The organism is Spirulina sp. LEGE 11439 (assembly GCF_059821285.1).
In genome coordinates this window covers 1-57,189 of record NZ_JCAMRX010000028.1, presented here as the reverse complement: position 1 = coordinate 57,189, position 57,189 = coordinate 1, and the positions used below count along the sequence as shown (strand labels likewise).

54 protein-coding genes and 2 pseudogenes (1 of these 56 only partly in view) are annotated in these 57,189 nt (G+C 41.7%); 36 read left to right on the top strand and 20 right to left on the bottom strand.

Features of this window, described 5'->3' with window-relative positions; genetic code table 11:
• Positions 1 to 1,277, bottom strand: partial view of an iron uptake porin gene (locus AC6RV6_RS18125; RefSeq protein WP_500242280.1) — the 5' portion only. Its footprint begins 400 nt before the window's first position; 1,277 of the gene's 1,677 nt are visible here — the first part of the coding sequence; it begins with the start codon at positions 1,275 to 1,277; its stop codon lies beyond the left edge, outside the window.
• 143 nt (positions 1,278 to 1,420) lie between these two features.
• On the opposite strand from AC6RV6_RS18125, the gene AC6RV6_RS18120 reads away from it, so the two are divergent.
• The 3 genes from AC6RV6_RS18120 to AC6RV6_RS18110 all read left to right on the top strand — a co-directional run bounded on the left by AC6RV6_RS18120 (position 1,421) and on the right by AC6RV6_RS18110 (position 3,412).
• On the top strand, positions 1,421 to 1,972 hold the full coding sequence (locus AC6RV6_RS18120; RefSeq protein WP_500242279.1) for an adenylate kinase family protein: 552 nt from the start codon (positions 1,421 to 1,423) through the stop codon (positions 1,970 to 1,972).
• A gap of 61 nt (positions 1,973 to 2,033) precedes the next feature.
• On the top strand, positions 2,034 to 2,762 hold the full coding sequence (gene rph / locus AC6RV6_RS18115) for a ribonuclease PH (RefSeq protein ID WP_500242278.1): 729 nt from the start codon (positions 2,034 to 2,036) through the stop codon (positions 2,760 to 2,762).
• Positions 2,763 to 2,785: 23 nt separating this feature from the next.
• Positions 2,786 to 3,412: a hypothetical protein gene (locus tag AC6RV6_RS18110; RefSeq protein ID WP_500242277.1), complete on the top strand. Its 627-nt coding sequence runs from the start codon at positions 2,786 to 2,788 to the stop codon at positions 3,410 to 3,412.
• A 22-nt stretch (positions 3,413 to 3,434) separates the two neighbouring features.
• Here AC6RV6_RS18110 and AC6RV6_RS18105 read toward each other — a convergent pair whose 3' ends face one another.
• Both AC6RV6_RS18105 and AC6RV6_RS18100 read right to left on the bottom strand, forming a co-directional pair.
• Positions 3,435 to 4,454: a CBS domain-containing protein gene (locus tag AC6RV6_RS18105; RefSeq protein ID WP_500242276.1), complete on the bottom strand. Its 1,020-nt coding sequence runs from the start codon at positions 4,452 to 4,454 to the stop codon at positions 3,435 to 3,437.
• Positions 4,455 to 4,609: 155 nt separating this feature from the next.
• Positions 4,610 to 4,969 carry a recombinase family protein gene (locus tag AC6RV6_RS18100; RefSeq protein ID WP_500242275.1) on the bottom strand — a complete coding sequence of 120 codons (360 nt, stop codon included), beginning with the start codon at positions 4,967 to 4,969 and terminating at the stop codon, positions 4,610 to 4,612.
• Between the two features lie 62 nt (positions 4,970 to 5,031).
• Here AC6RV6_RS18100 and AC6RV6_RS18095 point away from each other — a divergent pair, with 62 nt between their 5' ends.
• The 4 genes from AC6RV6_RS18095 (at position 5,032) to AC6RV6_RS18080 (ending at position 6,636) form a co-directional block, all read left to right on the top strand.
• A complete protein-coding gene (locus tag AC6RV6_RS18095) occupies positions 5,032 to 5,595 on the top strand; it encodes an adenylate kinase (protein ID WP_500242274.1) in 564 nt (187 codons plus the stop codon).
• 40 nt (positions 5,596 to 5,635) lie between these two features.
• Positions 5,636 to 5,935, top strand: coding sequence for a 2Fe-2S iron-sulfur cluster-binding protein (locus tag AC6RV6_RS18090; RefSeq protein ID WP_500242273.1), 300 nt, complete (start codon positions 5,636 to 5,638; stop codon positions 5,933 to 5,935).
• A gap of 106 nt (positions 5,936 to 6,041) precedes the next feature.
• Positions 6,042 to 6,362 carry a thioredoxin gene (gene trxA, locus AC6RV6_RS18085; protein ID WP_500242272.1) on the top strand — a complete coding sequence of 107 codons (321 nt, stop codon included), beginning with the start codon at positions 6,042 to 6,044 and terminating at the stop codon, positions 6,360 to 6,362.
• A gap of 4 nt (positions 6,363 to 6,366) precedes the next feature.
• Positions 6,367 to 6,636, top strand: coding sequence for a replication restart DNA helicase PriA (locus tag AC6RV6_RS18080; protein ID WP_500242271.1), 270 nt, complete (start codon positions 6,367 to 6,369; stop codon positions 6,634 to 6,636).
• A 71-nt stretch (positions 6,637 to 6,707) separates the two neighbouring features.
• Here the strand turns inward: AC6RV6_RS18080 and AC6RV6_RS18075 are convergent, their stop codons facing one another.
• On the bottom strand, positions 6,708 to 7,760 hold the full coding sequence (locus AC6RV6_RS18075; RefSeq protein ID WP_500242270.1) for a mechanosensitive ion channel family protein: 1,053 nt from the start codon (positions 7,758 to 7,760) through the stop codon (positions 6,708 to 6,710).
• A 138-nt stretch (positions 7,761 to 7,898) separates the two neighbouring features.
• On the opposite strand from AC6RV6_RS18075, the gene lepA reads away from it, so the two are divergent.
• The 3 genes from lepA to AC6RV6_RS18060 all read left to right on the top strand — a co-directional run bounded on the left by lepA (position 7,899) and on the right by AC6RV6_RS18060 (position 10,913).
• Positions 7,899 to 9,707 (top strand): translation elongation factor 4, encoded by a 1,809-nt coding sequence (lepA, locus tag AC6RV6_RS18070; RefSeq protein ID WP_500242303.1) that lies wholly within the window; start codon positions 7,899 to 7,901, stop codon positions 9,705 to 9,707.
• An 82-nt stretch (positions 9,708 to 9,789) separates the two neighbouring features.
• Complete coding sequence (locus AC6RV6_RS18065) at positions 9,790 to 10,077, top strand: DUF4160 domain-containing protein (protein ID WP_500242269.1); 288 nt, start codon at positions 9,790 to 9,792, stop codon at positions 10,075 to 10,077.
• Positions 10,074 to 10,913, top strand: a complete 840-nt coding sequence (locus AC6RV6_RS18060; RefSeq protein WP_500242268.1) for a hypothetical protein — start codon at positions 10,074 to 10,076, stop codon at positions 10,911 to 10,913. The genes AC6RV6_RS18065 and AC6RV6_RS18060 overlap by 4 nt, the downstream gene beginning before the upstream one ends.
• A 120-nt stretch (positions 10,914 to 11,033) precedes the next feature.
• On the opposite strand, the gene AC6RV6_RS18055 is transcribed toward AC6RV6_RS18060, so the two are convergent.
• The 3 genes from AC6RV6_RS18055 to AC6RV6_RS18045 form a co-directional block, all read right to left on the bottom strand.
• Complete coding sequence (locus AC6RV6_RS18055) at positions 11,034 to 11,501, bottom strand: ferredoxin (protein ID WP_500242267.1); 468 nt, start codon at positions 11,499 to 11,501, stop codon at positions 11,034 to 11,036.
• Entirely contained in the window at positions 11,502 to 11,888 is a 387-nt protein-coding gene (locus tag AC6RV6_RS18050; RefSeq protein ID WP_500242266.1) for a DUF1257 domain-containing protein, read from the bottom strand.
• Positions 11,889 to 11,988: 100 nt separating this feature from the next.
• Positions 11,989 to 12,219: a DUF2997 domain-containing protein gene (locus AC6RV6_RS18045; protein ID WP_500242302.1), complete on the bottom strand. Its 231-nt coding sequence runs from the start codon at positions 12,217 to 12,219 to the stop codon at positions 11,989 to 11,991.
• A gap of 266 nt (positions 12,220 to 12,485) precedes the next feature.
• Here AC6RV6_RS18045 and AC6RV6_RS18040 point away from each other — a divergent pair, with 266 nt between their 5' ends.
• Positions 12,486 to 13,721, top strand: coding sequence for a glycoside hydrolase family 10-like protein (locus AC6RV6_RS18040; RefSeq protein WP_500242265.1), 1,236 nt, complete (start codon positions 12,486 to 12,488; stop codon positions 13,719 to 13,721).
• Positions 13,722 to 13,892: 171 nt separating this feature from the next.
• Here AC6RV6_RS18040 and AC6RV6_RS18035 read toward each other — a convergent pair whose 3' ends face one another.
• The 4 genes and pseudogenes from AC6RV6_RS18035 to AC6RV6_RS18020 all read right to left on the bottom strand — a co-directional run bounded on the left by AC6RV6_RS18035 (position 13,893) and on the right by AC6RV6_RS18020 (position 18,771).
• Entirely contained in the window at positions 13,893 to 14,936 is a 1,044-nt protein-coding gene (locus tag AC6RV6_RS18035; RefSeq protein ID WP_500242264.1) for an ABC transporter substrate-binding protein, read from the bottom strand.
• A gap of 224 nt (positions 14,937 to 15,160) precedes the next feature.
• Positions 15,161 to 15,262, bottom strand: a pseudogene (locus tag AC6RV6_RS18030) (IS1/IS1595 family N-terminal zinc-binding domain-containing protein); the annotation flags it as partial.
• A 471-nt stretch (positions 15,263 to 15,733) separates the two neighbouring features.
• Positions 15,734 to 16,465, bottom strand: a complete 732-nt coding sequence (radC, locus tag AC6RV6_RS18025) for a RadC family protein (RefSeq protein ID WP_500242263.1) — start codon at positions 16,463 to 16,465, stop codon at positions 15,734 to 15,736.
• Between the two features lie 98 nt (positions 16,466 to 16,563).
• The gene (locus tag AC6RV6_RS18020) at positions 16,564 to 18,771 is read right to left on the bottom strand and encodes an amino acid permease (protein WP_500242262.1); all 2,208 of its coding nucleotides are present in this window, start codon (positions 18,769 to 18,771) and stop codon (positions 16,564 to 16,566) included.
• A 118-nt stretch (positions 18,772 to 18,889) separates the two neighbouring features.
• On the opposite strand from AC6RV6_RS18020, the gene map reads away from it, so the two are divergent.
• On the top strand, positions 18,890 to 19,753 hold the full coding sequence (gene map, locus AC6RV6_RS18015) for a type I methionyl aminopeptidase (protein WP_500242261.1): 864 nt from the start codon (positions 18,890 to 18,892) through the stop codon (positions 19,751 to 19,753).
• A gap of 242 nt (positions 19,754 to 19,995) precedes the next feature.
• On the opposite strand, the gene AC6RV6_RS18010 is transcribed toward map, so the two are convergent.
• Positions 19,996 to 20,316 (bottom strand): hypothetical protein, encoded by a 321-nt coding sequence (locus AC6RV6_RS18010; RefSeq protein ID WP_500242260.1) that lies wholly within the window; start codon positions 20,314 to 20,316, stop codon positions 19,996 to 19,998.
• Between the two features lie 219 nt (positions 20,317 to 20,535).
• On the opposite strand from AC6RV6_RS18010, the gene AC6RV6_RS18005 reads away from it, so the two are divergent.
• Positions 20,536 to 22,188: a CocE/NonD family hydrolase gene (locus AC6RV6_RS18005; protein WP_500242259.1), complete on the top strand. Its 1,653-nt coding sequence runs from the start codon at positions 20,536 to 20,538 to the stop codon at positions 22,186 to 22,188.
• 14 nt (positions 22,189 to 22,202) lie between these two features.
• On the opposite strand, the gene AC6RV6_RS18000 is transcribed toward AC6RV6_RS18005, so the two are convergent.
• Both AC6RV6_RS18000 and AC6RV6_RS17995 read right to left on the bottom strand, forming a co-directional pair.
• Entirely contained in the window at positions 22,203 to 22,835 is a 633-nt protein-coding gene (locus AC6RV6_RS18000; RefSeq protein ID WP_500242258.1) for a MotA/TolQ/ExbB proton channel family protein, read from the bottom strand.
• Between the two features lie 11 nt (positions 22,836 to 22,846).
• Complete coding sequence (locus AC6RV6_RS17995) at positions 22,847 to 23,332, bottom strand: molybdopterin dinucleotide binding domain-containing protein (RefSeq protein ID WP_500242257.1); 486 nt, start codon at positions 23,330 to 23,332, stop codon at positions 22,847 to 22,849.
• Between the two features lie 209 nt (positions 23,333 to 23,541).
• Here AC6RV6_RS17995 and AC6RV6_RS17990 point away from each other — a divergent pair, with 209 nt between their 5' ends.
• The 3 genes from AC6RV6_RS17990 to AC6RV6_RS17980 are packed head-to-tail and all read left to right on the top strand — an operon-like array spanning position 23,542 to position 28,931.
• On the top strand, positions 23,542 to 24,966 hold the full coding sequence (locus AC6RV6_RS17990; protein WP_500242256.1) for an NACHT domain-containing protein: 1,425 nt from the start codon (positions 23,542 to 23,544) through the stop codon (positions 24,964 to 24,966).
• Positions 24,963 to 27,965: a tetratricopeptide repeat protein gene (locus tag AC6RV6_RS17985; RefSeq protein WP_500242255.1), complete on the top strand. Its 3,003-nt coding sequence runs from the start codon at positions 24,963 to 24,965 to the stop codon at positions 27,963 to 27,965. Before AC6RV6_RS17990 ends, AC6RV6_RS17985 begins: the two co-directional genes overlap by 4 nt.
• Before the next feature lie 18 nt (positions 27,966 to 27,983).
• Positions 27,984 to 28,931: an ABC transporter ATP-binding protein gene (locus AC6RV6_RS17980; protein WP_500242254.1), complete on the top strand. Its 948-nt coding sequence runs from the start codon at positions 27,984 to 27,986 to the stop codon at positions 28,929 to 28,931.
• A 3-nt stretch (positions 28,932 to 28,934) separates the two neighbouring features.
• Here the strand turns inward: AC6RV6_RS17980 and AC6RV6_RS17975 are convergent, their stop codons facing one another.
• On the bottom strand, positions 28,935 to 30,920 hold the full coding sequence (locus tag AC6RV6_RS17975) for a hypothetical protein (RefSeq protein WP_500242253.1): 1,986 nt from the start codon (positions 30,918 to 30,920) through the stop codon (positions 28,935 to 28,937).
• A 423-nt stretch (positions 30,921 to 31,343) separates the two neighbouring features.
• Between AC6RV6_RS17975 and AC6RV6_RS17970 the strand changes: the two genes are divergently transcribed.
• The 3 genes from AC6RV6_RS17970 (at position 31,344) to AC6RV6_RS17960 (ending at position 34,732) form a co-directional block, all read left to right on the top strand.
• A complete protein-coding gene (locus AC6RV6_RS17970) occupies positions 31,344 to 33,176 on the top strand; it encodes a cytochrome c biogenesis protein (RefSeq protein ID WP_500242252.1) in 1,833 nt (610 codons plus the stop codon).
• Positions 33,173 to 33,628, top strand: a complete 456-nt coding sequence (locus tag AC6RV6_RS17965) for a Rieske 2Fe-2S domain-containing protein (RefSeq protein WP_500242251.1) — start codon at positions 33,173 to 33,175, stop codon at positions 33,626 to 33,628. Before AC6RV6_RS17970 ends, AC6RV6_RS17965 begins: the two co-directional genes overlap by 4 nt.
• Positions 33,629 to 33,805: 177 nt before the next feature.
• On the top strand, positions 33,806 to 34,732 hold the full coding sequence (locus AC6RV6_RS17960) for a pentapeptide repeat-containing protein (protein ID WP_500242250.1): 927 nt from the start codon (positions 33,806 to 33,808) through the stop codon (positions 34,730 to 34,732).
• Positions 34,733 to 34,763: 31 nt separating this feature from the next.
• Here the strand turns inward: AC6RV6_RS17960 and AC6RV6_RS17955 are convergent, their stop codons facing one another.
• On the bottom strand, positions 34,764 to 35,033 hold the full coding sequence (locus AC6RV6_RS17955; RefSeq protein WP_500242249.1) for a hypothetical protein: 270 nt from the start codon (positions 35,031 to 35,033) through the stop codon (positions 34,764 to 34,766).
• Between the two features lie 431 nt (positions 35,034 to 35,464).
• The gene (locus AC6RV6_RS17950) at positions 35,465 to 36,439 is read right to left on the bottom strand and encodes an ImmA/IrrE family metallo-endopeptidase (RefSeq protein WP_500242248.1); all 975 of its coding nucleotides are present in this window, start codon (positions 36,437 to 36,439) and stop codon (positions 35,465 to 35,467) included.
• Positions 36,440 to 36,807: 368 nt separating this feature from the next.
• Here AC6RV6_RS17950 and AC6RV6_RS17945 point away from each other — a divergent pair, with 368 nt between their 5' ends.
• The 5 genes from AC6RV6_RS17945 to AC6RV6_RS17925 all read left to right on the top strand — a co-directional run bounded on the left by AC6RV6_RS17945 (position 36,808) and on the right by AC6RV6_RS17925 (position 41,898).
• Positions 36,808 to 37,926, top strand: coding sequence for an agmatine deiminase family protein (locus tag AC6RV6_RS17945; RefSeq protein WP_500242247.1), 1,119 nt, complete (start codon positions 36,808 to 36,810; stop codon positions 37,924 to 37,926).
• A gap of 73 nt (positions 37,927 to 37,999) precedes the next feature.
• Positions 38,000 to 39,358 (top strand): tetratricopeptide repeat protein, encoded by a 1,359-nt coding sequence (locus AC6RV6_RS17940; protein ID WP_500242246.1) that lies wholly within the window; start codon positions 38,000 to 38,002, stop codon positions 39,356 to 39,358.
• 187 nt (positions 39,359 to 39,545) lie between these two features.
• Positions 39,546 to 40,838, top strand: coding sequence for a glutamate-5-semialdehyde dehydrogenase (locus AC6RV6_RS17935; protein ID WP_500242245.1), 1,293 nt, complete (start codon positions 39,546 to 39,548; stop codon positions 40,836 to 40,838).
• 17 nt (positions 40,839 to 40,855) lie between these two features.
• Complete coding sequence (gene folB, locus AC6RV6_RS17930; protein WP_500242244.1) at positions 40,856 to 41,215, top strand: dihydroneopterin aldolase; 360 nt, start codon at positions 40,856 to 40,858, stop codon at positions 41,213 to 41,215.
• 41 nt (positions 41,216 to 41,256) lie between these two features.
• Positions 41,257 to 41,898 carry a hypothetical protein gene (locus AC6RV6_RS17925; protein WP_500242243.1) on the top strand — a complete coding sequence of 214 codons (642 nt, stop codon included), beginning with the start codon at positions 41,257 to 41,259 and terminating at the stop codon, positions 41,896 to 41,898.
• On the opposite strand, the gene AC6RV6_RS17920 is transcribed toward AC6RV6_RS17925, so the two are convergent.
• The 3 genes from AC6RV6_RS17920 to AC6RV6_RS17910 all read right to left on the bottom strand — a co-directional run bounded on the left by AC6RV6_RS17920 (position 41,882) and on the right by AC6RV6_RS17910 (position 46,860).
• Complete coding sequence (locus tag AC6RV6_RS17920) at positions 41,882 to 44,446, bottom strand: GAF domain-containing protein (RefSeq protein ID WP_500242242.1); 2,565 nt, start codon at positions 44,444 to 44,446, stop codon at positions 41,882 to 41,884. The genes AC6RV6_RS17925 and AC6RV6_RS17920 overlap by 17 nt on opposite strands.
• A 225-nt stretch (positions 44,447 to 44,671) precedes the next feature.
• Positions 44,672 to 45,493: a phytanoyl-CoA dioxygenase family protein gene (locus tag AC6RV6_RS17915; protein ID WP_500242241.1), complete on the bottom strand. Its 822-nt coding sequence runs from the start codon at positions 45,491 to 45,493 to the stop codon at positions 44,672 to 44,674.
• A gap of 479 nt (positions 45,494 to 45,972) precedes the next feature.
• On the bottom strand, positions 45,973 to 46,860 hold the full coding sequence (locus AC6RV6_RS17910) for a glucosamine kinase nucleotide-binding domain-containing protein (RefSeq protein ID WP_500242240.1): 888 nt from the start codon (positions 46,858 to 46,860) through the stop codon (positions 45,973 to 45,975).
• A 68-nt stretch (positions 46,861 to 46,928) separates the two neighbouring features.
• Here AC6RV6_RS17910 and AC6RV6_RS17905 point away from each other — a divergent pair, with 68 nt between their 5' ends.
• The 12 genes and pseudogenes from AC6RV6_RS17905 to AC6RV6_RS17850 all read left to right on the top strand — a co-directional run.
• The gene (locus AC6RV6_RS17905) at positions 46,929 to 47,852 is read left to right on the top strand and encodes a transketolase family protein (RefSeq protein WP_500242239.1); all 924 of its coding nucleotides are present in this window, start codon (positions 46,929 to 46,931) and stop codon (positions 47,850 to 47,852) included.
• 70 nt (positions 47,853 to 47,922) lie between these two features.
• Positions 47,923 to 48,492, top strand: coding sequence for a Uma2 family endonuclease (locus AC6RV6_RS17900; RefSeq protein WP_500242238.1), 570 nt, complete (start codon positions 47,923 to 47,925; stop codon positions 48,490 to 48,492).
• A 56-nt stretch (positions 48,493 to 48,548) separates the two neighbouring features.
• Complete coding sequence (locus AC6RV6_RS17895; protein WP_500242237.1) at positions 48,549 to 49,262, top strand: glycosyltransferase family 2 protein; 714 nt, start codon at positions 48,549 to 48,551, stop codon at positions 49,260 to 49,262.
• Positions 49,252 to 50,454 (top strand): DUF4915 domain-containing protein, encoded by a 1,203-nt coding sequence (locus AC6RV6_RS17890; RefSeq protein WP_500242236.1) that lies wholly within the window; start codon positions 49,252 to 49,254, stop codon positions 50,452 to 50,454. The genes AC6RV6_RS17895 and AC6RV6_RS17890 overlap by 11 nt, the downstream gene beginning before the upstream one ends.
• Before the next feature lie 38 nt (positions 50,455 to 50,492).
• A complete protein-coding gene (locus tag AC6RV6_RS17885; RefSeq protein ID WP_500242235.1) occupies positions 50,493 to 51,416 on the top strand; it encodes a sulfotransferase in 924 nt (307 codons plus the stop codon).
• Positions 51,417 to 51,473: 57 nt separating this feature from the next.
• Positions 51,474 to 52,910 carry an SPFH domain-containing protein gene (locus AC6RV6_RS17880; protein ID WP_500242234.1) on the top strand — a complete coding sequence of 479 codons (1,437 nt, stop codon included), beginning with the start codon at positions 51,474 to 51,476 and terminating at the stop codon, positions 52,908 to 52,910.
• A gap of 47 nt (positions 52,911 to 52,957) precedes the next feature.
• A complete protein-coding gene (locus tag AC6RV6_RS17875; RefSeq protein WP_500242233.1) occupies positions 52,958 to 53,893 on the top strand; it encodes an NAD-dependent epimerase/dehydratase family protein in 936 nt (311 codons plus the stop codon).
• Positions 53,894 to 53,896: 3 nt separating this feature from the next.
• Entirely contained in the window at positions 53,897 to 54,688 is a 792-nt protein-coding gene (locus AC6RV6_RS17870; RefSeq protein WP_500242232.1) for a transketolase, read from the top strand.
• Positions 54,689 to 54,815: 127 nt separating this feature from the next.
• A complete protein-coding gene (locus AC6RV6_RS17865; RefSeq protein ID WP_500242231.1) occupies positions 54,816 to 55,673 on the top strand; it encodes a DUF4382 domain-containing protein in 858 nt (285 codons plus the stop codon).
• A gap of 65 nt (positions 55,674 to 55,738) precedes the next feature.
• Complete coding sequence (locus AC6RV6_RS17860; protein ID WP_500242230.1) at positions 55,739 to 56,209, top strand: carboxypeptidase regulatory-like domain-containing protein; 471 nt, start codon at positions 55,739 to 55,741, stop codon at positions 56,207 to 56,209.
• The gene (gene cbiM / locus AC6RV6_RS17855) at positions 56,196 to 56,840 is read left to right on the top strand and encodes a cobalt transporter CbiM (RefSeq protein WP_500242229.1); all 645 of its coding nucleotides are present in this window, start codon (positions 56,196 to 56,198) and stop codon (positions 56,838 to 56,840) included. Before AC6RV6_RS17860 ends, cbiM begins: the two co-directional genes overlap by 14 nt.
• A gap of 58 nt (positions 56,841 to 56,898) precedes the next feature.
• Positions 56,899 to 57,141: pseudogene (locus AC6RV6_RS17850) on the top strand (DUF2887 domain-containing protein); the annotation flags it as partial.
• Positions 57,142 to 57,189 lie beyond the last annotated feature (48 nt).

Sequence of the window (57,189 nt, the reverse complement as noted above, 5' to 3'; positions counted from 1 at the left end):
ACGGGTGTATCAAAAACACGGTCAGAGCGTCCGGTATTGGCATTTAAAGCCAAGGGAATGAGATTGGCAGAAAATGACCCTGTAGCGACTCCACTACCGCCAAAGCGAAATGTATTGGCGCTATTGTAATTATGAACATAAGTTAATCCGAATTGTAGGGAATCAGAAGACCCTAAAACAACTTGCCCTAATAAAGAATAATTGCCGTTAAATAAGCCGATATCGTGTTCATTGGCACGATTTGCCAAATAGCCCATATCTACTCGCAAACCGTCCCCAAACTGATGATTTAAGCCGATTCCCGCTCCATCTCCCCCGATCGCATAGATCGGATTGCGCTGTCCGAAACGAGAGATTGCACCTCGACCGCCATCGCCATCATCCAAATAAGGATTCAAGGTTTCAGCATAATCAAAGTGAGAAGCTCCGGTCGCAAAAATATGCGCCATGCTATTTTTACCCAGAGGAAAACGGTAATTCAAGCGATCGAGAAAAACAGAATTAGTATTTTCGCTCACCAAAGAGGTATCAAAAGCGAGACGACCGTCATTAGACGAGAGTAAACTCGCCGCACTTGTTCCCCCTGTATCTCCCCCCGAGGCGAATAACGGGATCCCATTACTGGCAGAAATTTGCGTTTGCAGGCGATCGCGCCCGTAAAAACTGGTATTAAAATTGAAGCGCGATCGGTATTGAAAGGTCGCTTCTGTATCGGCATTCGCACTATTGCGAAAAATATCAGTAATATTGTTTGCACCAAAGACCTGACTACGAGCGAAAATAACCTCTCCAGTGAGTTTTGTTGTGGTAGAAAACATGGTCGCCTTTAACTCTCTCACTCGCGCCTCTAAACCATCCGTGCGTCCTCGCATCACGGCAATTTCCCGATTAAATTCCCGCGTCAGTTGTAAGATTGTCTCCCAATCTTCGCGCGAGACAAATTCAGGGCTGGTTTGAGTTATTAATCGTTCGATTTGTTGCCAACAAGCATTGACGGCTGCGGCCAATTCGTAACGCGTTAAAGGGCGATTTCCTCGATAAGTGCGATCGGGATATCCGACCAAACAATCATAGCGAGCAATTAGATCCGTCAGGGCTTGATATGCCCAGTCTTGAGGAGAAAAATCGTGCAAGTCGGATGCGCGATTGATGTGAGACATGGGGCGATCGCGGCCAAGATCGAGTTCTAGAAAAGTTTGCGCTTTGAGAGGCATAACCCAAGCCAAACAAGTACAAAAACTCAGAATGATTTCCCATTTTAGGCGTGTCAATGACATAAGTTTTAGAACGATCGAGAAAAGTCAGTTTTCGATGAATTTGACGAGATCGGAGAACCTCATTAGACCCCATAGCAGCGAACGGGAGAGGATGTCAACGTTATGAATTATCCTAGGAGAGTAGAAAAACGGAGCATAATGCGGTGAGACTGGTTATACTCGGAGGACCCGGCTCGGGGAAAGGGACGCAACTGCAACGGTTGAGCCAAGCGCTAAACCTGGCGGGGATCTCCGTTGGGGAAATTTTACGAGATGCGATCGCCAACAATAGTTTTATTGGGGCGAAGGCAAAATCTCATGTTGAAAAAGGCGAACTCGTACCCGACGAGATTATGATTCAATTTATGCGCCTGCGATTGTTACAGGAAGATGTCAATAAAGGCTGGATTTTAGAAGGCTATCCCCGCACTGCTTTTCAAGCCGAAGAGTTGGAATTTCTCCTCGAAGATTTCCAGCAAGATTTATATGGGGCTATTTATCTTAAACTCGACGAAGCGATCGAACTCCAACGTTCTCTCGCCCGAGGTCGCCCTGATGATACTCCCGAAATCGTACAACGACGCATACAAGGTTTTAAAGAGCGCACTACGCCCATTTTGGAATATTACGCCCGTCGCGGCAAGCTGCTCATGGTCAATGCAGAAGGAACGCCAGATGCAGTAGAAACGGAAATCTTGCAAAAACTTAAATCTTGACGAGAAATTTTCCCTGCGGCGCTTATGCTGGATTCAATGATACAGATTTATCTCAATAATTATGCCTTGGCAACGTCCCGACGGTCGCGCTCCCAATCAACTGCGCCCCATTCAATTTGAACGCCATTTCACCAGTTTTGCTGCCGGGTCGGTGTTGGCACATTGTGGTAACACAAAGGTACTGTGTACGGCGAGTATTACTTCTGGAGTGCCTCAATTTCTGTCGGGAAGCGATCGCGGCTGGTTGACCGCCGAATACCGCATGCTTCCCAGTGCCACCCCCCAACGACAGGCACGAGAATTACTCAAACTTTCCGGACGCACCCAAGAAATTCAACGGCTGATCGGTCGCAGTCTCCGGGCGGCGCTAAATTTAGAGATGCTAGGAGAGCGGACGATTACCATTGATGCAGATGTTCTGCAAGCTGACGCAGGAACGCGCACGACTTCTATTACCGGCGGTTATGTTGCCCTTGTTTTAGCACTACAAAGTCTTCTTGAAAAAGGAGAATTAAAACAATCTCCTATTTGTTATCCTGTTGCGGCGGTTTCTGTGGGCTTGATTGAAGGAGAAACCTTTTTAGATTTGAATTATGTTGAGGATGTCACCGCCGATGTAGATTTTAATGTCGTAATGACTGGAAATTTAGAGATTATCGAACTACAAGGAACCGCAGAATCGGGAAGTTTCAATCGCGATCGGCTCAACTGCATGATGGATGTTGCTCAAGAAGGCATTCAAAATCTACTCATTGCCCAGCAAGACACGCTTAAATCAGTCACCAGTTAAAGAGGAACAGAGAACAGTTTTTAATGTTTGGGTTGCTCGTCTTTGTTGTTTATGTAATTATTGTTGCTCGCGTCTTTTATCAGATGTGGTTGGATTTGGATGAGTTTATAAGCGTACGGTTGGATGGTACGGCGTTACAAGAACAGTTAGAGTTACAGCAGTTACAGGATGCGATCGCGATCGATTTTAAATTTCAGGGATGTTACAAGCCTCACCAATTAAAAACCCTTTCCATGACTATGTTCAATCAAACTGATAGGCGAACGATTTATATAAATTGGGAACGGTGCAATCTTAGTGATTTTAAAGGTCTTTCTCAGCGTATTGTTCGTCTCGTTCCCGGTATTTCCGATCTCTCCCAAGGACAAACTTATAGTTTACTGGCTCCGACTCAAGGTTTAGCGGCTGAATTAACGGTAGAAAGTGCGATGAAAGCGACAGAAAGCGGTCAATTAATGGTTGCTTCTCCTTTGTTTTCTAAAGGTAGCCTGCTGGAAGCGGCAAAAGGAGAAAAACGCTTTACTGTGCGCTTAGTCATTGAAGTTTCAGAGCCTACCATTGGCGTTCGCGTCGGTAGCATTCACGCCATTCTCTGTCATTTTATCGTCAGCAAAACGCCAAAACGACAAACGATGTATTGGGGAAAATAAAGATGCGAAATTGTAAAACATATCAACTGTCACGGTGGCGATCGCAAGGTATTAAATTGGCGTTAGATTGAGTTAGCCCGCCATTTTTTCGCTGGATTTGTTGCAATAATTGCGATTTTTCTAGTTCTAATTGTTTAACCGTTTGCTGCAACATATCGATCGTGCCGTACATTTCTACCGGATCGAATACTTTTAATAAGCTCGTTTGAGTGACAATTCCCAAGTCTCTGCCCCAATTCCAAGACACCACCAACCGCCGAATGCAGCGCTTTTGCATCTCCTGATGCGCCATCCATAAGGAATCTTCGGGATTGAGAAGAAATAAAGGCGTACTCATCACATCTTCAACATTAATTTGCGAGAGCACGAGTTGCAGAGCCTGAAATTGAACGATATCTCGCTCGGTGATGATGCCAACCGGGAGATCGCGATCGCCGGTTGCTTGGACGATAACGACACAACTGACTTTTTGAGCGCTCATCAATTGTGCGACTTCTAACACTGTCGATTGTAAACTTGTACTGATGACTTGTTTGGTCATCACTTCAGAAACACGGCGAATTTTGAGGAGATTGGCGGGGCGTAGAATTCGCCGCAAACTTTCTGCTGAGACGACTCCTATCAATTTGCCAGCCTCATTAATGATGGGGAGATGGCGAATGCGGTAGCGCCGAAACAAAAATAAAGCTGCAAAAACGTCTTTAAATCTTTTTTGTGAGATAGAAACGGGCGATCGGGTCATCACTTCACAAATAGGAAGGTTCGTGATGTCTCGATCGCCTGCCACCAAGCGCACGATATCTCGTTCGGTAAAAATGCCCTGAATCTGACCTCCTTCCGCCACTAACACGCAACTTGACTGCAACGGCGTGGAATCCTCTTCTGTTGCAGATGTTGCGATCGCCATTAAATGACAAGTTTGCCCGCGAATTTGACTCATTAGAGCGATCGCATCAGCAACTAATGTATCTGGTGCCACGATGAGGGGGTGGCGATCGATCGCCTCTTCCAAGTTAGCAAACTCGAGGGTAGAGAAGGACATAGAGGAATGTTACGAGGGATCGCAATAAAAATCTTATCGGGTCTAGACATGAACCCTTTTATGGTGTAGTCTAAGAGAAATGTTACAGGTTAATGGCTAAGAGCCTTGATAGCTAGACGTTTTGCTTCAATATAGGTTCGAGAAAAATCAGCATTCTATTCTTGTTTTGGCAGGAAAGAAGGGGATTTGACTCCAGAAATTCTGGGGGTCTTTCCGTAAAGTCGATCGAGAACTCGTTTAATCGAAATTCTTTTCCACTGCTGGCCGCGCTTGGTAGTATAACCTTTCTGGTTTAACCAATCTGCGATTTGTTGCAGGGATTTTCCCGACTTGTGGTGACGGCGAATTAATTCAATAACTTGTTGTTCTTGGGGACAAGAAACCAATTCGCCATTGACAACTCGTTCGCCAAAAGCAGGAGAGCCGTAACCGGCATAACCGCCGCGATCGGCTTTAGCTTGTCGTCCTTGCTCCAGTCTCAACCAGCGATCGGATTTTGCGTTCTCTCCAGTCATTAGCCCAATTTACCGAAAAACTCACAACTCTATCTTTGTAGTTTATCAGCAAGAATCAGATTATGCGATTGATTTTTCTCGGTCCCCCCGGTGCAGGGAAAGGAACTCAGGCTCAAACATTAGCCGATCGGTTAAAGATTCCTCATATTTCAACAGGGGAAATTCTGCGCGATGCGATCGCCACAGAAAGCCCTTTGGGTTTAGAAGCACAAGCCTATGTGGATACGGGATCCCTCGTTCCCGATGAGTTAATTATTGCTTTAATGCGAAAGCGTCTCAGCCGCGATGATGCTCGTAATGGCTGGATTTTAGATGGTTTTCCCCGCAACTTATCCCAAGCTCACGCCCTCGATCGCCTTCTACAAATCCTACAGCAACCTTACGGGCGAGTCATTAACTTTGAAGTTCCCAATACCATTTTAATCAGGCGAATGTTAGAGCGGGGGCGCAAAGATGATAACCAAGAAACCATCGTGCGACGGCTCAGCGTTTACCAAAAACAAACTCAACCCTTAGTCGCCTTTTACGAACGTCGTCGCTGTTTAGAAACGATTCGCGGCGATCGTGCAGTGGAAGAGATTTCTCTCAATTTACAAGAAGCGATCGGCTTGCTCGCTTATCTTTAAAATTCTCCAAATTTTTCACCTTACACACCGAAATAAAAAAATGGCAACATATAAAGTTCGATTGGTCAACGAAACTGAAGGATTAGATAAAACCATTGAGGTTGCAGAAAACCAGTATATCTTCGATGCAGCCGAAGAAAACGATATCGAACTTCCCGTTTCTTGTCATTCTGGATCTTGTTCCAGTTGTGCGGGAAAAATTCTTTCGGGAACGGTCGATCAATCCGAACAATCGTTTTTAGAAGACGAACAAATTGACACGGGATATGTTCTGACTTGTGTTGCTTATCCTACCTCAGATTGCACCATTCAGACGCATCAAGAAGATGCTATTTTGTGATTTTCACTTTTCCTAATCTTGCTTTTTTCTATCTTTTATCTTTTTTGAATAAGAGATAGAAAAACTTAAAAATCTTGTTTTTCAACCAAAAATAACAATCTTAATCATGGAAAAAGCAGCTTACATTCAAGAAAGCGATTTTGATAGTTTTGTCACCGACAATTCTCTGGTTGCTATTGATTTTACCGCCCCGTGGTGCGGTCCTTGTCGCGTTGTTGCACCTTCCATCGATCGCCTAGCAACAGAGTACGCCGATCGCGCCGCCGTCGTTAAAATTGATATCGAAGAAAACAAATCAATTCCCAAGAAATTTAACATTCGTAGTATTCCTGCCGTACTTTTTTTCAAGAATGGCGAATTAGTCGAAAGTTTTGTCGGTAAAGCCAGCTATGAAGAATATCAAAAAATGTTAGAAAAACATCTTTAAAATCATGCAAACCCAGCAAGCAATTCGCTGTCCTAATTGTGGAAATATGGCGCGGCGATACTTTTGGATCGATGGTCAAACTTCCGAGAAAGCATATCGAGAAAACTGCCTGACTCGCAGTGAATGTTTGAATTGTGACTATTTTTTAGTCACCCATGCCCAAACTGGAAATGTTCTCGAATCTTATGCACCGGGAGTCAAAATTAACCCCGATCGCAAAAGTTTCTCCAAGATTGAAAAACCGGAAAAATATCCTGCGATCTCAACAATTTAAACAGTTTATCCGAAGAGCAGATTGAGTGCAGTCTCAAATCTGCTTTTTTTAACAGGTTGTAGACGATCGCACTAAGAAGAAGATTGAATATAATTGACTTGAGTGGGATAGGCAAATTCTATGCCGCGATCGCTAAATGCTTGGAAGAGCGAAAAATTAATTTTCTGCTGCACATCCATATAAAAACCATAGTCATTGCTATTAACAAAATAGACAATTTCATAATTTAAACTAAAGTCGCCATAGTCCGAGAAATGGACGCGATCGAAGGTCACACCGTCTATTGAGTTGATAATTTCTTTGATAATTTCAGGAATTGCGTGTAATTGTTCCGAACTGGTTTGATAAACAACACCAATTTTAAAAGCAATTCGTCGTTTTTCCATACGTTTGAAATTGCGAAGGCGAGATTCAGTCAGATCGGCATTAGAAAGCACTAACTCTTCTCCATCTAAACTTTTGAGACGAGTCGTTTTAATGCCAATATTTTCAACAGATCCCATGTAATCCCCGACAATAATAAAATCTCCCAACTCAAAAGGACGATCTAATAAAATTGAGAAATAGCTAAACAAATCTCGCAATAAACCTTGAGAAGCGAGGGCGATCGCAACACCTCCAATTCCCAAACTAGCAACGAGAGCCGAAATATCAAAACCCAAATTATCCAATAAGAAAATACCGCCAACAACCCAAAGAACAATGCGAATCGCAGGGATAATTGATTTGAAACTCTGCATTAAATTGGGATTTTCGTGGGTACTCAAGTATAATCTCAGGAGATATTCGGAAATCTTAGAAATTAGTTTGATGGTAATAATTGTGGCGAGAATCATTAAAATGATATCAAACGCCTGCTTCAGGATCGGATGTAAATTGAGATTGTCGATCGCTAAATAGATTGTCCCGATATACAATAAAGGAATTAAGGCTTTTTCTGAAAACCGAAGTAAGGTATCGTCAATTGTTGTTTGAGTTCGCTTGGCCAATCGCTTTAAAGATTTAAAAACTAAAGTTCGGATGGGATGAACGACAATAAAGCCAATAAGAAGAATGGCCAAAGCTATTAAATAATCAAGAATACGGTTATTGAGAAATTCGCGATCGAGAACTTCAACGAGCATTATTTTTCGCCTCCAATTTTTACAAAATTCTTGAATTGTTTGGCAGGAAAAGAATTTTTTTCCTGCCTTTTCTCTCCAAGAGCGCAAGAAAATATTACAATAGATTAAGAAATTTTAATGCCAGTCCGTACACGCCCTATGACCGACGTTTCCACCTCTCGCATTCGCAACTTCTGCATCATCGCTCATATCGATCATGGGAAGTCCACCCTCGCCGATCGCCTCTTGCAGGTAACGGGGACAGTACAAGCACGAGAAATGAAAGAGCAGTTCCTCGATAATATGGATTTAGAGCGGGAGAGGGGCATTACCATTAAGCTACAAGCCGCACGAATGGATTACAAATCCGAAGATGGAGACGAGTACGTCCTCAATTTAATCGATACTCCGGGTCACGTGGATTTTTCCTATGAGGTATCGCGATCGCTGATTGCTTGCGAGGGAGCGTTATTGGTAGTGGATGCGTCTCAAGGGGTAGAAGCGCAAACTCTGGCGAATGTTTATTTGGCGTTAGAAAACGATCTAGAAATTATCCCGGTTTTAAATAAGATAGACTTACCCGGAGCAGACCCCGATCGCGTTAAGGCAGAAATTGAAGAAATTATCGGTCTCGATTGTAGCGGAGCGATCTTAGCTTCGGCAAAAGAAGGGATCGGCGTAGATGAAATTTTAGAATCGATTGTTCATTTAGTCCCACCGCCACAAGATACGATTGCAGAACCGTTACGCGCCCTCATTTTTGATAGTTATTACGACCCTTATCGAGGGGTAATTATTTATTTTCGAGTTATGGATGGGAAAGTCAAAAAAGGCGATCGCATTCGTTTAATGGCTTCGGAAAAAGAATATGAAATCGACGAACTCGGCATTCTTTCCCCCAATCAAATCCCTGTAGACGAGCTTCATGCAGGAGAGGTGGGTTATATTGGTGCGGCGATTAAAGCTGTTGCTGACGCTCGGGTAGGCGATACAATTACCTTGGCAAACTCTCGGGCAAAGGAAGCATTACCGGGATATGCGGAAGCAAAATCAATGGTTTTTTGTGGCTTATTTCCCATTGATTCTGCACAATATGGAGAGTTACGAGATGCGCTGGAAAAACTAAAACTCAGCGATGCAGCACTGCAATACGAACCGGAAACTTCGAGTGCAATGGGATTTGGTTTTCGCTGCGGTTTTTTGGGCTTACTGCACATGGAAATCGTCCAAGAACGATTGGAACGAGAATATAATTTAGATTTAATTACGACGGCTCCGTCGGTCATTTATCGCATTACGACGACAATGGGGGAAACCTATGAAATTGATAATCCCAGCCAATTGATTTCTCCCGATAAACGCGAGAGAATTGAAGAGCCATATATTCATTTAGAAATTATTACCCCCGAGGAATATGTCGGCACGTTAATGGATTTGTGCCAAACCAGTCGGGGCGTTTTTAAAGATATGCGTTACTTTGCCAGCAAGCGCACGACGTTAATTTATGATATGCCTTTAGCAGAAGTCGTAACGGACTTTTTCGATCGCATGAAATCCCGCTCTCGAGGCTATGCTAGTATGGAATATCATCTCACGGGTTATCGAGAGAATAAGTTGGTGCGTTTGGATATTATGGTCAATGGCGATCCAGTAGATTCTTTAGCGACGATCGTTCATAAAGATAAGGCTTATCCGATGGGACGTGCTTTAACAGAAAAGTTAAAAGAACTCATTCCCCGCCATCAATTTAGGATTCCTTTACAGGCGGCGATCGGTTCTAAAATCATTGCTAGCGAACATATTCCCGCATTGCGAAAAGATGTTTTAGCCAAGTGTTACGGGGGAGATATTTCCCGGAAGAAGAAACTCTTACAAAAACAAGCCAAGGGGAAAAAACGCATGAAAGCGATCGGGACTGTGGATGTTCCCCAAGAGGCATTTATGGCAGTTTTAAAACTTCAGCAGTAATATCTCAAAAAAAATATGACTTTGAAGTCTAGCATTTAATTTGCTGTTATTATGAAAATGTTAACCCTCTTTGTAACAGTTCTTGGGCAAAGTTGAATCTTTTACCATATCTGGATTACATTTATGGTTTAACTCTTCCGATCATCATCCTCCTCATATTCATGTCAAGAAAAAAAGTGCATGGGAAATTCGAGTCTTTATCTTAACAACCAATGAGAAAGACTTAGATTTCAATATAAAAGTGCAATTTGGCAAGAAGAAACCTACAAGTTCTGAAAAGAAGAAATTAGCTGAACTTGTATCTAATAATAAAGAAAGTTTATTGGAGGAATGGAATAATAAAGTAGATGTTAAGGAGAATATGGAATGACTACAGAAATGACGATCTTTGTAAATGATCCTGAATTTCCATTTGAAAATTTTAAAAATAATGACAATGTAAAGATATTACGACGTTTTTTAGAGGAAAAAATTCTGAACACAAAAAATTTATTTATTTTCACCTCTGTAACTGCATTATCTACAGCATTTTACAAAATAAATTCAATCAGAGATCGAGCAATTGAGAATGGAAACCTCCGTGGTTGGCTCATTCGTTCTGACGATCCTAATCCTATTCCCAGTCAAATATTTGCAAATCACGATTCTAAATTTTTACCAATTATTCATCCCAATGTAGATATTACGAAAAGAATTGCAATATCATGGCAAGCAAATGCTCAAGAACAATTAATAGCTACAGCTATAGTAATGAACGATATCTTACAGGTTTATGATTGCGCTCTTAACCAGTGGAATATCCCTTTTCTAGATTTGCCTGCTTTAACTCAAATTCCTTCTAAATATAGAACTGAATTTGAAATAGATGAAGATGGGAGTTATCTTTACTGGCCTTGTGTCAATCTCCACATTGATATGGAAACATTAAGAGCAACCGTCGATCTAACATTGAAAGATAAACTAGAAAAGGAAAAACTTGTACGCGATCGCTTATTTGGTCGGGCTGTTGCAATTGTCAGAAAACAATATAAGCTCAGACAAATTGATATTCAAGGACTTTCTGACAAACAAGTCCGACGAATTGAGCAGGGAAAATCTCAACAATTATCATCATTAAAAAAATTAGCAAAAGCACATCAGATGACTTTAAATAACTATTTAGAAATAGTTGCTCAAACAGTTTCTAAATTACGCTCTCAAAACTAAGAATTGATTATTGTTTTGGCATTGCTTAAATGGCCTTAAATTGATGTTGCTGAATACATAAAAAGAGGCTGATGTCAACCAACCTCAATATTTCTTAAAGATTTATTTTTTTAGAGTTTTTTAATCGTCGATCGCTTTTTGGCGTTTCTTTTGTTGCTGCTTGAGTTCTTGTTCTCGTCGAAGCCGGTTTTGTACAGCCTCTGCTGAAGCACCCACCGGAAAACCCGCAATGGGAATCGTTTGAAACTTCCGTGCTGTCTCTAGCTGCTTCAACTCCGTATAATCGACCCAATGAATGCAATTCACCGGACAAGTATCGATCGCTTCACCGATGAGATCTTCCCCATCGCCATCTTGACGAATCACTCGCGCCCGTCCATAATCCGGCTCAATATAAAACGTATTTGGAGCCGTGTGAGCGCAATGCTTGCAACCAATGCAAGTCACCTCATCCACGTAAACGCCCTTTTCTCGCAGCGTTCCGCCTAATTCCGGTTCAAAACCCGTGCGATCGGGGGCATCTCGAAAAACGCCCCCCAATTCCGGCTCAAGACCCGATCGCGCTTCAGTGGGATCGAAATCGCTCATCTAAGCACTCCAGCGTTGGACGACCAAACGAATAGAGCCATCTGTATTTTGCTCCTCGCGAGCCAATTCAAACCCTTGTTTGATAGTTTCGCCAATAACGGTGTGATAGGCATAACGCTGAGTCACGCGCTTGATAAACCCTTCTACCGATAAAGACTGCTGCCAGTATTGCAAATCGGTTACCATTTCGTATTCCTGACCATTCCAACTAAAACCGATGTCATAGTTATTCTCTTGCTCGACTACAACTTGGGCGCTTCTGGTTTTGCCTTGATAGCCCCGCACGGTTTCCGGACCATCTTTCCACTCAATATCCAAGTCAGCTAAAGCCGCTTTGAGAGAAGTGAGATTGCGAATTTGAGTTTTGATATTGCTGAAATGAGACATATGTTAATAGTCCTTATTAGTAATTGATGTAGGGGCGTAATGTTTGCGCCCAATCTGGTTGCCTGCGCCGATCGCGATTTGCACCAGCAATCCTTCTGCGCTAACTCGCTTGTTCCCAATCCGCCCAAATCGTTTGGGGATTGGTTGTTTTTTGCGATCGCTGTTGCTCTAGAGCATAATAATCTGAAGTTTTGTCTACAGACATCACCCTCCCGAGTTGTTCTTCGATCGCGGCGGTAATTTCCGTACAGGATCGGCCAACAATTCCGGTGACTTTCTCTTGTACGCGACCGTCTGGATAAATGATGAACTCTAGGCTTTCCATGCTCATAGCTTGGGGTTTCTCCTCTAACGCGCGGAATCGGGGATTGAAGGAAAACAGCGATCGCCGTTCTCTTTCTGTATTACCCATTTTTTCCGCGAGACAGTATTAATATTTCAAGAATCTTAACAAAGTTTCGTATTGATTGAATAGCTTACTTCAATCTTGCGTTAAGTTTGTCGTAACTTTTTCCTCAAGTCAAGCAATTCCCTTTAAATTTGAGAATCTCAGGAAAAATTCTGAGCTAAAACCGGAAACTTTCTCTCTAGAGATAGATGCAACGCCAATATCGGGACTGGTTGAAAAATTGTTTGCTGTTAGGACTCGTCGCCAGCTTGGCGATCGCGCTTCTGAACTTCCCCACTTCTCCCCATTCCTTACCCAAAGATACGGGGGAAACTCGTGGCGTTTGGCTGACTAATGTTAATAGCGGCATCTTGTTTCTCCCTTGGGGCATACCAAGAGCGATTAATACATTAGCGAAATTGCATTTCAATACCTTATATCCCGTGGTTTGGAATCGAGGCGATACCTTTTTTCCCAGCGAGATCGCCAAAGCAACAACAGGACGCGATCGCGAACCCTTCCTCAAACTCATGCACTTTAATGCTGATGTTTTGCAAGAAATAGTCATGCGAGGACATCAGCAAGACCTTAAAGTGATTCCGTGGTTTGAGTACGGCTTGATGACTCCCCAAAGTTCTGCTTTGGCCAAACGACATCCCGAGTGGTTAACCCAAACCCTCGATCGCCAGAGCAAAGAATATCGCGATGCTTTTCAAGAGAGTGAAGAACCAGAGCGATCGTGGCAATTCCCCAATTTGTTAGCGATTCACCAAGTTTGGTTAAATCCATTGCATCCGGAAGTCAGAGAATTTATTAAAGGAATTATTTTAGAAGTTGTTAAAAATTATGATATTGATGGCATTCAGATTGACGACCATTTTGGGATGCCGGTAGAAATGGGTTACGACGATCTGACCCTGCAAATTTATCGAGCCGAACATCAGGGCAAATTACCGCCCAAAAATCCTCACGATGCTCGTTGGATGGGATGGAGAGCCAATAAAATCACTGAATTGATGACAGAAATTTATCAAGAAGTTAAAGCCGTTAAACCCGATTGTATTATTTCTCTGTCTCCGAATTCTCAAAGTTATGCCTACACGCATTATTTACAAAATTGGCAAGTTTGGGTTGCTCGGGGCATTATTGATGAATTGGTTTTGCAGGTTTATCGGAGCGATCGCGATCGCTTCATTACAGAACTGACTCAACCCGCCGTCCGTTTCGCCAAACAGCACACTCGAGTCAGCATTGGCATCTTAAGCGGGGTACTTTCCAAACCCGTCACCATGAATACTATCTCCGAACAGGTTCGAGAAGTCCGCGATCGCGATTTCTCTGGTGTGTCTTTTTTCTATTGGGAAAGTCTTTGGGGTTATATTACCCCCGAGTCTCCCTATCGTCGCCGCCAAGGATTCAAAGACTTATTTTGGGATGTAGAATGAGTTTTTATCAGAATGAAAGAAGCACAAGATAGTCCTTTATGGAACGGTAACTGTAAAATTATATGAGGTCGATCGCAACGATAGCCAAAATTTTCAATTTACCAGCAAGCAAATCACAGTCAAAAAATCTCTTCCTCTATCTGCATCTGGAGAGCGAATTCAAGGCGATCGCTAATTACTCTCTGCATATTTTTTAACAAAGCGATCGTCAAAAATCGGTTCTAAGGGAGGTGCTTCTTCAATAAAGCCAACACTTACCATAAATTCAGCCATTTTTTCTGCTGCATAGAGCATATGTTTCATGTTGTCTCCCGGACTAAAGGCTTCTAAATTTTCTTCAATTGTGAAAATTTTTGTTCCTTCCTTCAATTTTTGTAATTCTCCAACGGAAATATTGGCGCGTTTCGCCATAATTTCATCGGCGCGATCGGGATTTTTTTCCATAAATGCCAAGATGTCAAACCAAGTATTCACTAAGGCTTGAATATCATCGGGATGTTCGTCGATGAGCTTTTGAGTAACCACGAGGAGATCGGGAATTGCACCGGGAAAATCTTTAGAGGAAATGAGTTCTTTTGAGCCTTCTCGTTCTAAAGCAATCAACCAAAAAGGAGGAAATGCTCCCACGGCATCAACATTACCATTAGCAAAAGCTGCAGCCGCATTTCCTGTATCCATGCCCACGATTTCTACATCATCGCGAGACATTCCTTTTTCTTCTAAAGCCAGACTGAGAAGAAAATCATTGACAACACCTTCTTCTACAGCAATTTTTTTGCCTTTTAAGTCTTCAATCAAATTGATTCCTTCGGAAACAATTATTTTATCATTTCCGGCTGAATTATCATTAACTAATACAGCAACTTTCCCATGAACTGCATCAGCGGCAAACGAAATTGTATCGTTGAGTGTCTGACAGTTTGCATCTAATTTTCCGGCAGCCAAACTCTCTATTGAAGCGAGATAACTGTCAAACCATTGTAATTTTACATTGACGTGATTGGCCTCAAATAATTCTTCTTCTTCTGCGATCGCCCAAGGCCACCATCCCGGCCATGTACTATATCCCAGTACAATCGCTTCTGTATTATCAGCATTACTTTTAGTGCTAGTTTCATCACTAGGTGTATCTGGCGTAGTTTGATTGCAGCTGACTGTTAAGATTAAGCTGGCGAGAAAGACAGCTAATAATGATAAAATTGGGCGACGTTTCATGTTTTGGTAATCCTAAAAAGATATTGTCAGTCTCCTCTTTTTTTTGAGAGATCTGAACTTGTTTGGGAACTTCCTCAGAAACTTGGTTACAAGACTATTTTAACCAAGTTTCTGAGACCTCATAAATCCTTGCAATACCAGGCACAGGGATTTTTTCAAGCAAAAGGTTAATTAATTAAATCTTTAGTCTCTTGAGAAATCCGTTTCTGTTGAGAATTTTCAAAAAACTGTCGGTTGTAGTCTTTACATTTATAATTTTGTTTTCCATTATGAATGCGACCGTTTTTAAAAGCTTTTGTGGATTCACAATGTGGACAATGAGGTATAACTCTAGATAGATAACTCTTGCTTTGAATATTATATCCTTACATCTGGCAGACTACCCTCTAGAAACAATCTATATTTATCTTATTTTTTTGCTTTAAGCTATCAAATCAATTGGCTTTTGACTGTATTAAAAATTACGGAATTGAGATTTAAGATTGCAATGCAAGTGGCTGCCTCAGCATAGCAACTATCGAGAACTGCCGTAAAATTTAGCGATTGACCTCTCAAGCGGTTAGGGTGGCTTCTCCGGTTTGCAAGAAATGACGGCGAGAGAATTTTACGATTGTGTTTGCTCTGACCTGCGAGAATTGTTCTCCAACCATTGTGCCAAAAATGCTTGAGTTTCGCGATCGCTGGCTAATCCTTCCATCATAGAGATCGCCTCCTTTTCCAGTGCATCCAGCAAGTAATCATTCAATCCTAAACCGATGGGAGCGTTTCTTTCTCGGGGGCGATCGTCAAATTAACATTCATTCTCCTTGCGGATAGCGATTCCAGAGATCGCTTTGCTGTCGCAAGCTGCTAAACTCTCCATTGCCCAAAATGAGGTGATCTAATAACGGTAAATTGAGAAGTTGCGCGGCTTGCAAAAGCTGTTCGGTTAAGCGAATATCTTCTTTTGACGGTTCGACAGATCCCGATGGGTGGTTGTGAGCAATAATAAATCGTGTCGATCCTTGGCGAATCACTTCTCGGAAAATATCGGGCGGATTCGCGATCGTTTCGGTTGCCGTGCCGATACTAATCACTTGAGTTCCTAATAAACAGTTTTTCGTATCCATTAAGAGAACGGCAAAACGTTCCTGCAATTGCCACATCAGATCGTGGCTGAGGGCATCTACCGCCACTTGCGGCGAATCAATTAAAGCTTTGGGGGCAGGTCGCAGGTGAAAGGCGCGTTTTCCCAGTTCGATCGCCGCGAGAATTGCCGTCGCTTTCGCAGGTCCGACTCCATCAATATCCATGAGTTCTTGTGGGGAGACCTCTCGCATAATATCGAGGGGATCTCGTTGATGTCGTCCCAATGTTTGTAAAATATGATGCCCCAAACCCACTGCCGATAGTTTCCCAGGGCCTTGACCCGTCCCCAATAAAATCGCCACTAACTCGGCGGTTGAGAGATTTTTTGCCCCGATCGCCAGCAATCTTTCCCTCGGGCGTTCGCTCTCGGGCAGATCGGCAATTCTCAGGTTATAGGTCATTTCAATGAGCAACAGGTTGATTGGAGATGAGGGCTATTTTACCTGTAATGTCGCCAGTTTCTCAAAAATATCGTGCTTTTCTCTTTGAGTGAGATCGATCAGGCCAAGGCACTTTCGCTACCGGAATCGCTGAGAAACATACAAGAGGATCCTGTCAGTTCGATTGTGCGCCGGACAAACTGATAATCGGGAATAGTTTGCAGGCCGATAAAATCCATGTCTGCTTGAGGAGCATCTTCAACGCATTGCCAAAATTTGCCTGTCATAACGACAATGTTGGCAGAAGTGGGAATGCGTGCTAAATCTCGCAACTCGGCAATAAATTCCCGTGTTGAGATCGCCTCTTCTGGTGTTTCTACCACGGAAATAAGGTTGAGTTCTCCTTTCCACGCTCGCCTTAAACGCAATGCCATTAAAATTGCTAAATTAATACTCCCTTTACTCAATCGTTCCGCTAGCGAACAATCTTCTAATTGGGGACGCAACCATAAATTGATCACCTCGGCGCGTCCCAAACCTGCTTGGGGGTGCAACCCAAATAACATGACTCCCACCTGTAACCGTCGCGCTTCCTCAAAAACGGGGAGTAATGGCGGCCAGAGTTCGGGATCTGTCGGCGATCGCAAAAACAGAACATTGGGGCGAAAAAATGCGCTTTGTAATGCTTGCAAGGCGGCAATAATTCCCCGTTCGTCTGTCGTAACATTTAATACTGACGAGGTGGTAAAAATGCCCCGCTTTCGCAATCCTAAACCGAGTTCCTCGATGCGATGGGATAGGTTTTCTACGCTTTGCTGTTTGGCCAGTCCCACAAACAAAATCGACCCTTCTGGCTGACAGAGATCGCACAGTAAGCGATATTCTCCCAAAAGCTGCGATCGATCTTCCACGGGAACGAGTAAGGTGGGTTTCCACGCCCGAGCGCTGAGTAAATCGAGTTTAATCGTTTGGGTGGCCGCCCATTCCGCGATCGCCACAAAAATTCCGCTTCTCACATCAGCAAAATTCCTCTGATAGTGCCCGCGTATCAAACGCAGATAAACGCAGGCCACGACGCTTAACGCCATTAAACTAAAGGCGGCATTGATAATCGCCATGGCCATCATGCAAGCCAATGCGCCAAAAAGCGGAATAATTTGAGGCAGTTTAAACGTGGGGCGAAAGTTCATTAACCCCAAACTGGACTCAATGGAAACGACTAAATTAATTGTGCCGTAAGTAATGAGGAAGAACATGGTAATTAGGGGTGCGATCGCATTGAGATCTCGCAATAATAGCCCGCCCAAGGCGACGATCCCACTGACCAGTAAAGCGCGGCGGGGTTCCCCATTCCCCGATAATTTGCTCAACCATTCTCCTCCCGGTACCGCGCGATCGCGAGCCAATGCCACTAATACTCTCGGTGCGCCAACAAGAGAGGAAAGAGCCGCCGAAAATGTTGCGGCCAAAAGTCCCACCAAGACGGCAATTCCCCAGCGCGACGCATCGACCATAATGGTATAGTTGCGAACTAAATCGTCCGGGGAAGCGGCGCGAGAGACCCACCAACAGAGAGAGATATAGATAATCGCGCTGAGAGCGATCGCGCTTAAGGTGCCAATAGGAATGCTGCGGCGGCTATTTTCCAGTTCTCCGGACATATTCACCCCGGACATGATCCCCGTGGTTGCAGGAAAAAATACGGCGAAAACCCCCCAGAAATTCGTTCCGGAAAAGCTCGTTTCGATCGCTCCCGGAAAGTCCCCCCACAGTAAAAGCGGTTCGGGAGAATTCCACGTGACGCTACTGCTGAAAATAGAGGCGAGAGAAACCGCGATCGCTGCCATCACGAGATATTGAATGCGAAAAGCCAGTCCCGCACTAATATAAGCCACCAGAAAAATTGCAGCAAATACGCAGAGATCCACCAAGAGGGGAGAATGGTGAGGAAATAGCAGCAGCCACCCTTCTCGAAAGCCAAAAATATACATGGCCACGGCGAGAGCTTGGGACATAAATAAGGGTGCGCCAACACTGCCACCAATTTCCACCCCGAGGGCTTTGGAAATCATGGCATAGGGTCCCCCAGCCCCCAAGCGGGTATTGGTGGCGATAGAAGCCACAGAAAGCCCAGTTGCTAAGGTAATGCTCACCGCCGCCAATACCACTAATAAACTCCCGATCAGCCCGGCATTTCCCACCACCCAACCTACGCGCAGATACATGATGACCCCGAGGATCGTTAATAGAGTCGGTTTAAACACACCTTCAAAGGTGTTGTATTTGACCGGGGTTTTGAGTTGAGGCGATCGCGCAAAGAGTTTCATGAATGGTCAAGGGAAGATGTTAGTCCATTATCTCAGTCCGAATCGCTTCAGTTCCTCCCGATCGCCGATAAAATGAGAAAATAAAGTTAAAACGGTAACATTGATAACATAAAACCGCATGAAAATCCTCTCCAATCTCCTCTCTCCGAATAAGAAAGCCAACATACAAGCGGTTTCCAGTACTCGCGGTCTGCCTCCTTTACGACGCACGCGCAAGGGTATCGAGTTAAAATCCGAATATGAAGTGGAAATCATGCGGCGATCGGGTTTTATCGTGGCGACGGTACTGAAGGAAATTGCCGAATGGGTTAAACCGGGAATGACTACCGCAGATTTAGATGTTTATGCGGAAAAGCGCATTCTCGAAATGGGGGCAAAACCCAGTTTTAAAGGCTATCACGGCTTTCCGGGGTCGATCTGTGCTTGTATTAATAACGAGGTCGTCCACGGTATTCCCAATCGCAAAAAGATCATTCGCGCGGGGGATTTGCTTAAGGTGGATACGGGGGCTTATCAGCAAGGGTATCATGGCGATTCTTGCATTACGATCGCCGTGGGCAAGGTTTCTCCGGCTGCTAAAAAATTAATGCGAGTTGCAGAAGAAGCGCTATATAAAGGTATCGAACAAGTGAGAGAGGGCAATTATATTATGGATATTGCGGGGGCAATTCAAGATCATGTCAAAGGACAGGGTTATAGCGTTGTTGAAGAGTATACCGGTCATGGGGTGGGGCGCAATCTCCATGAAGAACCTGCTGTTTTTCACAGTCGCACCCGAGATTTACCCAATGCTAAATTAAGGGCGGGTATGACTTTGGCGATCGAACCGATTATTAATGCGGGATCGAAACATACGCGCATTTTAAGCGATCGCTGGATGGTGGTGACAACTGATAATAAACTTTCTGCACAGTTTGAACATACCGTGTTAGTTACCGCGACGGGTTATGAGATTCTCACCGATCGCGATCGTGTGAGCTGAAATACTACATTGGCAGTCCCAAACAACCCACCGTTAACTTGTTTCAATTGGTCGAAGACTCATATCAAAAAACAATTTTTCGTTCTGGCGATCGCATTCAGTCTTCTTGATTTCCCGATCTGGAGATTAGTTGCGATCGCTGATTTACCTTTTGCTAATGAAACAGCCCTGCCCCTTTCAAGGGGATAAAAAGAAAATCTTGCAGATGTCAAGCCTCCGTCTTGAGCCAGAGGTATTATTCATTACTCATTGAAATGACCGCTATGCTCATCATGGTCATTGTGTCCATTATGGTCGTGATGAAGGGGAATTCTAATATTACCCATGCCCATTGCTCCAACGCTAACAACACCCATTGATTGTATGCCACCTGTTAAGATTCCCATCGCGACAACCCCAGCAGAAAACACCCCCATTGACACGGCACCTAAAGAGACAATACCCATTGGAACGACCCCAATCGACACAATGCCCATCGGAACGACACCAATCGAAATATAACCGAGAGGCGCAATGCCGATCGCGATCAACTTCGTGGGTTCTGAGTGATTGTGATTGTGCATGAGAAATATTATTCAAAAAAAAGTGATTGGGCTAGGAAACCGCGTATTATCTTGAATGAGAATTTAATCCTTTGTCAAAAGACAAGTTGTAAAACTTCGCTCTTGCTCTCTCTCAAAAATAAACTTTCTTTGCGATTGCTTGACAATACCGAGTATTTTATTTTTTTCCGAGAAAAGTTTACCTTAGAATAAATTTTAGCTAACAGTTCAATCATTGCTTTGAAATATAACGTTATTCAAGAAACTGCCTCTCTATTGACTCGCGATCGCGTCCGTCTCGATGCAGATATTTACCGTCCCGAGGCCAAAGGGGAATTTCCGGTACTCTTAATGCGCCAACCTTACGGACGGGCGATCGCCTCTACCGTAGTTTACGCTCACCCTAAATGGTACGCCGCCCGAGGCTATATTGTCGTCATTCAAGATGTTCGCGGTCGCGGCACTTCTGAAGGGAAATTCGAGCTTTTTGTCAATGAAGTTGAAGATGGATTTGAGACGGTCAATTGGGCTTCTCGACTCCCACAAAGCACGGGGGAAGTAGGCATGTATGGATTTTCCTATCAAGGAATGACGCAACTCTATGCCGCACAAAGCAAAACTACCGCTTTAAAGGTACTGTGTCCGGCGATGTTGGGTTACGATGTCTATAGGGATTGGGCTTACGAAAACGGAGCTTTTTGCTTGCAAGCAAATTTGGGTTGGTCGGTACAATTAGCAGCAGAAACCGCTCGCTTACAAGGGGATTTTAAGGCCTATCAAATTCTCTACACGGCGGCTCGCGATTTACCTTTTGATAACCCGTCTCCTCCTTTTCGAGAATGTTTGCGAAAATATGCGCCCAGTTCCTTTTTTTATGACTGGCTGGCACATCCTCAACCCGGCGAATATTGGCAACAATTTCAGCCCGATCTGACTGATATCGATCTCCCCATGCTCCATATTGGCGGCTGGTTTGATTGTTATTTGCGAGGGACGTTACGCTTATATCGAGAAATGCTGCAACAATGCACAACTTCACAATCTTTAATTGTTGGCGTTTGGGGGCATTTACCATGGGGAAGAAAAGTCGGTGCGATCGATTACGGCAAAGATGCAAGCAGTCCGGTTGATGAGTTACAAATTTGCTGGTTTGACCGCTTTTTAAAAGGCAAAAATGCAGAGATTGAAGAAAAATCTCTCGTGCGTTTATTTATTATGGGATGCGATCGCTGGCAGGATTTTCAGGCATTTCCTGAAGGGAAAAAAATTTCCTATTATTTAACCAGTAATGGTTTAGCCAGCATTCGCGATGATGCTGGAAAAGTAACCCTCGATCGCAGTGATAATAACCTACAAGAAGATATTCTCGTACACGATCCGTGGCGACCAGTTCCCGTTTTAGGCGGTCATGCGGCTTTTCCTTCAGGTGCTTTTGAACGTTCTCAAATTGACTGTCGCAGCGATGTTTTAACCTATACCAGCGAGCCTTTTACTTCAGAGTTACATATCATCGGGCAAATTATTGTTGAATTATATTGTCAAGCGGATACGCCCAGTTTTGACTTATGTGCAGTTGTCTCAGAAGTTCAAGATAATGGCAATGTGTATAATTTTACGCAAGGATATGTTCGCATAAATTCTCGACAAAATCCCGTACAAATTCCTCTGCAAGAAACTTGTATTTGTATCGCACCGGGGAATTGTTTGCGGTTGAGTATTAGTGCAGCTTGTTTTCCGGCCTATCCTATCAATTTAGGAATAACTGTATTCGATTCTGAAACTAGCTGGAATGATGCAAAAATTATCACGATCGGTTTTCGATCTGGAGCGCGATTTCCGGCAAGATTATTACTTCCTGTTCGCGATCTTAGTTTTAGCGATCGCGACGTTTAAGTCAGAAGCGATTATCATGATTTTTTTCTCCGTTCATAGCGATGACGATAGAGTAACTCTAATTGCCCTCCCGACTCCTGAATAAAGGCAAATTGACGGAGATAAAACCCTCTGAACATATTTGCAAATAAAAGCGTAATAATGGCAACGATTAAGCCAATTCCTGTAGAAATTAATGCCTCGCTAATTCCTTGGGTAACAACTCCAGAATTACTGCCGCCAATTTCCCCAATTTTCAAGGCGGCAAAGGTCCGAACTAGCCCAAAAATTGTCCCTAATAATCCCAATAATGGCGAGACGCTAATAATCGTTTCAAATACGGTATTAAAGCGCTTAAGAATGGGGATTTCGGCTTGTGCGGCAGTTTCGAGGGCGAGGCGAAATTCTTCTGGGTTGGGGCGATCGCGAGATAGTGCTTCGAGGAAAATTCGGGCCATGGGAAATGTACTATTTTCCCGCAAGATTTGCACGGCGCGAGGAGGATCGCTGAGGTATACTTTTAAGACTTCCCGCACAATTGAACGCTGTCGATTATTGATACGAAACCAAAAAATAAGACGTTCGAGAATAAGAGCGATCGCAATTAAGGAAAAGAGAAAAAGAGGTAAGGCAACGATGCCCCCAGAGGTTAACCAATTATCGGACATTTTTGTTTAATTTAGGGTTTATAAATACAAAATGGAACGCGTTTATAAGCAGGCGTTCCATTTTGGCGATCGACATTGGCAGCAAACAAAATATTTGCTTCAGGATAAAATATAAATGCTGCCCCTTCACGCATTCCACCGCAGATAATTTCAATTTCTTTCAATTCTCCGGCATCGCCTTTCACATTAACTTTTTCATGTTCTTGAAAGCCTGCTTTTTTCACATCCCCCGCATTCATTAAGATACAATAGCGATGGGGCATGCCGCGAAATTTATCGGCGGTACGATAGACTACCGTATTATGTTGGGTATAACTGCGCCCGCTTCCTAAAATAAGTATCAAACTGGGGCAATTTTCGGGAATTTTGAAAGATGCGCGATCGGGAAGCGGAGTTATTTTCATCATTGCCCAAGCAAAGACGACTTTTTGAGAGGTTGCGATCGCATAACCGACCTCCTCTATTTCTTCTCGGTTTTTGACTTGACAATCTTGCATCTCAGCAATATCAACGTTTTTAGCTATCACACTATTTTGATGTCACGATTTTACTCGCAATTTACTCAAAATTACCTTGTTTCGGTACTGACCTTTCATTCCCCCGTAGATTGCTAACGGTTTGAATGAGGGGCAAAATTTTCAGAAAGTTGTAAAAAAATGTAAGATGCTATATTATAGCGCTCCCATTCAATGTTGAGAGGTCATTCGTGCCGCCGCAAACTCAATCCCCCAAACCCCAAAAATTGAAAAAAGGAGGACTGTTGAGCGATCGCGGCCTCGAGAAAATCGAACCCGCGATCGCCCAAAGTTATGCCGCACAAAATCGCCAAGTTAGTTATGGGAAAATCGCCCGTCGCGCTAACATCCCAGTCGATCGCGCAATCTCAATCCTCTATCGTCGCCAACCCGAAGATCTCGCAACGATTAAAGCCTTATTTAAAGCCTTCGATCTGAGATTGCGCCGTAGCGATTATCAAATCTTACCGATTGAAGAAGAGCGAGACGACTCTGAAAATATATCTGATGATACAAATATACCTGAGGATTTAAGCAACTCACATTCCTCGCTTTGGGTGGGACGAGAATCTCTTGTTACCAAACTGGTACAGGAATTACAAGGACAGTGCTGGTTGCTGGTTCTCGAAGGAATTGGCGGTATGGGGAAAACAGCCCTTGCAGAACATTTAAGTCAAGATTCTCATTTACACTCAGAATTTCCCTTGGGTCTTCACATCGATTTCCATCATCAACGAGGAAATTTTGAATCCATTGCCCGTCTGGTTTTAGGAGAAGAAATTGCCCAACAAGAACTCTTACAAAGAGGAGAACACAATCTCATTGCTGCCGTTTTAGCAAAATTGCAATTTCAGCCTTGCTTACTTATCCTCGATGGTTTCGAAATCTTACTTGATGAAAACAGAAACTTTAAAAGTTCGACCCTCGATCGCTTTTTTCAAGGCGTGCTGGAACTTTCAGAATTGCGATCGCGTCTTATCTTGACAACCCGCATTCAACCGCAATTGTTTGCGAATTTTTCTCGTCACAAAATGACCGCGATCGCCCTCAAAGGGTTACAATTCTCAACCGTCAAACAACTTTTTATCGCTTGGGGCATACAAATACAAACCCTCACTGATGAAACTTGCCTGAAAGAAATTACAGAAATTTACGAAGGTCATCCTCTAACGCTGAAAATTATTGCTGGAGAAATCCGAGAATACCCGTATTATGGCAATATTCAAGCCTACTGGCGCGACTATGGCTGTGAATACGAAATTGATGTTACCAACATGAACAAGGCTAATCATCCTTCTTCACGCAGTTTGTCAGACTGGGTGAAAATATCCATCGAGCGCACCTGTCAGCGCTTAAATGAAATTTATCCCTTAGCTTATGAATTACTTTGTTTGGGGGCGGCCAATCAACGCGCCGTCGATCCTCAAGGTTGGGGATTTTTAATTGGTAATTTTTCCCCAAAGGAGCAAAAATCCGCTTTAGATATCCTCAAAAGACGTTTTTTTTTAGAAGAAGAAAAAAATCGCTTGACAATTCGGTATTATTTACATGATTTTTTGCGTCAAATTGTGTTAAATCATTTACAGGGCTCTGAATCAAAAGGGGGAAGGAAATGACCGAACTCGAAAAAAAGGTAAACTTTAAAATTTTATCCGAACAAGAAGCCTTAAAAGTTCGGTATCGCCAGACAGAAAAACAATTTGTGTTCCCTCATCCTCCTGTTGAGGAAGACCCTGCAAGTGAAATTCCTGAAAGCGAAATTCCTCTCACTGGAAATCTTTCAGCCCTTGTTCGCTTTATTGAATGTGCCAAACATTGGCTGGGTTTGAAGCGAAATATTACCAATCTGAATGACGAATATCCTCTGCCTAGCTTACATGAAGTTCTCGAAGATTTAAACTTAACAGAAATCGCACATATTCGCTGGGCATTTTACTACTTACAAATATATCAGCCCGATCCTAACGATTCTCAACTAGAAAAAGTACGAGGATATTTAGAAGCCTTCGCTCATCTTTGCGAACTTAACGCTTGGGAAGAAGCCAGTGAAATTTTGTTTCTCCGTTTAGACAATGGAGAAACATTACATCATTGCTTAGAAAATGGCGGCTATTTTCAAGAAGCGATCGCACTATATCAACCTTTACTCGGACAAGTGAATCTAGAAGTTGATGCAGTTTGTTTACAAGGTTTGGGAAATACCTATTATTTGCGCCAAGATTATCAGCAGTCTGTTAAATATTTACAAGACTATCTGGATTGTCTCCAAGAAAAAGCCGAAACCTCTAATCTCGATCGCACTTTTTTGTATTTAGGAAATGCTTATTATTCCTTGGGGAATTATGAGAAAACTATTGAATATTTAGAGCAATGTTTAGAGTTAACTGCCAATTTCGATGAATTTTTCGGATCGGGAGATACATTATTTTGTCTTGGCAATGCTTATTATTCTCTGCAACAGCACCAAGAAGCGATTGAGTATTTAAAACAATATTTACCCATTGCTCGCGATAATAAGCAAGAGCGTATCTTGGCAACAACATTATTGTATTTAGGGAATGCTTACTATTCTTTCCAAAATTATCGCAAAACGGCAGAACACCTACAAGAATATCTCGATATTGTTACTGATGTCGAAGGCGAGCCAGAGATTGAAACGACTTGGCTCGCCATTGGTAGTGCATATTATTATTTACAAGAATACGAACGTGCGATTAAATATTTGCAACAGCATTGTCAACTCCTCGAAGAACAAGATCGACCCATCGAATCAGAAAATATTCTCCTCTATTTGGGCAATGCTCATTACTTTCTCCAAGATTGGGAACGGACAATTCAATATTTACAGCAATATATGGGGGGGATTGAGAAAAATCGTGAGAAAAATCGCAAAACTCCCGCGATCGAGACAACATTATTGTATTTAGGGAATGCTTATTACTATCAACAAGAATACGAAAGTGCAGCCGATTGTTTGCAACAATACCTGACCTTAACAGAAAATAAAGAACGAGTTCGAGAGATTGAAACAACTTGGCTCTATTTAGGGAACTCCTATTCGGTTTTAAAAAATTACGACAGAACGATCGAATACTTGCAACTCTATCTCGATCGCGTCGAAAGTCAAAAACAACAACCCAATCTGACAAAAATATTTTTAAAGCTCGGTCAGGCTTATTATCTTAAAGAACAATTTTCCCCAGCTTTAGAATATTTAAGTCAATATTTAACCTTAACCGAAACAAATCAAGAACAGCGAGAATCTTTTGAAGAAACCTTATTTGCTTTGGGACGAGGATATTATATTCTTCAAGAATACGGCAGCGCTATTGAATATCTCCAACAATATTTAAATCATACGGAAGCGCAAGAGATACCTGTAGAATTAGCAACAACATTATTATATTTGGGGAATTCTTGTTATGCGAGCGATCGCTATCGTCTGACGATTGAATATTTGCAACAATATCTAACTTTAAAAGGGAAAGAAGAAGGGAAAGAGAATTTAGAAATGATTCTCTACAATTTAGGGAATTCCTATTACGCTCTTAAAGATTATACGCAAACGGTGGAATATTTGCAGCACTATCTCGATCTCGCGCGAAAAACCTTGGCAAGACAGGAAATTACGCCAGCAGCGCGATCGCAAGCCATTCCTCAACTTGAAGCCGCGTTGCTCAATATTGGCAATGCTTACGGCAATATGGGTGAGTACAATGCAGCAATTTCTCATTATGAAGAGTTATTGAATATCTCTCGCAATGTCGGCGATCGCCCGTGGGAAGGAAAAGCCGTCATGCAGTTGGGAAATGCTTATTGTGCTTTGGGAAGTTATCGTCAAGCCTTAGAACGATTTGAAGAACATTTGATCGTTTCTGAAGCCTTGAACGATTTGCCCGGTAAAGGGAAAGCTTTGATTAGTTTGGGAATGGCATATTTTTATTTAGGGAACTATCATAAATCAATTCGCGTTTCTCACAAAGCGTTAAAGGTCGCGCGAGCAACGGGAGATAAGTTAGAAGAAGGGCGGATTTTTGGGAATTTGGGCAATGCTTATCATGCTCTGGGAGATAGCGATCGCGCCATGTCTCTTTATCAGCAGCACTGGAATATTGCCCGCATTTCCGGCGATCGCGCCGAACTCGGGACGGCTTTGGGGAATTTGGGGGTGATTTACGGCTTTTTGGGGAATCATACCCAAGCGATCAAACACCTGCAACAAAGTTTGCCGATCGCGCGAGAATTGGGCGATCGTTATGAAGAAGGACGCTTAATCGGTCACATTGGCGAAAGTCACCTGCGCCTTGAAGAGTATGCCGAAGCCCGAGAGCATTTGCAAGAAGCCTTAAAAATTGCGCGAAATATTCAGGCCAGACATTTAGAAGCAGAAATTTTGAAAAATTTAGCACACCTGAATCAAAATTTGGGTAATGTAGAAACAGCGCGGGAATATTGCCATCTGGCTTTAGCGATCGCAACGGAATTGGAACTTTCAGAACTCTCCCTCTATCAAGATTTACAACAGCAACTCAAACCCTCAATTCTCGCGACGGTATGGGAGACAGTATTAGGGCTAATTCAAAAGCGCATTCCCCATTCTCTCACGGGTCAATGATAATCAATTACTAAAAAAATGGGTCAAGAAATTGCGATCGCCACGTATGGATTAACCAAACAATTCGATCGCCGTATTGCGGTGAATGCTCTCGATTTGCAAATTTCCGAGGGAGAAGTTTACGGTTTAATTGGGGCGAATGGAGCAGGAAAAACAACTTTAATTCGGATGTTGGCCGCGATCGAAGAACCGACGATCGGCGAGATTTACATTCACGGCGATCGCCTCTTGCGGAATGATACCAATGCTCGTTTAAAGAAGCGTTTGGGCTATCTTCCCGATGATTATCCCGTTTATGAAGATTTGACAATTTTAACTTATTTGGACTATTTCGCCAGGCTGTACGGACTGAAACAACCCTATCGCCAACGTCGTATTAATGAGGTGTTGGAATTAGTGCAGTTAATCGAGCGCAGAAATAGTGCGATCGCAACCCTTTCAAGAGGAATGAAACAACGCCTCAGTTTGGCACGGACGATCGTTCACGAACCCATTGTTTTATTATTAGATGAACCGGTATCGGGTTTAGATCCCCTCGCACGAATGCAGTTTCGCGAGACGATTAAAACTCTACAAGAAGCAGGGATGACGATTTTAATTTCTTCTCATATTCTCAGCGATTTGGCAGAACTCTGTACGTCCATTGGGGTCATGGAATATGGTTTTTTAGTAGAAAGTGCGCCCTTACAAGAAATTTATAGTCGTTTTTCTCGTCCCCATCTTTTAATTACCGCGTTGGATAATTTAGAACGATTGGAAACCGAGTTAAAAAATTGCCTTTGGGTGGAAAGTTGGCAAATGCTGCGAGAGACTGGAAGCGTGCAAGTTAAATTTTCCGGGACACAGGAAGAGGGTGCAGAGTTTTTAAAAACTTTAGTCGCTGCGGGAATTGCGATCGTGCAGTTCAATTATACCCAAGAAAATTTAGAAAATCTTTTCTCTGCCTTGACTGCAACGAATGCTTAGACATCATTTTTGGGACTCCTCTGGCTCAAAGTTGTTAGCCTTAATTTTCTCATTTGCCCAGAAAACACACCGCAGTTCATTTCTTCTCAGGGTAACTCTTTCTTCTAAGTTTCCGCTATTGGTATCGCGAATTAACTGGAATACATCGTTGCCTTCATCAAAAAGCAAAGCATTCCAAGCTCCTTGCTGTCTGAGATAGTCAGCAGTTTCTATAATACTAGCTCCTCGCCAGTCATATTTGTGTCCGTGAACAAGGAAAAAGAGCTTATCTGTATTTACGATTCCTATGTTCTGTTTCTGAGGATTACCATCTTCATCTTGCGCTTTAATTCCTATCATCGAACATGGATATTGATTAAACAGAAAAAATATCTCTAGCCATGTTTGTCGCCCCTCAGTTATCCAGCGCCACTCCCCAGGCTTGGTGACACTAGAAGAATTATAACTGTAAGTTGAGAATTCGCTTTCTTCTCTTTTAAGCACAATGTCAATCCATTCTTTCGGTGCGCCAAGATATTTAAGATCGAGTTGAATCGCTTGATTGAGTGCGCTAACTCGTAAGTTTCTATCTCCTTGAATTAGTGCCGCTTCTCCCAGCCACACATCATTACGACTGCCCTGATTAAAAAGATTTCTGGGAATTGTACTATAGCCAAAACCCAGAATTCCGGCTCTTCCAGTTTCTGCTCTATAATCCTCGTCTCGATTCAAATTGGGAAGTTTATAGATATGACGAATATCGCTAAACTCTCGAATTGCAGAATCAAGACGAATATCGTTATGAAGGGTTTTACCTTCTTGACATAACTGTTGTCCGTATACGGCAAATTCGATGAGATGACCGATAGGATAGCTGGAAGATGCCTCATTGCCCTGAAGAAATACATGACTATCAGGCGGTCCAACGATTAAGGAAGGAGCATTAAATTGCACCCTTGCGATTTGATAAGGATAAACAACTCTAGTTTGGTTAGCGATATTTATTAAATCAGGATTATCCCGATCGCATGACCATTTTATTAAGCAAGTATAAGACCTGTTATTAAGTGGTTCTTCTGGAGTATGAAGTAAATTCCAATTGCGATTATGATTATGATTACCCTGATAACTATTTCCCGAGACAAAAGCAACATTCCATTCATTCATTGTCAGATCGCCACATCCTTGCATTAAAACTATCTCACCCAGATTTTTATCCTCGGCATTTTTTTGGTGAGATTGAGTTCTTTCTAATACGACCAATAAACGCAGGTATTTTTTTAGGTTATATTTAATATCCTTTTGAAAAGCTAATGCGTTTCTGAGCGTCACAAAGTTGGTGATATAGCCAGGCCAGCTTTTTGAAAAAAGAGCGTTAATCGAAGATAGAGCCTCCTGTATTTTCTGGTTGAGAGGAATATTACTAAATATTTGACACAAATCTATGTATAAAAAATCGAAAAAATCGAGAATATCGTAAACAAAGTTAACTACATCTACTATCAAATTAGGAGCATTAAAGTCAGGAGCAGAAGGGATATTTTTTGGTAAAATTTGAGGATAGTAACGCCGAAGAACTGCGCGAGCATCATTTTTTGCTGTTTTTTCTCCTACTAGCTCTTTATAAATGATATAGTTGGCAGCAAAACGATAATAGATGCTGCGAAGATGAAATTGCTTCTTGTCCTCTGTAATATAATATGACCCAATTCTTTGTAACTCTGGATCTGTAGTAGAACTACCTGGTTCTTCGGGATCTTCCATGAAAGGAGAACTATCGCCTTTTCTTTGAATAATCGGTCCTTTTTCCAGTCCGGCTGAGTAGGATAGATGTAAATCGAATTTGTTTGGCGTATCGATGATGACGAGATTTGACTGTTCGGGAGAATTTCTTCTATTACTTCCCGGTAGTCCAGCAGGCGAACGTTGGATTCCAGGCTCTCTTTCGTCTTCCCAGACGGCATCTATTGCAGAGAAATGTGTTTGAAACCAGTTTCTTTCTTCGTTCACGATCTCCTCCTTTAAGGATTTAAACCTTAAGTCAATTACCCGGAGATTAAGATAAGGAAGAGTTTCCCGTACCTATCACAGAAGCAAATTAATACATTTCTGTTTTCTCTTCCTCATCTCGAAATATTTTTGCTATCTGCCTTTTCTCTTTAATTTATCATGAAGGAATAAAAATTCGCGATCGCTTTTTACATAATGATACTGAAGTTTACAAATCTCAGGAAAAGTGAGATTGTTACTATTCTCAAGATCGCCTCTGCCAATGATTAAGTCCGAGATTAAATCATACGCACAAATTCTAAAGAAATCTTACCAAAAAATAAGCAAATTTGTTGAACGCGATACAATTGGCAGCCCCAGCAAAGGTTAATCGTGTAGATGCGATCGCACTCTGACCCAATTTTGACTACAGGAGTTCATTAAATGATAAAAATCGCTAAATTTTTGATGGGATTGTGTTTGGGATTTCTCATCCTTGCGATTCCTTTTAACCAATTCCAAAGCGATCCCCTCGATCCCTTAGAAAATATCGCCGTACAACTGGACGGACGGAAAAAGCCCCTCGACACCGTCGCCCGAGAAACTATCGCCCAAATTCACGGACGTACCCGTTATACCCCCACAGATGGGCAAAAACTGGACTATCTACAAACTTATCTTTCCCTCTGGTTTAACGATCGCGACTGGAACCAAGAACCCTTCATTCTCTTCAGCTATCGTCCTCTCAAAGAACAAGTCGGACTCGATCCAGACCAAAAATATTTTACCTTCCAAGAACTGATTGTTTCTGATGCAAGCAAAGCGATCTTCAACGCGCACCAAAAAGAAGCAAATAATAGCGAACTTACCCGAAGCGATCGCGAAGCCTTCACCCTAGAAAATCGCCTCGCCCTCATGTATAACACCGTATCCAACCAAAATCTCCCTCTCGTCCCTCATCCTAACGATATTAAAGGCACTTGGGCGAGCATTTCTACCGCCGAAAACGATTACTCTCGCGATCGCCTTCAACCCGTCCTCAACGACTACGAAACCCTCAAACAAACCTATCGCAGTCACCCTAACGATTTTGATGCGATCGGGGATATTGCTCGAATTTTACGCAACAATTTAACCCAACTCAGTCCTAATATCTATCCGCCTGCAAAAACACTGGCGCGAGAAACAAATTTTTATCATTTGCACCCCTTTGCTAAAGCATGGAAACTCTATACACTCGCTTTTGTTCTCATGCTGTTGGTTACTCTCTTCCCTGTTTTTGAGTTCTACTGGGGGGCAATGGGAGTATTTGCAAGCGGTTTGGGTATTCATGCTTACGGTTTCCTCGATCGCATGGCCATCGCCGGGCGACCTCCCGTGACGAATATGTACGAGTCGGTAATTTGGGTGGGTTTTGGAGTCGCCGCGATCGCCTTTCTCTTTGAACTCTTTACCTTCACCCGTCCGGCAAAAACTCCCGATAGTCTCAAACCCTCTGCTTTTGTTCCTCACCTTACTCCTCGAACCATTCGCGCCAAATATTATCTCCTCGCCGCCGCCCCTCTCTCCGTCATTTGTTTGCTTTTAGCCGATAGCCTTCCCGCCGTCCTCGACCCCAGTATTAGCCCCCTCGTCCCCGTCCTGCGAGATAATTTCTGGTTGAGCATTCATGTCCCGACAATTACCCTCAGTTATGCGAGTTTTGCCCTTGCTTTAGGATTGGGTCACATTCTCCTCGGTTACTATTTCTTTGCCCCACAAGCAAAAGAACGCATTCGCAGCCTTGCAAAATGGAATTATGGCGTTCTACAAGTGGGAGTTTTACTGTTAACAGCAGGCGTAATTTTAGGTGGGATTTGGGCGCACTTTTCTTGGGGTCGCTTTTGGGGTTGGGATCCGAAAGAAACATGGGCATTAATTGCCCTTATGTGTTATGTTGTTCCCCTACACGGTCGCCTCGTCGGATGGTTGGGAGATTTTGGCATGGCAGTGACGAGTGTTGTCTCATTCAATGCAGTTTTAATGGCATGGTATGGCGTTAATTTCGTGCTAGGCCAAGGATTACATAGTTATGGGTTTAGTACGGGAGGATCGGAGTTAATTGTCGGTTCTATTGTGGGCTTGGATTTGTTATTTGTTTTAGTCACAGCGATTAAATATAAAGGTTGGTTTACTCAATCAGTCACCAGTCATTCCTCTATTTCTGACTCCCATCTTGACCCAGAGAGGGTTGAAGAGATATCAACCAATCAGCAACAACTAACAACAAAATTATGAACCGTCGTGAATTTATGAGTTGGGTTGGTGTGGGAATGTTTGCAAGTTCTTTACCTATTGTTCTGGCAGCTTGCAATTCTAGTCCTGAATCTTCCCCCAGTCAAAAAACAGAGAAAAAACTCGATACTTCCCTCCGAGAAGATGGCTTTCAAGCCTTGGGAACAGTGGAAAAATTAGCGGAAAAAGGATTTATTACCGATAAAAGAAATGCGGCTAAATCTGTCATTATTTTCCGATATCCGGATACCGGAGAAATTGTTGCTTTCGACTCCATGTGTACTCATCAAGGGTGTTCTGTTGAGTTTAATCCTAACGAAAAGCTATTAATTTGTCCCTGTCATAGTTCAAAATTTGCGCTTGATGGTCGAGTTGTCGCCAAACCAGCCCAAAAACCTCTAACCCCTTTTGAAATCAAGCAAGAGGATAACTTGATTCTTGTCAAGGTCAGTTGAGAGTAATTTGCATTATATCAATTCAAAATTTGCAAAAGGATGCGGAGTGCGATCGCATCCTTAATTTTTGTCAAAATGACTTGCAATTTTTTCGTAGCAAATATTACTATTAGATGTAGAAACAGTAAATTTCGATACAAAAATTTTTTAATTCGCATTCACCCCCAGCAACTGAAGATGGCAATATTCAACAGTAATGAAGTTCTCTCGAAATTAAAAGGCGGACAATCTTTGACTCGCGCTGAGTTAAGCAATATCAACTTACAGAGTTTGAACCTCGATCGCGCTTCTTTTGTTCGGGCTTATTTGCGATCGGCGAATTTTTCCCATGCTTCTTGCCAAGAGGCAGATTTTACCCATGCTGCCTTAATGTGGGCAAATTTATCTCATGCCAATTTAGCACGCGCCCGCTTGTACAAAACCAGACTCAATCAGAGTAATTTGAGTCATGCAAATTTGCGAGAAGTTATTGCGATCGCAGCCAATTTTTACGGGACAACTTTAAATCGTAGCGAACTTTCTGCGGGACAATTTGAACGGGCGGATTTTCGAGAAGCGACGGGAGAGGGAACGAATTTTAGCAGTGCCAATTTGACGCAGGCGAATTTAGGGGCAGTCAGCTTTATTGACGCGAATTTTAGTCATTCTCGCATCCTTCATGGCAGTTTGGAAGGGGCAACATTAACTCGCGTGGCGATCGCGGGAGGAGATTTAGAAAAAGCGAATTTGACTCGCAGTGTTTTGCAACAAGTTGACTTAACGGGAGTCCATGCGATCGCGGCTAATTTCCGCGCTTCTGAATGGAATGAAGTTAAGGCAACAGAAGCAGAGTTTGTCAGTGCCAGTCTGGAAAATGTAGTATTAAAAGACGTTAATTTAGCCCGCACTTCTCTCTTTTCTGCTTGTTTGGAAGGGGCGAGTTTTACGCGAGTCGATTTGACCGATGCAAATTTACAATATGCCAATCTAGAAAATACTCTTTGGGAAGATATTAATTTTTCTAACTGTAATGTTTCTGGTGCTGTCTTTACCGACGCGCAAGGGTTAAGCGAAGAACAAAAAATCTGGTTGAAAAAACAAGGTGCTTTGAATATTCCTGAATAATTTCCATAAGGTAGAAAATTCCTACCCTTTTTTATTGTTCTGGGTATGGATGTAACAAATCGCCAACATCGTTTCTAAGATCGTCAATATATCCATTTATATATCCATTTAAAGCCATACAAGAATTTACTTCTGTTGATTTCATTCCAGATCCAAAAACAGATTTTATCGCTTTATCGCAATCTTTAACCAAAACAATTTTCTCCCGCACAGCTTCAAACCCATCGGCTGTAATATTTTTGAGAACGAGTTGTTCGAGACACCAAAGTCGATGAATTAAAGAATCTTTAATTACAGGCATTTCAATCTTGGCTAAGGCTCTAAGAAATCTTTTGTCACCTGTAAAAAGTTGAGCAGATTCGTCTTGTTTGAGGATTGCGATCGCATAACTGGTTAAAAGAGCTTCTCCCGGATCTATATCTTCATCAGTTCGATAGTGCTGTAAATAAATCTGAATTTATTAGATCGGAGTCTAATATAGAAGGTAATTCTTCACATAGTTGAACTGTCTTTTCATAGTTAACAAACTTATCCTCTGATTTGCAACGTTTTCCGCTTTTGAAATTTTCCCAATCTTTCCCAAATTTATACTTTGCAGTTCCAAGAATTTTGATTTGTTCATTCCTTGCATCAAATAATTGAATAGTGCGATCGAATATTCCAAAAGTGGCTAATTTTTTGATAATGTCATTATCAATACAGTATATGCAAACAGACAATGCGAATTTAACCTCATAATAATTGGTCTAAGTAATCGGAATTATCATCACTCAAGCAATCCCACTCTAAATATTTTTCTAAGGATTGATTGATAATTTCATTTCCATTTTTAGGGGAATTGAGAAGATTTAGACATTGTATCGCACAAGGAAAATATTTCTTGTTATGCCAAGCATAGTTGAGTGCGATCGCACGAGGATCGATTGTTGAATCGTGAGAACATAATTTAAGAATCTCTTTTTTTAACTGTTCGGCATTTTGGAATGTTCGATCGCCAAAATAGTTATCAAAATTATTAACCAATAAATTCACGGCAAATCTATTGCTCTCAATTTCTTTACAATTGCTTGAATCTAGGTCAATTTTATCATCAATTAAAATACCATTTTTGATATGACCGAGCGCAAGATGACCGAGTTCGTGAGCAAGATGAAAAGCTAACCAAGCATGATACTTTTGCTTGCTACTGAGAACAATCGCAGGGCGATCGTATTGCCATTGAATCATACCTGTTATTTTACCTTCTGGGTAGTTATTAAAATAGACAACAGCAATACCATGTTGCCAGCAATAATTGAGAATACTATCTAAATTAATTTGTGAATTGCATTGAATAATTTCCAAACGAATTTGATTGGGATCTTGCGGAATTGGAATAAAGTCTTTTTGAATTCCAGAAGCAATAACTTCTGCAACTCGTGAGGCTATTTGAGGAGCAATAGAGGGCTGATTAGAATCTTTGTGATTGTAGTATTTTGTCTGCAAAAGTGGCTTAAAGCGAACAGATTCGTCATCTGAAAGTAAACTTTTCAGGTCGAGATTAAGCCGCCTAGCAATATGTCCTGCACCTTCTAAAATAGCGAGTGGCTTATCATTTAATTCATTATTCCACCAACTCGGTAAACCGATTTGGCGAATGTATTCTTGGTTCAGTCCAATTTTTGATAATTTTTGATAGAGAGCCGACATTGTAGGGATATTTGTCATTGGTTTACCCTCCTACTTTTATATTTGCTGAGTGAGATTTTGTATTGGCTTCAATCAAAATCTTTTTTTTCAATAACTGCTTTGCGATTATCTGAATAGGTTAGAGTTATTTTTGATCATTAAGTAATTTTTTTCAGTTAAAATATTCATTAAAATAGAATATTTTAACCTTATTATATCCAATGATTTTAATAAATGCAATACCTATCTCAAAATCAATTGACAATTGACACGAGAAACACTCTCTTTTTTATTCTCACTCAAATCCAGTTAGTGTCAGAGCAAAAATTCATTAATCGCGCTTTGGGTCGAGTAAGATTATGATTGACAGAGATCGCAACGACCACAACACTCAAAATTTTAATACCATGAATAGACGTTTTTTTCTACAGTTAATGGCAACAACTTCAGGTTCTCTTCTTTTAGGAAAAAGTCTGGCCAGTTGTGCGAGAAATCCTCAAATTTCAGCTATGCCTGCAAATTCTTCATTTTTTATGCCCGATGAAGCAGAACCCCATCTCTGTACTTGGATGGCATTTAGTGCCAGTCCGGATATTTGGGGACGCGAATATGCTTCGGGAGTCCAAGATAATCTTGCCAGAATTGCCAAAACGATCGCGCAATATGAACCCGTAAAAATGTTAGTTCGCGAGGAAGATTATGAAATTGCTCGGACTAAATGTGGCGCTGATGTCGAGTTAATCATTCAACCCATTGACGATCTGTGGATGCGAGATACAGGACCTGTTTTTGTTGTCAATGAAGAAGGCGAAAAAGCAGCCGTTGACTTTAATTTTAATGGTTGGGGAAACAAGCAATATCACGATCGCGATGCAAAAGTGGCGCAGTTTGTCGCCCAAAAATCCGGCGTTTCCGTAATTGACACAGAACTCGTTTTTGAAGGTGGGGGTGTTGAGGTAGACGGTCGCGGGACAGCGATTGTGACGGAAAGTTGTATCATTAATGAAAATCGCAATCCCGGCTGGAGTAAAGCCGATTGCGAACGAGAATTAAAAGCATTATTGGGATTGCGTAAAATTATCTGGTTGCCTGGTATTCGCGGGGCTGATATCACCGACGGACATACAGATTTTTATGCTCGTTTTGCCCATCCGGGGACTGTCGTTGCCGGATACGATCCCGATCCTGAATCCCCTGACCATGAAATAACCAAAAAACACCTCGAAATTCTGCGATCGCAAACTGATGCAGAGGGAAATAAACTTAATGTTGTCGTCCTCACAGGACCGACAAAAATCCGAGAAGGATACGAATGGGATGATTTTGCCGCAGGATATATTAACTTTTACGTCCTCAATGGTGCCGTACTCATGCCAGAATTTGGCGATCGCAAGGCGGATCGCAAGGCGAAAGAAACTTTAGAGGAATTATTTAGCGATCGCGACATTGTCTCACTAAATATCGATGAAATTGCTGCGGGAGGGGGTGGCATTCATTGCACGACTCAACAAGAACCTTTAGTTTAAATATCAATAAAGTTCAATATTCTCGGGGAGTTTTTTGTGTTATGATAGATAGTACTCAAAAGCATCTATCCTAATGCCAGTACAAAAGACTGTTTCCTTGATAGAAGCACATTTGCGTTACCGACAAGCGATCTCAGATTTAAGTGCCGCTAAATCTCCCGAACTTTCCCAAATTCTTGCAGTTTTAACGAGTCGGGATGCTGTAGAAATTGCCCGTGAGAACGTATTGGAACTTACAGGCGATCGCCTTGCAGAATTGGTGGCGTTGGACGATCGCTTACGGCAATTAGCAGGGGCGATCGCAACCCATCCCCAACTCCCACAATGTCGCAAAACGCTACAACCTCAAAAAACAGCTTGGTGGTGGTTTCTCGAAGCCCCATCACATCCCTCAGAACCCTCAAAATACGCTAAATTTTTTCAATATGATTGGGTGTGGAATACTCTTACCGTTGCTTGTTTAGTGGGTGCGGGGACTTTTACCACGGATACCATTCAAACCCTGTCCAGTGACAATCTCGATTTGTTGCAAACATTTAGTACCATTAGTCAAGGTGCGGGCTTAGTGCTGATTACTGGTGGCACTTTAACGAACAAAGGGCAAAAAATCATCCAGAACACGCTCTCGGATATTGGCATCAAATCCGAATATCAAGCTGAAGCCACTTTTGTTTTCGCTGCACTTTTACTGGGTGTAACTTATAGTGCTAATGCCTCTATTCCCAGTCTTGGCCAATCTTTTTATCGTCGAGGTCTGGCACACTATAACAACGGTTATGTGGATAAAGCTAGACTCAGTTTTGAAACAGCAGAATCTCTTGCTCCTAATGATGCTCATATTAGTGTGGCTCTGGGAAATGTTTACGCAACTTTTGCCCTGCACAAAGAAGCACAAAAACATTATCTTGAAGCGACTTTGGCAGGTATTCCAGAGGCAATTAATGGTGTGGGACGGATGCAGCTGCGACAGGCAAAAACCTTTGACGATCTCGTTCGTGCAGAAGGGTTATTTCGTTGGGGATTAGCGCAATCCGAGATCGCGCCGGATCTCAGAGGAGCAATGTATGGACATCTGGGATTTGTCCTCATACACCAAGTCGAATTAAGTGATTTGTCAGAACAGGAGATTGAGGCAAAATATACTGAAGCTGAAGAGATATTCAATAAAGCGATCGCGATCGAAAGTGAGATTGATGATGAAATTCCGGGGACAGGAATGAGTTACTGCTACCTTGGTATTTTATACAACAAACAAGAAAAAATAGTTGCGGCAGATAAGGCTTGGCAAGATTGTCAAAATAAAGCGATGCCTTCTAGTTACTCACAATATGAAGATATTGTTGTATATGGTACTCCCGAAATTTCCCAAAATGTGAATACGACTAAAATCATACGATTTGTGCAGACACATCCGGAAAAAGATTCGCAGTAAAGGAGAACAAAAAACATTCTATTTACAGAATCGCTTGGGAATTATCAACAAGCGATCGCGAATTCTTGCGGTTTTAACCAGTCGAGATAAAGAGCGCTTAAAATCGTAGCTAAACAAGAGAATTGCAATTATGCTAAACTAGAAGAATTGCAAATTTTTCAGATTATTGACGATCGCTTTGGAGAGCATGACGCTAACACTAACAGAAATTGCCCGAGAAACTTGCGACGCAGCCCGACATCTTGCGGTTTTATCCACAAAAGATCGCAATGACGCATTAGAAGCGATCGCGGCAGCATTAAAGGCATCTACGGCAGAAATTCAAGCTGCCAATCTTGCCGACTGCGAAATTGCAGAAAAAGAAGGCATTTCTCAGGCGCTATACGCGCGTTTGAAGCTGGGAGAAACGAAATTAAATGCCGCGATCGCTGGGGTCCGAGATGTTGCCAAGTTAGCAGATCCAGTAGGAACTCTTCAAATTCATCGAGAGTTAGATGAGGGGTTAATTCTCAAACGAGTCACTTGTCCTTTAGGGGTATTAGGAATTATTTTTGAGGCGCGTCCCGAGGCATTAATTCAAATTACCAGTTTAGCGATTAAATCTGGCAATGGAGTTATTCTGAAAGGGGGTAAAGAAGCGATCGAATCCTGTCAGATATTAACCAAAATTATTCGCCAAGCCTTAGCAAAAACAGCGATCGATCCGAATGTCGTCCAATTATTAACAACACGAGAAGAAATTCGCGCTTTATTGGCATTAGATGAATATGTAGATTTAATTATTCCTCGCGGTTCTAATTCTTTTGTCCGCTACGTTCAGGATAATACAAGGATTCCAGTTTTGGGTCATGCCGATGGAATTTGTCATTTATATGTCGATCGCGCTGCGGATCTAACGAAAGCCATTCCGATTATTATTGATGCAAAAGTAGGCTATCCGGCAGCTTGTAACGCGATTGAAACATTACTGATTCATGCAGAAATTGCCAAAGATTATTTACCGAAAATTACCGCCGCCTTGCAGGAAAAAGTGGTAAAATTAAAGGGATGCGATCGCGCTTTAAAATTGTTAAATATTGAATCGGCAACCGAGGAAGATTGGCGCACGGAATACAGCGATTTGATTCTGGCGATTAAAATTGTCGATTCGGTAGAAGAAGCGATCGCGCATATTAATCAATATGGCTCAAAACATACCGATGCGATCGTGACAGAAAATGAAGAAACAGCAGCTAAATTCCTGAATCAAGTGGATGCAGCCGGAGTTTATCATAATTGTTCCACTCGTTTTGCTGACGGTTTCCGTTACGGTTTTGGGGCAGAAGTAGGAATTAGCACTCAACAAATGCCTCCAAGAGGTCCAGTCGGATTAGAAGGATTAGTCACCTATAAATATCAAGTTACTGGCAATGGTCATATTGTCGCGACTTACTCCGGGACAAAGGCAAAATCATTCACGCATAAAAACCTTAATAGTTGATAATTGGCGATTAAAAAATGGACTCAATTAAAATAACGGGAATCCGGTCTTATGGTTATACAGGAGCATTACCAGAAGAGCAAGTTTTAGGACAATGGTTTGAGGTTGATTTAATCCTCTGGTTAGATGTTACTAAGGCAGCAAAAAGCGATGATTTACAAGATACTTTTGATTATCGCAAAACCATTAATCTCGTCAAACAGATTGTGAAAATCGAAAAATTCGCCCTCATTGAGAAACTCGCAACAATCATTGTTGAAAAAATTTTAACCTTGGAAAAAATCCAGAAAGTGCAAATTAATTTGACAAAACTAGCTGCACCTATTCCAGATTTTGGCGGTCAAGTTTCAATCTGTTTAACGCGAGAAAAAAGCTGAGATAACTTTAATTTTAACCTCAAGACAACGAGGAAAAAATCATGGCATATAGTGATTTTACACTCAAAAAAGTCAAGTCCGATCTGGGTCTTCAAATTATTGAAAACCGATCGTTATTTTCCTCGACACAGCCTTTAGAAATTAGCGATTATCTGGGGCAAACTTTAAAGCGCAATGTCCCTCTGGCACTTTCTATTAATACAGAAAAAGCGCGATCGGAATTAATAATAATTAATGTTTTGCTCGAGATCAAGGATAAACTTAAGGATAAATTTTCAGAAAATGTGAGCCTTTTCTCCGGGATTGATTTTAATGTCGATCGCGATCGCGGCTTAGTTGGGTTTTGCGATTATATTATTAGTGGTTCGTCAGAACAATTTTATCTCGATAAACCTATCATTACAATTGTAGAGGCGAAGAACGAAAATATTGTTTCCGGTCTCGGTCAATGTGTGGCTGAAATGTATGCCGCTAATCTTTTTAATGAACAAGAAAATGTTAACTTACCGACCATTTATGGCGCAGTAACCACCGGAGATGAATGGAAATTTTTACAACTAGAAAAGCAAACCGTATCAATTGATATTGACTCATATTATATCAGTAGCATTGAGAAAATTATTGGTATCCTCATACAGATGACACAAGTAATAACCAATAACCCAATCACTTTGTCATCATAATATGAATACCATCCCAACTTTCTGGTGGTGGAGTTTCCAGATAACTTTGACAGCGATGAAGGTGCATTAACAAGGGTTTATCTTGAGGACGAAGATCCGCCGCTTGCTGGAAAAATTTTAAGGCTTCGGGAAAATTGCGTTCTAAATAAGATTTGCGTCCCCAATGATATAACTGTAAAAATTGTTCGGTTTGCGGATCGATGCCATCCGATCGCCGGCCTAAGAGTTCGTAAATATCTACGGCTTTACTTTTCCCTTTCACGCGAGTTTTATCTAATTCTCGCACGATTAAGCGATCGCTTCCGCCGCATAATTGATACGTTGATTCGCTTAAAATAATATCGCAATGATATTCTTTGGTTAGACTTTCCAAACGAGAACTCAAGTTGACACCATCCCCAATAACGGTATAATCCATACGTTTATGAGAACCAATATTTCCCGATACCACTTCCCCCGAACTAATGCCAATTCCAAAGCGAAAATGCGGTTGATTTTCTAAGATATGCTGTTCGTTAAACTCTTTTAATCTACGCCGCATATCTAAAGCAGATTGTACGGTCATCCAAGCATGATTTTCTAAAGGTAAAGGTGCGCCAAAGACGGCCATAAGCGCATCACCAATAAACTTATCTAATGTGCCTTGATAATTAAAAACCGACTCAACCATTGTTTCAAAATAACGGTTAAGTAAGGTCACCACTTCTGTTGCTTCCAAGTTTTCGGTCATAGTCGTATAGCCGCGAATATCGGAGAATAAAATCGTGACCTCTTTACGTTCTCCTATCATTAAAGCGTCATCGCCTAACGCCATCACTTGTTCGGCAACACTGGGGTTCATATAACGATAAAGCGTTGATTTAATGCGCTTTTCGTTGCTAATATCTTCGAGAATCACTAAGCCACCGCGCACGTTTCCTTCTGGGTTACTGAGGGGATTTACCGTTAAATTAACACTGCGTTCGATAGGTTGAACTTGTTTGCGATCGCGATACAATCGATCTTGGTCTCGTTGGAGTTCGTTCCAAGGAATATAAATATTGCTATCTACCTCATCTGGAAAAGCAAGTAAAGGCAGAAATTTAGAGGAATTAGGACTATCGGCAATTCCTAGTAGTAATGTTTGTTCGGGAACGTAATGTTTGATTCCCGATTGTAAACTTTTCGTGAGACGATTTTGTAAAGTATCGATCGGGAAGATTTCCCAAACGAGGCGATCGAGAATTTTATACTCCCACATTTGCCGAACCCGATCTTCGTGGAGAAATTCTTCTGGACAGCCTAATAATTTTAAGGCCGCATCATTAATCGTGACGATTTTGCCTTGGAGATCGGTAGAAATAACGGCATCGGAGAGACTTTCTAAAATATCTTTTTGATATTGTTTCTCGGTGAGAACACTTTCAAAAAGTTTGGCATTTTCAAGGGCGATTCCGGCTTGAATATTAAAAGCCTGCATGAATTCTTCATCAGAAGGGGTAAATATTCCTTCTTTTTCTTTATTAATCAATTGCGTAACGGCAATTAATTCTCCACTCGAATTATAAACGGGCATACAAAGAATGCTGCGCGTGCGATATCCCGTTTTCTTATCCGTTGATGGATCGAAGCGATCGTCAAGATAGGCATCGGGGATATTTAACGTTTGCCCACTTTTAGCGACATAACCAGCAATACCGCGATCGGCCCGAATGCGAATTTCGAGGAGTGTCGTTTCGTCTGCGGTGGGAATTTTGCTCCAAAGTTCGTTGGTTTCTTTGCTGAGCATAAATAAGGTACTGCGATCGGCTTTCATCAACCGTCTCGCTTGTTCCATCACTGATTTTAGAGTGGCTTCTAAATCGAGACTTTCTCCTAAACTCGCTGTTGCTTTTAACAGTGCAGACGCACCTCGTTGATTGCGTGCCGCCATGTAAAAAGATTGACAGGTTTCAAGGATAATACCAATCGAATCGGCAAAGTCTTGAAATTGGCGTTCGTCGTCTTGATTAAACGGTTGACGATCGGCTTTATTTAAAAGTTGAACAACGGCAACAACGCGATTGCTGCTACTCGATATGGGCATACATAGGAGAGTTTTGGTGCGATAACCCGGCAGTCCGTCAATTTGGTCGTTGAAGAGAGGATGTTTTTCGGCGTTAACGAGGTTTAATAGCTGACCGGTGACGGCTACTCGTCCGGCAATACCGACATTGAGAGGAAGGCGTAAATTCTTGGACGTATGAGGATCGCCGTGGTTAACTTTTGCCCAAAGTTGATTTTTTTCACTATCCACCAGAAAAACGATCGTGCGATCGGCCTGTAAAATTTGACCGATTTTCAGAGTCAGCGCATCCACGATTTGATCGAGCATCGTTTCTAGCGCTTCGCTGTTGATCGCGTCGATCGCCCGCAAAAATTGCTGGAATTCAGCCGTGATAAAATCCAGCAAACAGATAAACTCGTTGATCGAGAGATCTTTAACGCGGTTGGTCAGGACGCTGGCCCGATTAAATTGAGTGAGTTGGGTTAGCGATGCTAGGATACTCCCAGTATTCGATAGTGGCATAGAATCCCATTTTGGGTTTTGGGCAATGCAAAGGATGAGATCGACAATCTTATCGTTGCTAATCTTAACAATACGGCAAGAATTCCTCTGTGATCTGAAACATTTCCGAGGAGAGGCGATCGCTGCACAAATAAAGAATTTTAGCTCTTGTTTTTCTTTCTCAACAAGAAATTATAGCGTGGAAGAGCGATCGCCTTTGCTGGGACAATATGGCTTTAGTTAAAATTAACCCTGATATAAACCCTGATATAAAGGTTGATAAGTCTCGACAAAATAATTAAAAAATTGGCGTGCGGGTTCGCTTAAGGATGCCAAAATTGAGGGTTCGGAGAAGCACATTAATGGAGGAGTGAAATAACATCGTCCTCCCCAACCATAAATAATATCTAATGTCCGGCGCAGTTTATCAGTGCGATAAGAACCGCGATGAATTCCCCAAGCATGAAAAAGACAAGCATCTCCCGGTTTTAAATGGATTCGCTGGCGATCGGGCATATTGAAGAAACTGGGATTCGTTCCTTTACGAATTTTAAACTCGATTTCTGTATCCCAACGTCGGTGAGAGCCTGGAATGAATTCTAAACAATTGTCATCTAAAAAGGCAACGCGAAAATGAATGCCTGTAAATTGCTGCATTCGGATTTTTTCTAGTTCAATATCCGGTGCGTCAAATTGGCTATCGCGATGCCAATCTCCTTGCCACGATGCAAACTTAGGCTGATAGAAATATTGGGTATTGTGAAAGAGCGGTATTTCTCCAGAAATCTTTTCTAAAATTGTTAAAATGCGAGGACTGGCAATAAATTCAAGTAACTCGATCAGGGGTAAAAAACTATCCTGAAAATATCGTGTTTCTGTCAAATAAGCAATATTGGTAATATCCTTAAATTCGCCACGTGCTTCTCGTTTGGCTCGAATATAATTCAAGACGCGATCGCAGATCCATCTCAATTTTTGGATTTCAATTTCATTAACAAAATTAGGAAAGACAATATAACCATCAGTATTCCACTGAGTTTGGATCTCGTCAAAGTTCATTGTATTCATGGTGGCAATATCAAAGCGAACAACTGAATTTTCCCTGATATAACTGCATTCAAAAAAGAGAGTTCTCTTTTAAAAACTTGATTTAATCGAGCCGCCGCTCTTGACTGTAAAATGTATCTGTTGATACAAAATACAAGAAGAGGAGTGGTATATCCTCTAAAATATAAGATTTACTGACTCGATCGCTATAATTTTTGAGAACTCAGCTATGTAAACTACTAGGTAAACTGTTTTGACAGTTTAGAAAAGGAGAATACAAATTTTCTCGTTTTAGTTTAACACAATCTTTTGGAAATGGTTAGCCGAATTAAATTATAGAAAGCTAAAGTTTTTAGTATTTTATTTGATTTATTTAGCCTAATTATGTAACAATTTATTTTTGAGAAGGTTGCTGAATAAAGATGCAAAAAGATAAGATGTAAAAAAAGATAAAAATAATATCTCAGTGGTTGTTTAATTATTCTTTTATTGTTCAAGTTTTAAACATCTTGACGCAACCGCAAAATTGCTCCTTTGGCAGCTTCATATTGAGGAGGGACGAGGCGCGATCGCAAATTCTCTCCCAACCAAGGTTCGAGGAAAGGGGCGAGACCCCCCAACAAAGCACAAGGAAGCGGTTTGCTCGTTTTAGCTGCCAAGGCTTCGCCAATGCGATCGATCTCTCGTGCTGCTTGCAACATCAGTTCTATTGCAAGAGGGGTTTCTTGTTTTGCCTGTTCGACAACAATGGGAGCAAGTTCTGCAAATTGCGTAGATTTTGCTTGGTTAGCCCAGATAATAAACTGCGTCCAATCTTGCTGAAAATGTGCCAAAATTGCCTCAATCAAAGGGGAATTCTCCCGACGACCATCTTGCCAATGTAACGTTGCTCGGACGGCTTCTAAACCCAGCCATGCCCCGCTTCCTTCATCTCCTTGAGGAAATCCCCAGCCGCTAACCCGAGAGATTTGGCCGTCCTCAATTTGATAGGCAACGACTCCCGTGCCGATCGCGATAACTGCCCCGTTTTTTCCCCCATGCGCCCCCACGCAAGAAATATAGCCATCAGACTCTAAAATTAACTTGCGGAAGGGATGAGGCTGGGCGAGAAATTTCTCACAAGCGGAAGGAACTTGCGTACCCGCCAAACCCGCACAGCAGAAAAAATTGCCAGCGCGGGCATTTAAAGGGATTCCCGTAGGTAAAAGAGCGCGATCGAGGGCATCTTGAATCGATTTCCATGTATTTTCTACCGAGAGGCGAATATTAGAAGTGCCGCTTTTGCCTTCTCCTAAAAGATTGCCGTTTTCGTCTTCAATGCGAACGATCGTTTTTGTTGCGCCCCCATCAACGCCAATAAAAATATTGGGGAGTTTTGCGTTGTCCATAAATCGATCCCGAAACAATTTGCTAGATTTGATGTTTCAATGCTATTTAACAATATCTTGCCATCACCATGAGAAAAACCTTTATTAATACCCTAATCGAATTAGCAGAACGCGATCGCCGCATTGTCTTACTGACTGGCGATCTCGGTTATACGGTCATCGAACCGTTTGCGGAGAAATTTCCCGATCGCTTTTTTAATGTTGGAGTTGCAGAACAGAATATGGTAGGTGTGGCAACAGGTTTAGCCGAGGCTGGGTTTATTCCTTTTCTCTATTCCATTGCGACTTTTGCAGTTTTGCGTCCTTATGAGTTCATCCGCAATGGAGCGATTTTACATCAATTTCCCGTGAGAATTCTTGGGATTGGTGGTGGTTTTGAATATGGTTATGCTGGGATTACTCACCATGCCTTGGAAGATGTAGGCCTGATGCGAATTCAACCCGGAATGACAACGATCGTGCCGGCAGATTGGCAACAAACGCGATCGGCTTTATTACAAACTTGGGATCTACCCGAACCGATTTATTTTCGCTTGGGTAAAGATGATATTAATACAATTTCAGGATTAAATGGTAATTTTGTTTTAGGACAAACACAAATGCTAGGAAAAGGAACAGATTTCTTATTTGTAACAATGGGAAATATTACCCGAGAAGTGAGCCAAGCAAGGGAGATTTTAGAAGCTACAGGATTTTTCGGTCAAGTGATGGTTGTTTCGAGTTTCAATCCTTCTCCAGTTGAAGATCTCGTGAAGATTTTACCGGATTTTGATGTTGCGATCGCGGTAGAAGAACATTATATTTCTGGCGGACTGGGTTCTTTTGTCGCTGAAGTTATCGCAGAAAAACAATTAAACTGTCGCTTGCTGCGCTGTGGAATAAAAACAAAGTCACGTGGAATATCAGGAAACCGAGATTACTTGCTCTCTTTACACGGATTATCGGTAGAATATCTCGTACAAATCGCTCAAAAAGCACTCAATAAAAGCTAGAATCGTTAATTGGAATCATTAGGAGATTGCATGATATAATACAAAGTATTATTGAGATTAGGTATTCGTGATGAGTGCTTTGCTGTTAAACCTAGAAGCCGTTCGCCTATCAGACGATCAATTCTATCAAATCTGTCAAAACAACCGTCAGTTAAACTTTGAACGCACGGCTAAAGGAGAACTCATTATCATGTCACCTGTTGGTGGAGAAAGCGGCAATCGAGAAGCCAATCTAATTATAGATTTAGGAATCTGGAATCGGCAAACTAACCTGGGTTATACTTTCAGTTCCTCGACAATTTTCAAATTACCGAATGGTGCAGATCGCTCTCCTGATGTTGCTTGGATTGAGAAAGAACGTTGGGAAGCACTGACTCCCGAACAAAGACGTAAATTTCCTCCCATTGCTCCTGATTTTGTCATCGAATTAAGGTCAGCAACCGATCCTCTAGCAATGTTGCGATCGAAGATGCAAGAATATATGGATTCAGGGGTTAAATTAGGATGGTTAATTAATCCTCAACAACAACAGGTAGAAATTTATCGCCTAGGACAAGAAATAGAAATCCAAAGTCTCCCGACAAATTTATCAGGTGAGAATTTATTACCCGGATTTATCTTGAATTTATCTCGATATTAAAAAGAGATTCACTCGAACTGTAATGACTGTCTAATTTACCTTCTAATGATTGATTGATGGATAAAATTTTAATTTCAATTATTCTTCCTGTTTATAATCAAGCCGATCATATTGGTGCAATTGTTCAAGAATATGAAGAAGCATTAAAAAATATTCAAAACCCTCATGAACTCATTTTAGTGGTAAATAATTGCCGCGATCGCTCTTTAGAAGTCTGTCAAGCACTGGCAAAACAATATTCATCAATTCGTATTCTTCATAGTGAAGAAGGCGGTTGGGGATTAGCTGTTAAACTGGGAATTGCTGCTGCAAAAGGCGATTTAATTTGTTATACTAACTCTGCAAGAACCAGTGCCAAAGACTTGACATTATTATTGCTTTATGCAGTTGTTTATCCGCAAGTGATTATTAAAGCCAATCGCAAAATCCGCGATAATTGGTTTCGTCGTTTGGGGTCGTTATTATATAACTTAGAATGTCGCACATTATTCGATCTATCTTACTGGGATATCAACGGAACTCCGAAAGTATTTCCTCGACAATGCGATCGCCTTTTCCAATTAACTCGTGATGACGATTTGATCGATGCAGAGTTTAATATTATTTGTCGTCAAGAAGGATATCCAGTGTTAGAAGTGCCGATCTTTTCAAGTTCTCGTCATAGCGGGCGATCGACAACGAATTTACACTCTGCTTTTCAGTTATATTGGGGAGCATTACAAATTTGGCAAAACAGAAAAAACAAGAGTGTTCGGAAAAATGAAAAATAAAGTATTGCATCAACAAACAAGAGTCAATAACCCAGAACACATATGGGAAAAGCATCATCAAGAATGGCGAGATTCTATACAAATTACTTCTCAATGGCAAGAAGCCGTTACAACCGATGTAAAATTGTTACAATATGAAGCCAAAGGGGATTGGTGGAATGTTTTAGAACGATGCAATATTACCCTTTTGATTACGCGAGAATACGAGCATTTATTAATAGGAATGCAGGTGCAGGAAGGACAACCGAGGATAACCTATACGAGAATGCCTCATCCTTCCGGTTTGACCGTGGATCGCGATCGCGGGATCGTGCATATTGCCAGTACCCGAAACCCCAACCAAATTTACGATTTAATGCCCGTCAGCGATACAATTTCTCGTTTGGATATACCGGGAGAAAAACGAGAAGATCGTCCTCTAGTTCCCATGCGATCGCGTTTCTATCCGGGATGCTTATACATTCACGACTTAGCAATGATTGGCGGAAAACTATATGCGAATGCCGTCGGACAGAATGCGATCGCTTTACTTGAAGATAATGGCAGTTATCAGCGCCTTTGGCATCCTCATTGTATCGAAGTTGACACACAGCCCATATTTGGACAAAATCATATTCAACTTAACTCTATTGCGGCCGGAAAAAATCTCGAAACTTCCTATTTTTCTGCATCTTGTGCAGAAATTTCTTCACTGCGTCCCGGGCATCCAGATTTTCCCGTTGATAGACGAGGAGTCATCTTTTCCGGTAAAACAAAAGAGCCAATTGTACGAGGTTTAACTCGTCCTCATTCCGCAAGATTATACGAGAATAAGCTTTGGGTGGATAATAGCGGCTATGGAGAATTTGGCATTGGAGAAGACGGAAAATTTATCTCCGTTGCGAACTTACCCGGATGGACAAGAGGACTTTGTTTTTATGAAAATATTGCTTTTGTAGGAACTTCCCGTGTTATTCCTCGCTTTCGTCAATATGCCCCCGGTTTGGACGTTGAAACAAGTATTTGCGGTTTGCACGCTGTCGATGTACGATCGGGAAACATTTTAGGTAGTTTAATTTGGCCTTATGGCAATCAAATTTTTGCTCTCGACTGGGTAGACTGTCAGTTTAGTTCGGGGTTTCCTTTCTTAGTTGGAGAAGAACGCGATCGCGATCGCGATACCCGTTTATTTTATTCCTTTATCGTTGATTAAAACACGCTCAATTGTCCATTACCTATTACTCAATAAAAATGCAAGAGTTTAAATTCCTAATGCTAGGTGCAATGTACGAAAATGGAGGGAATACCACTCACCGTTTTCTTGATGGACACCCTCAGATGTTTGTTTATCCTTTTGAATCGCAAATTGGGACGCGGTTAGTTAGCGATCGCATAACTTCTCTTTTTCCCGTCAAATATCGCTATCCTGTCTTTTCTCTGAATGCCACATCTTATCAAGATTATAAAGCCATTATCGACGAAGAAGGAAAAGTCAGAGCGAGAACTCCTCATGTGAGTAAATTTCGTCATATGAAATTTGATTTTAACGACGACGAACGCTGTGAAATCTATCAGCAATATATCCAAGAAACCGGGCGATCGCGTGCTAATAACGTCGCGGCTTTCTTTAAAGCTACATTTGATGCCTGGAAAGATTACAAGCGCACGGGAAAAGAGCAGTTTTATGTGGGATATAGTCCTATTTTTGTAGTTGATGCGCCGAAACTCTTAGAAGACTTTCCCAATGGACATATTCTTCATGTAGTTCGCAATCCTTGGTCTGCCTATGCCGATACGAAAAAACGCCCCGTTCCTCATTCTTTAGCTGATTATATGTTAGGATGGACGCTGAATCAATATTATGCTTTGTTGTATCGAGAAAAGTATCGCGATCGCGTGCATATCGTCCGAGCAGAAGATGTTATGAATGACCCGTATAATACATTAGGGGAAGTTTGCGAAAAGTTGGGATTAGAGCGGTCAGAGTCCTTAAAAATACCGAGTTGGAATGGTGAACCTTTAGAGGAAGTTTATCCTTGGGGAACAATCCGCAAAGCCACACCAGAGGCGAATTTAGCAACCGCAAAAGAATTATCGACCGAAGAAATAGAAGAAATTCGTCTGCGAACTCGGCAATATTTGGATGTCTTCAACTATCACGATTTTCTAAGTTAGAGTAGTAAGATAGCCCGTCCCTAATTCCAGAGTAAATATTCCTTGCGAAAAGAAAAAATGAACAAAAAAAAGGTCGAAAATGCTTATCTCCAGCAAGTTCTTGAAGAACAAGAAGAAGTCGATCGCCAACTGAAGAAAAGTCGTGCCAGACTACCTGAAATGTCTGCACCGCAAGCAAAAAAAGCTAAATCCCGTAAAGGAGATTTAGGACAAGAAAAAGGAAGAATGGTCGATTATCGAGTTGTGGGCTGTTTGTGGTGGAAAAGCGTTATCGTTCCACCGAATGTCTATGTCGTTCATACTCGTCGAGGACACACCCAACCCGTTCATATTGGTATGGGAATCTCCTTTGGCTTTAATCCTTTTAAAGATGCTTTTTTAGTGATTCCTTCCGCCGTTCAAACCATTTTGATTAATGCTAAATGTATTTGTCAAGAACGGCAAGGAATACTTGTACAAGCCTATGTTCAATGGATTATTGATGATATCCAAACCGCTTACTGGAAATTAGATTTTTCCGATCCTGATGACCCGATGGAAATTGTGAACGTACAACTGCGAGAACAAGCAGAAGCCGCAATTAAAGATAAAGTTGCGACTTTAAGTATTGATGAAGTTCTCAGCGATAAACAACCTATTATTGAAGAATTAACATATCGTTTGCAAACTGTTGCAGAGGGAAGCAATGAAGACGAAAATGCCCGAGGTTTAGGGTTGAAAATTGTCACCGTCCAAATTAAAGAAGCGATTGTTAGTTCTGCTCAATTGTGGGAAAATTTACAAGTTCCTTTTCGAGCAGATCGAGATAAACTCGCACGTTTGGCAGAACTAGAAAATTCTGGAGAAATTGGCGATCGCGAACGACAAGATCGCCTCGAAAGCGAAACCGCAGAATTGAACGTGCAGAGTGAATTAGAACAGTTACAAGCTACAAAAGAACGAGAAAAATACGATCGTGAATATGCTGAAGAAAATCGTCGCCAACAACTGGAAGAAAATGCCGCACGTCAGAAGATCGTGGAAGAAAATACAACTGCACGAGTCCGCAATGAGGCACAATTAGAATTAGCCTTACAAGAGTTAGAACTAGAACAGCGTCGCTTAGCAGCAGAAATCGAAAAAGTGCGACAACAAATGCAGTTTGATGAAATACAAGCACAACAAATCCGTGCAACCGTATCCACTGAAATCGAAATTTCTCAAATGCGCCATCTGGAAAAAGTCGCCGCAACAGAAAGAGAATTAGAATTAGAACAACAACGACGAAATATTGAGAACGATCTTTCTGAAAGTTATGTTCAAACTCAACTCATTACCCAACTCCCAGAAATTGCCAAGAATCTTCCTGTACCGAAAGAACAAAAGACGACTATTATTACCACAGATGGACAAGATGTGGCAACCAATTCATTGTTAAGTTTTTTAGCCAGCGCCCTCAGTTTAAGTCAAAGTTTCTTTAAAAAAGAAAATTCAGAAACAGAAAGATCGGAATAGAGATCGCACATTAAATGAAAAACCATTAATATAAATATTCAATTATAATGAGCAAAATTCTGGTTACAGGTGGAACGGGTTTTGTCGGTGCAAATTTAACAAGACGACTCCTCCAACAAGGACATGAAATTCATCTTTTTGTGCGTCCCAATTATCAATCTTGGCGTATTAAAGAGATTAAAACCGATTTGCGACTTCATACCGTCAATTTAGAAGATGATGAGGCTGTAAAACAGCGCATCGATCGCATTAAACCCGATCGTATCTTTCATTTAGCCGTACATGGTGCTTACTCGTATCAAAATAATCTTAAGAAAATTATTAATACCAATATTATCGGGACAGTCAACCTCTTACAAGCCTGTGCAAATACAGGTTTTGAGGTCTTTGTCAATACCGGATCTTCTTCAGAATATGGCTATAAGGACTATCCTCCTGCGGAAACAGAATGGTTAGAACCGAATAGTTATTATGCCATTACAAAAGCCTCAGCGACCTTCTTTTGTCGCTATATTGCTCAAAGTCAAAATCTTCGCATTCCTACCTTAAGGCTCTATTCTGTTTATGGATCTTATGAAGAACCTACTCGCTTAATACCGACATTAATCGAACGAGGGTTAAAAGGAGAATTGCCACCATTAGTCAATCCTAAAATTGCCCGCGATTATGTTTATATTGATGATGTTATTGAAGCTTATTTATTAGCTGCAATGATGGATACTTCTGAATTGGGTGCCGTGTTTAATGTCGGGACGGGAATACAAACAAGTTTGCGAGATGTCGTGGAAATTGTGCGAAGAGTTCTTAAAATTAAAGCAAAGCCTCAATGGGGAGCGATGCCCGATCGCCACTGGGATACTACCACTTGGGTCGCAGATAATCGCAAGATTCAAGTTGAATTAGGCTGGACTCCAGACTATACCTTTGAGGAAGGGTTTAAAAAAATGGTAAATTGGTACAAACAGAAGCAGCAAGAGGCATAAAAAATGGACGGAAATGCGATCGCAAAAATCATTCTCGAACAATCCAAACGCGCCCATGTCGGTCACATTGGTTCTGCCTTATCTATCGCCGATCTTGTTGCTGCACTATACGGAAATATTCTCAAGATTCCCACTCCTGAAGATCGCGATCGCGATCGTTTTATTCTCTCCAAAGGCCATGCTGTACTTGCCGTATATGCTGCTTTTTTTCTCAAAGGATGGATAAGTCAAGAACAACTCAATACTTATTGTACAAACGGCAGTTTATTAGGCGTTCATCCAGAACATGAACTCACGGGAATTGATTTTTCTACCGGTTCTTTAGGACAGGGATTATCTTTAGGAGTTGGTGCTGCATTAGCAGCTAAATTAGATAATTCTGCTCGTCGAATTTTTGTTTTAATCAGTGATGCAGAATGTAATGAAGGTTCAATTTGGGAAGCAATCATGTTTGCCGCACATCATCAATTATCTAATTTAGTTGCTATTATCGATCTCAATGGACAGCAAGCGATTGGTTATACTCAAGATGTTTTAAATTTATCTCCCTTGCGCGATCGCTGGCAAGCTATGGGATGGGATGCACAAGAAATTAATGGACACGATCGCGAAGAAATTATCCAAGGGATAAACCGTATAGAAAGAAATTCAAGAAAACCTCATGTTCTCATTGCTAAGACGGTTTTTGGCAAAGGTGTATCTTACATGGAAAATCAAATTAAATGGCATTATTTTCCTATGTCCGATGAAGAATACCAACAAGCATTACAGGAAATTGCTACATTAGAAGATTAATTGCTACTGCTTATTTTCTAAAGCTAAAACTAATCTATGATTTTTGCATTAAATACCCTATAGGGGGATTGTATTTTGTTGATTCATCCCAAATAATCAGAGCTATCGTGTTAAATTTGTTTCTGGAATGTTCAATCAAAAATTGTTTATCGCGATATTAACGATCGCGATCGCCACTCCTTTTTCTCTTTTCGGGTGTTCGAGTTCTCAGTCTTCCTCAGAAACAAATCCATCAGAAACAACGACGGAAACGGCAACAACAGATGAGAAAGGAACCCTTCAACTTGTCGCTAATGGTGAAGATTTCGTGCGTCAGGGTTTTATCACAAAAGATGGGTGGCAAATCTCCTTCGATCGTGTTTTGGTCGCATTAGCCGATGTAACTGCTTATCAAACCGATCCTCCCTATAATGCTGACTCCGATAAAGCGATCGCGAGTCAAACAAAAATAGTCCTTTTAGAAGGGCAAAAAGTGGTCGATCTCGCTGAAGGTGATACCAATACCGATCTCATTCTTGCGGCAGAAGTTGAAGCAGCTACAGGAATGTATAATGCCTTGACTTGGAAAATCGTTAAAGCTGAAAATGGCGAAATTGAAAGTCAAGCAATTTTACTCAAAGGGCAAGCAGAAAAAGAAGGAAGAATTATTGACTTTGCGATCGCTTTTGATAAAGAGTTAGAATATTCTTGCGGTGAATTTGTTGGCGATGAACGTAAAGGAATTGTTAAGAATTTAGAAACTTCAGAAATTGAAACAACATTCCATTTCGATCATATTTTCGGTGATGCAGAAGTAGCCACCGATGATGATATTAACACAGGTTCCATTGGCTTCGACCCCTTTGCTGCTTTAACTGAAAATAGTCAACTTGATATTGACCTAAACACCCTCAAAGAAAGACTCGATGCGGAAACTTATCAAACCTTAGAATCTGCGATCGTCAGCTTAGGTCATGTGGGTGAAGGACATTGCCGCGAACAATAATTGACGAGAAAAGAAAGGATAAAATAAATTAAGTCTCCCATTTGTAATGACCATGACAAATCACCATGAAATATTGGCTATTATTGTTACCAATAACCCTATTGAGCTGGGCTCGTCCTGCTTTTTCTCACGGTACCGATTTAAAATATCGGCATGTTGAAGCGATGCAGATACAAGCCAATTATGATAGCGGTGAACCGATGACAGATGCGCGAGTGACAGTGTATGCACCTAACGCTCCTGAAACTCCTTGGTTAATAGGAAATACAGATGAGAACGGCTATTTTTTATTTATTCCCGATCGCACTCTTGTTGGAAATTGGGATATTAAAGTTCGCCAGTCCGGTCATGGCAGTATTACAACAATTCCCATAGACGAAATAGAATCGATCGATCTCCATCGAGAATGGTCATCTCAAGGGAGTTATAGTCCCCTCCAAAAAGCTGTTATGGCTGTTATGGGAGTTTGGGGATTTATTGGCACCGCTCTTTATTTTTCTGGTAAAAAAAGGACAAAAACGAATGCACGTACCTGATGGCTTATTACCTCATGTTATTTGTCTCAGTGGCTATGGGTTAATGGGAGGTTTAACTTGGTATTCTCTCCGCCAAATTCAAGGCGATCGCAACTCCACTGAAAATATGCCCAAAGCCTCGTTACTCGCCGCCACATTTTTTGTGGCTTCTTTGATTCATATTCCCATTCCTCCTACTAGCGTTCATTTGGTTTTATGCGGTTTAATGGGAGCAATTTTGGGATATTATGCTTTTCCGGCTATTCTTATCGGTCTCTTTTTTCAAGCCGTCATGTTTCAGCATGGAGGCTTATCAACTTTAGGGGTCAATTCTCTCATTTTTGGACTTCCCGCGATCGCCTCTCATCATTTCTTTTCTTTTGGCAAACAACTGATCGGCAAAAATCCTTTAGCCGGAAAATTTCTCGCGTTTATGACTGGGTTTAGCGGTACAGCCCTCGCTGCTTTTTTCTTTTCTGCGATCGTTGCTTTAAATCTTCCTGCCGATCTCGATCCTTCTACGGAACAAGCCGCAATTTTAGTATTTCTCGTCTCTCATCTCTTTTTAGCTGCGATCGAAGGGGCTTTTATGGTTATGGTGATTTCTTTCTTAGAACGAGTGAAACCTGAATTATTAAAAGGGAATGGGTAAGTAAAATGCGATCGCTCAATCATGTATAATTTAATTAATGTAAATTAATCAACGTAATGTGAAAACTGACAGTATTTTCTATCAACTTTTTCAATCATTCCCCGATATTGTCTTTGAACTCATCAATCTTCCCAGTGAAGCAGCAAATGCCTATCAATTTTCTTCTGTTGAAGTGAAGCAGACCGCTTTTCGTATTGATGGCGTACTTTTACCATCAACTCCTGAATTGCCTATCTATTTTATTGAAGTTCAATTTCAGCCAGACGTACAATTTTATACTCGCTTCTTTACAGAGATTTTTCGGGTCTACCGAACTTAGTATGTAAAACTAAGTTGAGAAAAGGGCATC

What these genes read in the sequence shown, in the direction of transcription:
- rph (WP_500242278.1), top strand. Translation starts at nt 2,034, where the DNA reads ATGCCTTGGCAACGTCCCGACGGTCGCGCTCCCAATCAACTGCGCCCC.
- AC6RV6_RS18110 (WP_500242277.1), top strand. Translation starts at nt 2,786, where the DNA reads ATGTTTGGGTTGCTCGTCTTTGTTGTTTATGTAATTATTGTTGCTCGC.
- AC6RV6_RS18105 (WP_500242276.1), bottom strand. Translation starts at nt 4,454, where the DNA reads ATGTCCTTCTCTACCCTCGAGTTTGCTAACTTGGAAGAGGCGATCGAT.
- AC6RV6_RS18100 (WP_500242275.1), bottom strand. Translation starts at nt 4,969, where the DNA reads ATGACTGGAGAGAACGCAAAATCCGATCGCTGGTTGAGACTGGAGCAA.
- AC6RV6_RS18095 (WP_500242274.1), top strand. Translation starts at nt 5,032, where the DNA reads ATGCGATTGATTTTTCTCGGTCCCCCCGGTGCAGGGAAAGGAACTCAG.
- AC6RV6_RS18090 (WP_500242273.1), top strand. Translation starts at nt 5,636, where the DNA reads ATGGCAACATATAAAGTTCGATTGGTCAACGAAACTGAAGGATTAGAT.
- trxA (WP_500242272.1), top strand. Translation starts at nt 6,042, where the DNA reads ATGGAAAAAGCAGCTTACATTCAAGAAAGCGATTTTGATAGTTTTGTC.
- AC6RV6_RS18080 (WP_500242271.1), top strand. Translation starts at nt 6,367, where the DNA reads ATGCAAACCCAGCAAGCAATTCGCTGTCCTAATTGTGGAAATATGGCG.
- AC6RV6_RS18075 (WP_500242270.1), bottom strand. Translation starts at nt 7,760, where the DNA reads ATGCTCGTTGAAGTTCTCGATCGCGAATTTCTCAATAACCGTATTCTT.
- lepA (WP_500242303.1), top strand. Translation starts at nt 7,899, where the DNA reads ATGACCGACGTTTCCACCTCTCGCATTCGCAACTTCTGCATCATCGCT.
- AC6RV6_RS18060 (WP_500242268.1), top strand. Translation starts at nt 10,074, where the DNA reads ATGACTACAGAAATGACGATCTTTGTAAATGATCCTGAATTTCCATTT.
- AC6RV6_RS18055 (WP_500242267.1), bottom strand. Translation starts at nt 11,501, where the DNA reads ATGAGCGATTTCGATCCCACTGAAGCGCGATCGGGTCTTGAGCCGGAA.
- AC6RV6_RS18050 (WP_500242266.1), bottom strand. Translation starts at nt 11,888, where the DNA reads ATGTCTCATTTCAGCAATATCAAAACTCAAATTCGCAATCTCACTTCT.
- AC6RV6_RS18045 (WP_500242302.1), bottom strand. Translation starts at nt 12,219, where the DNA reads ATGAGCATGGAAAGCCTAGAGTTCATCATTTATCCAGACGGTCGCGTA.
- AC6RV6_RS18040 (WP_500242265.1), top strand. Translation starts at nt 12,486, where the DNA reads ATGCAACGCCAATATCGGGACTGGTTGAAAAATTGTTTGCTGTTAGGA.
- AC6RV6_RS18035 (WP_500242264.1), bottom strand. Translation starts at nt 14,936, where the DNA reads ATGAAACGTCGCCCAATTTTATCATTATTAGCTGTCTTTCTCGCCAGC.
- radC (WP_500242263.1), bottom strand. Translation starts at nt 16,465, where the DNA reads ATGACCTATAACCTGAGAATTGCCGATCTGCCCGAGAGCGAACGCCCG.
- AC6RV6_RS18020 (WP_500242262.1), bottom strand. Translation starts at nt 18,771, where the DNA reads ATGAAACTCTTTGCGCGATCGCCTCAACTCAAAACCCCGGTCAAATAC.
- map (WP_500242261.1), top strand. Translation starts at nt 18,890, where the DNA reads ATGAAAATCCTCTCCAATCTCCTCTCTCCGAATAAGAAAGCCAACATA.
- AC6RV6_RS18010 (WP_500242260.1), bottom strand. Translation starts at nt 20,316, where the DNA reads ATGCACAATCACAATCACTCAGAACCCACGAAGTTGATCGCGATCGGC.
- AC6RV6_RS18000 (WP_500242258.1), bottom strand. Translation starts at nt 22,835, where the DNA reads ATGTCCGATAATTGGTTAACCTCTGGGGGCATCGTTGCCTTACCTCTT.
- AC6RV6_RS17995 (WP_500242257.1), bottom strand. Translation starts at nt 23,332, where the DNA reads ATGCAAGATTGTCAAGTCAAAAACCGAGAAGAAATAGAGGAGGTCGGT.
- AC6RV6_RS17985 (WP_500242255.1), top strand. Translation starts at nt 24,963, where the DNA reads ATGACCGAACTCGAAAAAAAGGTAAACTTTAAAATTTTATCCGAACAA.
- AC6RV6_RS17980 (WP_500242254.1), top strand. Translation starts at nt 27,984, where the DNA reads ATGGGTCAAGAAATTGCGATCGCCACGTATGGATTAACCAAACAATTC.
- AC6RV6_RS17970 (WP_500242252.1), top strand. Translation starts at nt 31,344, where the DNA reads ATGATAAAAATCGCTAAATTTTTGATGGGATTGTGTTTGGGATTTCTC.
- AC6RV6_RS17965 (WP_500242251.1), top strand. Translation starts at nt 33,173, where the DNA reads ATGAACCGTCGTGAATTTATGAGTTGGGTTGGTGTGGGAATGTTTGCA.
- AC6RV6_RS17960 (WP_500242250.1), top strand. Translation starts at nt 33,806, where the DNA reads ATGGCAATATTCAACAGTAATGAAGTTCTCTCGAAATTAAAAGGCGGA.
- AC6RV6_RS17955 (WP_500242249.1), bottom strand. Translation starts at nt 35,033, where the DNA reads ATGCCTGTAATTAAAGATTCTTTAATTCATCGACTTTGGTGTCTCGAA.
- AC6RV6_RS17950 (WP_500242248.1), bottom strand. Translation starts at nt 36,439, where the DNA reads ATGACAAATATCCCTACAATGTCGGCTCTCTATCAAAAATTATCAAAA.
- AC6RV6_RS17945 (WP_500242247.1), top strand. Translation starts at nt 36,808, where the DNA reads ATGAATAGACGTTTTTTTCTACAGTTAATGGCAACAACTTCAGGTTCT.
- AC6RV6_RS17940 (WP_500242246.1), top strand. Translation starts at nt 38,000, where the DNA reads ATGCCAGTACAAAAGACTGTTTCCTTGATAGAAGCACATTTGCGTTAC.
- AC6RV6_RS17935 (WP_500242245.1), top strand. Translation starts at nt 39,546, where the DNA reads ATGACGCTAACACTAACAGAAATTGCCCGAGAAACTTGCGACGCAGCC.
- folB (WP_500242244.1), top strand. Translation starts at nt 40,856, where the DNA reads ATGGACTCAATTAAAATAACGGGAATCCGGTCTTATGGTTATACAGGA.
- AC6RV6_RS17925 (WP_500242243.1), top strand. Translation starts at nt 41,257, where the DNA reads ATGGCATATAGTGATTTTACACTCAAAAAAGTCAAGTCCGATCTGGGT.
- AC6RV6_RS17920 (WP_500242242.1), bottom strand. Translation starts at nt 44,446, where the DNA reads ATGCCACTATCGAATACTGGGAGTATCCTAGCATCGCTAACCCAACTC.
- AC6RV6_RS17915 (WP_500242241.1), bottom strand. Translation starts at nt 45,493, where the DNA reads ATGAATACAATGAACTTTGACGAGATCCAAACTCAGTGGAATACTGAT.
- AC6RV6_RS17910 (WP_500242240.1), bottom strand. Translation starts at nt 46,860, where the DNA reads ATGGACAACGCAAAACTCCCCAATATTTTTATTGGCGTTGATGGGGGC.
- AC6RV6_RS17905 (WP_500242239.1), top strand. Translation starts at nt 46,929, where the DNA reads ATGAGAAAAACCTTTATTAATACCCTAATCGAATTAGCAGAACGCGAT.
- AC6RV6_RS17900 (WP_500242238.1), top strand. Translation starts at nt 47,923, where the DNA reads ATGAGTGCTTTGCTGTTAAACCTAGAAGCCGTTCGCCTATCAGACGAT.
- AC6RV6_RS17895 (WP_500242237.1), top strand. Translation starts at nt 48,549, where the DNA reads ATGGATAAAATTTTAATTTCAATTATTCTTCCTGTTTATAATCAAGCC.
- AC6RV6_RS17890 (WP_500242236.1), top strand. Translation starts at nt 49,252, where the DNA reads ATGAAAAATAAAGTATTGCATCAACAAACAAGAGTCAATAACCCAGAA.
- AC6RV6_RS17885 (WP_500242235.1), top strand. Translation starts at nt 50,493, where the DNA reads ATGCAAGAGTTTAAATTCCTAATGCTAGGTGCAATGTACGAAAATGGA.
- AC6RV6_RS17880 (WP_500242234.1), top strand. Translation starts at nt 51,474, where the DNA reads ATGAACAAAAAAAAGGTCGAAAATGCTTATCTCCAGCAAGTTCTTGAA.
- AC6RV6_RS17875 (WP_500242233.1), top strand. Translation starts at nt 52,958, where the DNA reads ATGAGCAAAATTCTGGTTACAGGTGGAACGGGTTTTGTCGGTGCAAAT.
- AC6RV6_RS17870 (WP_500242232.1), top strand. Translation starts at nt 53,897, where the DNA reads ATGGACGGAAATGCGATCGCAAAAATCATTCTCGAACAATCCAAACGC.
- AC6RV6_RS17865 (WP_500242231.1), top strand. Translation starts at nt 54,816, where the DNA reads ATGTTCAATCAAAAATTGTTTATCGCGATATTAACGATCGCGATCGCC.
- AC6RV6_RS17860 (WP_500242230.1), top strand. Translation starts at nt 55,739, where the DNA reads ATGAAATATTGGCTATTATTGTTACCAATAACCCTATTGAGCTGGGCT.
- cbiM (WP_500242229.1), top strand. Translation starts at nt 56,196, where the DNA reads ATGCACGTACCTGATGGCTTATTACCTCATGTTATTTGTCTCAGTGGC.